The 56,354-nt window shown below is 61.1% G+C and carries 55 protein-coding genes, 1 tRNA gene and 1 pseudogene (1 of these 57 running past the window's edge); 33 read left to right on the forward strand and 24 right to left on the reverse strand.

What is annotated here, in order from left to right; translation table 11 throughout:
- On the forward strand, window positions 1–201 hold a 201-nt coding region (locus tag C484_RS14875), incomplete at its 5' end, for an IS5 family transposase (RefSeq protein ID WP_006826726.1).
- A gap of 170 nt (window positions 202–371) precedes the next feature.
- Here C484_RS14875 and C484_RS14880 read toward each other — a convergent pair.
- On the reverse strand, window positions 372–626 hold the full coding sequence (locus C484_RS14880; protein ID WP_006826727.1) for a pro-sigmaK processing inhibitor BofA family protein: 255 nt from the start codon (window positions 624–626) through the stop codon (window positions 372–374).
- Window positions 627–708: 82 nt separating this feature from the next.
- On the opposite strand from C484_RS14880, the gene C484_RS14885 reads away from it, so the two are divergent.
- From C484_RS14885 to C484_RS14905, 6 genes and pseudogenes are all read left to right on the forward strand, one after another.
- Window positions 709–781, forward strand: a tRNA-Pro gene (locus tag C484_RS14885).
- Window positions 782–869: 88 nt separating this feature from the next.
- Window positions 870–1,100 (forward strand): DUF7563 family protein, encoded by a 231-nt coding sequence (locus C484_RS24420; protein WP_083867355.1) that lies wholly within the window; start codon window positions 870–872, stop codon window positions 1,098–1,100.
- Between the two features lie 599 nt (window positions 1,101–1,699).
- Window positions 1,700–1,874, forward strand: a pseudogene (locus tag C484_RS25190) (DNA-binding protein); the annotation flags it as partial.
- A 430-nt stretch (window positions 1,875–2,304) separates the two neighbouring features.
- Window positions 2,305–3,153, forward strand: coding sequence for a hypothetical protein (locus C484_RS14895; RefSeq protein WP_006826729.1), 849 nt, complete (start codon window positions 2,305–2,307; stop codon window positions 3,151–3,153).
- A complete protein-coding gene (locus C484_RS14900; protein WP_006826730.1) occupies window positions 3,153–3,665 on the forward strand; it encodes an ABC transporter permease in 513 nt (170 codons plus the stop codon). The genes C484_RS14895 and C484_RS14900 overlap by 1 nt, the downstream gene beginning before the upstream one ends.
- Before the next feature lie 235 nt (window positions 3,666–3,900).
- Window positions 3,901–4,155 carry a DUF7692 domain-containing protein gene (locus tag C484_RS14905; RefSeq protein ID WP_006826731.1) on the forward strand — a complete coding sequence of 85 codons (255 nt, stop codon included), beginning with the start codon at window positions 3,901–3,903 and terminating at the stop codon, window positions 4,153–4,155.
- A 200-nt stretch (window positions 4,156–4,355) separates the two neighbouring features.
- Here C484_RS14905 and C484_RS14910 read toward each other — a convergent pair whose 3' ends face one another.
- Entirely contained in the window at window positions 4,356–5,297 is a 942-nt protein-coding gene (locus C484_RS14910; protein WP_006826732.1) for a M48 family metallopeptidase, read from the reverse strand.
- A gap of 323 nt (window positions 5,298–5,620) precedes the next feature.
- On the opposite strand from C484_RS14910, the gene C484_RS23720 reads away from it, so the two are divergent.
- The gene (locus tag C484_RS23720; RefSeq protein ID WP_006665045.1) at window positions 5,621–5,773 is read left to right on the forward strand and encodes a hypothetical protein; all 153 of its coding nucleotides are present in this window, start codon (window positions 5,621–5,623) and stop codon (window positions 5,771–5,773) included.
- A complete protein-coding gene (locus C484_RS14915) occupies window positions 5,770–6,159 on the forward strand; it encodes a type II toxin-antitoxin system VapC family toxin (RefSeq protein WP_006826733.1) in 390 nt (129 codons plus the stop codon). The genes C484_RS23720 and C484_RS14915 overlap by 4 nt, the downstream gene beginning before the upstream one ends.
- A 17-nt stretch (window positions 6,160–6,176) precedes the next feature.
- Here C484_RS14915 and C484_RS14920 read toward each other — a convergent pair whose 3' ends face one another.
- Window positions 6,177–6,368, reverse strand: coding sequence for a hypothetical protein (locus C484_RS14920; RefSeq protein WP_006826734.1), 192 nt, complete (start codon window positions 6,366–6,368; stop codon window positions 6,177–6,179).
- Window positions 6,369–6,489: 121 nt separating this feature from the next.
- Here C484_RS14920 and C484_RS23725 point away from each other — a divergent pair, with 121 nt between their 5' ends.
- Window positions 6,490–6,666: a hypothetical protein gene (locus tag C484_RS23725; protein WP_006826735.1), complete on the forward strand. Its 177-nt coding sequence runs from the start codon at window positions 6,490–6,492 to the stop codon at window positions 6,664–6,666.
- Between the two features lie 94 nt (window positions 6,667–6,760).
- Here C484_RS23725 and C484_RS22430 read toward each other — a convergent pair whose 3' ends face one another.
- Window positions 6,761–7,276, reverse strand: a complete 516-nt coding sequence (locus tag C484_RS22430; protein WP_083867357.1) for a type IV pilin — start codon at window positions 7,274–7,276, stop codon at window positions 6,761–6,763.
- A gap of 435 nt (window positions 7,277–7,711) precedes the next feature.
- Here C484_RS22430 and C484_RS14925 point away from each other — a divergent pair, with 435 nt between their 5' ends.
- Window positions 7,712–8,545: a hypothetical protein gene (locus C484_RS14925; RefSeq protein ID WP_006826736.1), complete on the forward strand. Its 834-nt coding sequence runs from the start codon at window positions 7,712–7,714 to the stop codon at window positions 8,543–8,545.
- A 4-nt stretch (window positions 8,546–8,549) separates the two neighbouring features.
- On the opposite strand, the gene C484_RS14930 is transcribed toward C484_RS14925, so the two are convergent.
- Entirely contained in the window at window positions 8,550–8,897 is a 348-nt protein-coding gene (locus C484_RS14930) for a hypothetical protein (RefSeq protein ID WP_006826737.1), read from the reverse strand.
- Between the two features lie 300 nt (window positions 8,898–9,197).
- Between C484_RS14930 and C484_RS14935 the strand changes: the two genes are divergently transcribed.
- Window positions 9,198–9,536, forward strand: a complete 339-nt coding sequence (locus C484_RS14935; RefSeq protein WP_006826738.1) for a DUF6176 family protein — start codon at window positions 9,198–9,200, stop codon at window positions 9,534–9,536.
- Window positions 9,537–10,141: 605 nt separating this feature from the next.
- Complete coding sequence (locus C484_RS14940; protein WP_006826739.1) at window positions 10,142–11,146, forward strand: tyrosine-type recombinase/integrase; 1,005 nt, start codon at window positions 10,142–10,144, stop codon at window positions 11,144–11,146.
- 426 nt (window positions 11,147–11,572) lie between these two features.
- Here C484_RS14940 and C484_RS14945 read toward each other — a convergent pair whose 3' ends face one another.
- A complete protein-coding gene (locus tag C484_RS14945; protein ID WP_006826740.1) occupies window positions 11,573–12,727 on the reverse strand; it encodes a sensor histidine kinase in 1,155 nt (384 codons plus the stop codon).
- Between the two features lie 114 nt (window positions 12,728–12,841).
- Between C484_RS14945 and C484_RS14950 the strand changes: the two genes are divergently transcribed.
- On the forward strand, window positions 12,842–13,528 hold the full coding sequence (locus C484_RS14950; RefSeq protein ID WP_006826741.1) for a DUF502 domain-containing protein: 687 nt from the start codon (window positions 12,842–12,844) through the stop codon (window positions 13,526–13,528).
- Window positions 13,529–13,766: 238 nt separating this feature from the next.
- Complete coding sequence (locus tag C484_RS14955; RefSeq protein ID WP_006826742.1) at window positions 13,767–17,285, forward strand: LAGLIDADG family homing endonuclease; 3,519 nt, start codon at window positions 13,767–13,769, stop codon at window positions 17,283–17,285.
- Window positions 17,286–17,378: 93 nt separating this feature from the next.
- Here C484_RS14955 and C484_RS14960 read toward each other — a convergent pair whose 3' ends face one another.
- Window positions 17,379–18,290, reverse strand: coding sequence for a transcription initiation factor IIB (locus C484_RS14960; protein ID WP_006826743.1), 912 nt, complete (start codon window positions 18,288–18,290; stop codon window positions 17,379–17,381).
- 289 nt (window positions 18,291–18,579) lie between these two features.
- Between C484_RS14960 and C484_RS14965 the strand changes: the two genes are divergently transcribed.
- The 3 genes from C484_RS14965 (at window position 18,580) to C484_RS14975 (ending at window position 21,712) form a co-directional block, all read left to right on the forward strand.
- A complete protein-coding gene (locus tag C484_RS14965; protein ID WP_006826744.1) occupies window positions 18,580–19,347 on the forward strand; it encodes a YqjF family protein in 768 nt (255 codons plus the stop codon).
- 168 nt (window positions 19,348–19,515) lie between these two features.
- Window positions 19,516–20,961, forward strand: coding sequence for a sugar porter family MFS transporter (locus C484_RS14970; protein ID WP_006826745.1), 1,446 nt, complete (start codon window positions 19,516–19,518; stop codon window positions 20,959–20,961).
- A gap of 139 nt (window positions 20,962–21,100) precedes the next feature.
- On the forward strand, window positions 21,101–21,712 hold the full coding sequence (locus tag C484_RS14975) for a hypothetical protein (protein ID WP_006826746.1): 612 nt from the start codon (window positions 21,101–21,103) through the stop codon (window positions 21,710–21,712).
- 94 nt (window positions 21,713–21,806) lie between these two features.
- Here C484_RS14975 and C484_RS14980 read toward each other — a convergent pair whose 3' ends face one another.
- From C484_RS14980 to C484_RS14990, 3 genes are all read right to left on the reverse strand, one after another.
- Window positions 21,807–22,859: an alanine dehydrogenase gene (locus C484_RS14980; RefSeq protein WP_006826747.1), complete on the reverse strand. Its 1,053-nt coding sequence runs from the start codon at window positions 22,857–22,859 to the stop codon at window positions 21,807–21,809.
- 192 nt (window positions 22,860–23,051) lie between these two features.
- Window positions 23,052–24,713, reverse strand: coding sequence for a thermosome subunit alpha (thsA, locus tag C484_RS14985; RefSeq protein ID WP_049915505.1), 1,662 nt, complete (start codon window positions 24,711–24,713; stop codon window positions 23,052–23,054).
- A 167-nt stretch (window positions 24,714–24,880) separates the two neighbouring features.
- Window positions 24,881–25,441: a KH domain-containing protein gene (locus C484_RS14990; RefSeq protein WP_006826749.1), complete on the reverse strand. Its 561-nt coding sequence runs from the start codon at window positions 25,439–25,441 to the stop codon at window positions 24,881–24,883.
- A 124-nt stretch (window positions 25,442–25,565) separates the two neighbouring features.
- On the opposite strand from C484_RS14990, the gene C484_RS14995 reads away from it, so the two are divergent.
- Window positions 25,566–26,327, forward strand: coding sequence for a proteasome assembly chaperone family protein (locus C484_RS14995; protein ID WP_006826750.1), 762 nt, complete (start codon window positions 25,566–25,568; stop codon window positions 26,325–26,327).
- A 44-nt stretch (window positions 26,328–26,371) separates the two neighbouring features.
- Here C484_RS14995 and C484_RS15000 read toward each other — a convergent pair whose 3' ends face one another.
- Together C484_RS15000 and C484_RS15005 are read right to left on the reverse strand one after the other, a co-directional pair.
- Window positions 26,372–26,875 carry a metallophosphoesterase family protein gene (locus tag C484_RS15000; protein ID WP_006826751.1) on the reverse strand — a complete coding sequence of 168 codons (504 nt, stop codon included), beginning with the start codon at window positions 26,873–26,875 and terminating at the stop codon, window positions 26,372–26,374.
- 44 nt (window positions 26,876–26,919) lie between these two features.
- Entirely contained in the window at window positions 26,920–28,170 is a 1,251-nt protein-coding gene (locus C484_RS15005) for a tryptophan--tRNA ligase (protein WP_006826752.1), read from the reverse strand.
- Between the two features lie 479 nt (window positions 28,171–28,649).
- On the opposite strand from C484_RS15005, the gene C484_RS15010 reads away from it, so the two are divergent.
- The gene (locus tag C484_RS15010; RefSeq protein WP_006826753.1) at window positions 28,650–29,039 is read left to right on the forward strand and encodes a hypothetical protein; all 390 of its coding nucleotides are present in this window, start codon (window positions 28,650–28,652) and stop codon (window positions 29,037–29,039) included.
- Between the two features lie 42 nt (window positions 29,040–29,081).
- Here the strand turns inward: C484_RS15010 and rio1 are convergent, their stop codons facing one another.
- Complete coding sequence (rio1, locus tag C484_RS15015) at window positions 29,082–29,957, reverse strand: serine/threonine-protein kinase Rio1 (RefSeq protein WP_006826754.1); 876 nt, start codon at window positions 29,955–29,957, stop codon at window positions 29,082–29,084.
- Between the two features lie 221 nt (window positions 29,958–30,178).
- Here rio1 and C484_RS15020 point away from each other — a divergent pair, with 221 nt between their 5' ends.
- From C484_RS15020 to C484_RS15030, 3 genes are all read left to right on the forward strand, one after another.
- Window positions 30,179–30,607, forward strand: a complete 429-nt coding sequence (locus C484_RS15020) for a 2Fe-2S iron-sulfur cluster-binding protein (protein ID WP_006826755.1) — start codon at window positions 30,179–30,181, stop codon at window positions 30,605–30,607.
- A gap of 109 nt (window positions 30,608–30,716) precedes the next feature.
- Window positions 30,717–32,807, forward strand: coding sequence for an NAD-dependent DNA ligase LigA (gene ligA, locus C484_RS15025; protein WP_006826756.1), 2,091 nt, complete (start codon window positions 30,717–30,719; stop codon window positions 32,805–32,807).
- A gap of 181 nt (window positions 32,808–32,988) precedes the next feature.
- On the forward strand, window positions 32,989–33,390 hold the full coding sequence (locus tag C484_RS15030) for a pyridoxamine 5'-phosphate oxidase family protein (RefSeq protein ID WP_006826757.1): 402 nt from the start codon (window positions 32,989–32,991) through the stop codon (window positions 33,388–33,390).
- A gap of 102 nt (window positions 33,391–33,492) precedes the next feature.
- On the opposite strand, the gene C484_RS15035 is transcribed toward C484_RS15030, so the two are convergent.
- The 3 genes from C484_RS15035 to C484_RS15045 all read right to left on the reverse strand — a co-directional run bounded on the left by C484_RS15035 (window position 33,493) and on the right by C484_RS15045 (window position 35,737).
- Complete coding sequence (locus C484_RS15035) at window positions 33,493–34,431, reverse strand: ABC transporter permease (protein WP_006826758.1); 939 nt, start codon at window positions 34,429–34,431, stop codon at window positions 33,493–33,495.
- Window positions 34,428–35,354, reverse strand: a complete 927-nt coding sequence (locus tag C484_RS15040) for an ABC transporter ATP-binding protein (protein ID WP_006826759.1) — start codon at window positions 35,352–35,354, stop codon at window positions 34,428–34,430. The genes C484_RS15035 and C484_RS15040 overlap by 4 nt, the downstream gene beginning before the upstream one ends.
- A 113-nt stretch (window positions 35,355–35,467) precedes the next feature.
- A complete protein-coding gene (locus C484_RS15045) occupies window positions 35,468–35,737 on the reverse strand; it encodes a hypothetical protein (protein WP_006826760.1) in 270 nt (89 codons plus the stop codon).
- 139 nt (window positions 35,738–35,876) lie between these two features.
- Here C484_RS15045 and C484_RS15050 point away from each other — a divergent pair, with 139 nt between their 5' ends.
- The 7 genes from C484_RS15050 (at window position 35,877) to C484_RS15080 (ending at window position 44,400) form a co-directional block, all read left to right on the forward strand.
- Window positions 35,877–36,695, forward strand: a complete 819-nt coding sequence (locus C484_RS15050) for a hypothetical protein (RefSeq protein WP_049915506.1) — start codon at window positions 35,877–35,879, stop codon at window positions 36,693–36,695.
- A 26-nt stretch (window positions 36,696–36,721) separates the two neighbouring features.
- Window positions 36,722–38,512 carry an excinuclease ABC subunit C gene (locus C484_RS15055; protein WP_006826762.1) on the forward strand — a complete coding sequence of 597 codons (1,791 nt, stop codon included), beginning with the start codon at window positions 36,722–36,724 and terminating at the stop codon, window positions 38,510–38,512.
- A 427-nt stretch (window positions 38,513–38,939) separates the two neighbouring features.
- On the forward strand, window positions 38,940–40,025 hold the full coding sequence (locus C484_RS15060) for an aminopeptidase (RefSeq protein WP_006826763.1): 1,086 nt from the start codon (window positions 38,940–38,942) through the stop codon (window positions 40,023–40,025).
- 324 nt (window positions 40,026–40,349) lie between these two features.
- On the forward strand, window positions 40,350–42,023 hold the full coding sequence (locus C484_RS15065) for a Na+/H+ antiporter NhaC family protein (RefSeq protein ID WP_006826764.1): 1,674 nt from the start codon (window positions 40,350–40,352) through the stop codon (window positions 42,021–42,023).
- 170 nt (window positions 42,024–42,193) lie between these two features.
- Window positions 42,194–42,490: a stress response translation initiation inhibitor YciH gene (yciH, locus tag C484_RS15070; protein ID WP_049915529.1), complete on the forward strand. Its 297-nt coding sequence runs from the start codon at window positions 42,194–42,196 to the stop codon at window positions 42,488–42,490.
- A gap of 66 nt (window positions 42,491–42,556) precedes the next feature.
- On the forward strand, window positions 42,557–43,039 hold the full coding sequence (locus C484_RS15075) for a GNAT family N-acetyltransferase (RefSeq protein ID WP_006826766.1): 483 nt from the start codon (window positions 42,557–42,559) through the stop codon (window positions 43,037–43,039).
- A gap of 134 nt (window positions 43,040–43,173) precedes the next feature.
- Complete coding sequence (locus C484_RS15080) at window positions 43,174–44,400, forward strand: putative manganese transporter (RefSeq protein WP_006826767.1); 1,227 nt, start codon at window positions 43,174–43,176, stop codon at window positions 44,398–44,400.
- Between the two features lie 170 nt (window positions 44,401–44,570).
- Here C484_RS15080 and uvrB read toward each other — a convergent pair whose 3' ends face one another.
- Window positions 44,571–46,628 carry an excinuclease ABC subunit UvrB gene (uvrB, locus tag C484_RS15085; RefSeq protein ID WP_006826768.1) on the reverse strand — a complete coding sequence of 686 codons (2,058 nt, stop codon included), beginning with the start codon at window positions 46,626–46,628 and terminating at the stop codon, window positions 44,571–44,573.
- A 217-nt stretch (window positions 46,629–46,845) separates the two neighbouring features.
- On the opposite strand from uvrB, the gene C484_RS15090 reads away from it, so the two are divergent.
- The gene (locus C484_RS15090; RefSeq protein ID WP_049915530.1) at window positions 46,846–47,112 is read left to right on the forward strand and encodes a DUF7553 family protein; all 267 of its coding nucleotides are present in this window, start codon (window positions 46,846–46,848) and stop codon (window positions 47,110–47,112) included.
- Between the two features lie 63 nt (window positions 47,113–47,175).
- Here the strand turns inward: C484_RS15090 and C484_RS15095 are convergent, their stop codons facing one another.
- The 5 genes from C484_RS15095 to C484_RS15115 form a co-directional block, all read right to left on the reverse strand.
- The gene (locus C484_RS15095) at window positions 47,176–47,589 is read right to left on the reverse strand and encodes a GNAT family N-acetyltransferase (protein ID WP_049915508.1); all 414 of its coding nucleotides are present in this window, start codon (window positions 47,587–47,589) and stop codon (window positions 47,176–47,178) included.
- A gap of 191 nt (window positions 47,590–47,780) precedes the next feature.
- The gene (locus C484_RS15100) at window positions 47,781–48,197 is read right to left on the reverse strand and encodes a DUF2267 domain-containing protein (RefSeq protein WP_006826771.1); all 417 of its coding nucleotides are present in this window, start codon (window positions 48,195–48,197) and stop codon (window positions 47,781–47,783) included.
- Between the two features lie 81 nt (window positions 48,198–48,278).
- Window positions 48,279–48,674 carry a DUF2267 domain-containing protein gene (locus C484_RS15105; RefSeq protein ID WP_006826772.1) on the reverse strand — a complete coding sequence of 132 codons (396 nt, stop codon included), beginning with the start codon at window positions 48,672–48,674 and terminating at the stop codon, window positions 48,279–48,281.
- A gap of 114 nt (window positions 48,675–48,788) precedes the next feature.
- On the reverse strand, window positions 48,789–49,919 hold the full coding sequence (locus tag C484_RS15110; protein ID WP_006826773.1) for an ORC1-type DNA replication protein: 1,131 nt from the start codon (window positions 49,917–49,919) through the stop codon (window positions 48,789–48,791).
- Window positions 49,920–50,064: 145 nt separating this feature from the next.
- On the reverse strand, window positions 50,065–52,140 hold the full coding sequence (locus tag C484_RS15115) for a MutS-related protein (protein WP_006826774.1): 2,076 nt from the start codon (window positions 52,138–52,140) through the stop codon (window positions 50,065–50,067).
- Window positions 52,141–52,362: 222 nt separating this feature from the next.
- On the opposite strand from C484_RS15115, the gene C484_RS15120 reads away from it, so the two are divergent.
- Together C484_RS15120 and C484_RS15125 are read left to right on the forward strand one after the other, a co-directional pair.
- Window positions 52,363–54,666 carry a PAS domain-containing sensor histidine kinase gene (locus C484_RS15120; RefSeq protein ID WP_006826775.1) on the forward strand — a complete coding sequence of 768 codons (2,304 nt, stop codon included), beginning with the start codon at window positions 52,363–52,365 and terminating at the stop codon, window positions 54,664–54,666.
- A gap of 83 nt (window positions 54,667–54,749) precedes the next feature.
- The gene (locus tag C484_RS15125) at window positions 54,750–54,986 is read left to right on the forward strand and encodes a hypothetical protein (RefSeq protein ID WP_006826776.1); all 237 of its coding nucleotides are present in this window, start codon (window positions 54,750–54,752) and stop codon (window positions 54,984–54,986) included.
- A gap of 76 nt (window positions 54,987–55,062) precedes the next feature.
- Here C484_RS15125 and C484_RS15130 read toward each other — a convergent pair whose 3' ends face one another.
- On the reverse strand, window positions 55,063–55,407 hold the full coding sequence (locus tag C484_RS15130) for a hypothetical protein (protein WP_006826777.1): 345 nt from the start codon (window positions 55,405–55,407) through the stop codon (window positions 55,063–55,065).
- A 76-nt stretch (window positions 55,408–55,483) separates the two neighbouring features.
- On the reverse strand, window positions 55,484–56,354 hold the 3' portion of the coding sequence (locus C484_RS15135) for a metallophosphoesterase family protein (RefSeq protein WP_006826778.1). 74 nt of this gene lie beyond the right edge of the window; only the last 871 of its 945 coding nucleotides appear in the window; the start codon falls outside the window, past its right edge; the stop codon is at window positions 55,484–55,486.

Consider the following 56,354-nt stretch of genomic DNA (forward strand, 5'->3'; position numbering starts at 1 on the left):
GTCTTCGCACCCTACGATCACGCGCACAACGCGCGGATCGACGACGATCTCTACAACCAGCGGTCGATCTGTGAGACCGTGAACTCGGTGATCAAGCGCTCGTACGGCTCCGCCGTCCGAGCGCGAGCATGGTTCCGTCAGTTTCGTGAAATCGCTCTCACTGCTGCCGTTTACAACGTCGAACAAGCCATCAAACAGTGAAACCCGCTGCCCTCTGCGGATTCAATGAAGCCGATGAAGAGAGTACAGCGGTTACGGGTTGAGCGTCGAGTGAGGAGTGGAGGTGGAGAGCTGAGAGCTGAGAGTTGAGAACTGAGGGCTGAGAACGGAAAGTGAAGCGGTGCGAAGAGACTGGTGGTGACGGTCAGCCGTCAGGGGACGAACGCGACTCCAAACACCGACAGGAGCATGACGAGCAGGGCACCCGGGAAGCCGCCGATCGCGACGATGACGAGGACGATCGGCGTAACGGCAACTGGAAGACCAAACAGTTGTGCGAGGAATAACGCGATGAGTCCAACGACGGCGTTGACGATGAAGGGGCGGACGGTCTGGACAATCGTCGATGCGCCGACAATAACGGCAAGGACGAGGACCAGGAGGAGGATTTCGAGTCCTGTAACCATAGGCGACACTAGCGTGGCAAGGAACAAAACCATTCGGAACGGAACGAAACCCTTTATGGGCTCCACTCAAAAGAGTTGATACGGGATCGTGGGTTAGCCTGGTATACTTCGGGCCTTGGGTGCCCGTGACCCCGGTTCAAATCCGGGCGATCCCATACGGTATATAAGTGAAGCGGCTGGTTTTGCCGCTTTGCGCTCACCCTTCTCACATCGACCAGCCACCGCGTTCCGGGGGTGGTCGGGATGTCGGTAGAGTTCCGCTCACACTCTACCAGCGGCTGCTGTCGCCACTGCGGAGCCCACGTTACTGACCGGTTCCGGCGCGTCTTCGGCGACGACCAGGACCGGGCCCATCGTTGCGGTGATTGCGATTCGTACGCGCGACTGACCCGCGGGTCTGCAGCTGGCGTCGACGTTCCGATCCCCGATCCAGAAACGTCACCCGGCCGTCACGGGGGTGAGGCCGATGCGTAAGCTGGCGTTCGTTCCTGCGAGTCGGCTGTACGATATCGAGAGTCGAACGTCCATAGTCCATCCAGCCCACCAAGCGACCGACGAGGAGGTTCGACAGGCGATTGAGAACCAGGAGGACCGAACGGACGGCGGGGTCGATGTAGACGGTACTATGGTGCCCTCAATGAAGGGGGATCGGGAAAACAGGGACGAAGTCCCTGCCGAAATGACGAAATCTGCGTTTGCAGATGCTGATGGAATTCGGTCTCGTAGTGGGTTGCAGGGTGCCTACGAGGCCGGTTTGGAATTGGGAATAAACGCCCATAAACAGACTAGCTGTTTACAACTCTTGCCAAAGAGTGAAAACGGAACTACACAACCCAACTCACAATCTGAGAATTCTACGCGAAATGGAGGGGGTTCGCGATGAGCCGCCTCGTCGAATCGGACGAGTGCGAACGGTGCGGTGACCGGATCACCGGGCTTCGACGACTCTGTACGGACTGTACGCGAGCCGTACGTGACGCGCGGGAGGGACCGCTATGAGTTCTCGAGCGTCGGCGCTGGAGAGTTCGAAGGCCAGTGGTGACGCGCTCGAGCGCGGCGATCGTGACCTCGCCGCTGAACTCGAGTACGACGAGAACGGGAATCCGAAGAAGCTCCGTATCGACGCGGTTCTGTCACTGCTGAAAGGCGATAGCTTCGAGAACGCGCCAGGTCGCACAGGAGGCGATAGACGCCTGGCGGCACTCAGGGAACGACGTAGTCCTGTTCAGCAAGGTGTCGATGGTCTAGCGGGCACCTGCCGGCGGGAAAGATAGCCACCGCGTGGGTTCGATCGCCGACTGGTAGCGCAACCCTCGTGAGTGGCAACGCTCTCTCGACACTTCTTTTCAGCAACTCAGTTTGTATTCTATCGGTGACTGTCCAGTTCTGGTTGTAGTCCTCGACTCGAGGACGGGGCCGCCAGCCTGATCGCGCCGCACCGCATGCGGGCCGATTTCGCGCTACGCGCGAAACGCCCCTTGCCGGGTGTCCCCAAGGGGACAGCGCCAAAAAATTACAGCGCCTCTACCCCACCTTCGCACAATCTCCAGTTGAAGCACACGAAATGAGGGTCAGAACTAGAACAAGACCACCACTGGCTCGGCTATTGAATAAGAATGAGTTCTAATAACCTAACATATGCAGAAGGTTTAATGTCCTTTAACGTCACGAACTCATAATGAAATTTCTTGTCTATACTGCGGAACCGTTGAACGTCAACGCTCCTCTTGACAGTTTTGAGATTGGCGCAGACAAGGAGATAGCGCGATTCGTTGACACGCTTAACAAAATGGGTGTCGACCGTGTATTAGATAACGAAACTGTTTCCTTATTTGTTGAAGGCGTGAATTATAATTCAGATTCCAATATAGTGACTGCGGAGATCTACAAAATTGCTAACCAAGGTACTCCGTTGCATCAGATAAAGAAAGAAGGAGGTGAAAAAACGGTTGAAGAAATCCTTTCGAAGCATGAGGATGCTTTTACAAAAGGATTTATGGGAATTGGAAAGGTGAATGGAGATGTTCATATTATCGTTCAAAATAAATTTGGCTCATACTTTCGGAAGTCGTGCGTTGGGATGGAACTATCCCCCCAGTATTCCTCTGATACAATCAAAGCTATACAAGAATCAGAAACGATTGGGAAAACCATGATTGATTTCGGAGACAATTACGATGTCATTGCTTCTCTACTTCAACCTCCTAAGGACGAGGATCTTCGAGAAGATGATGGCTTCGGAAAAACGAATTTGTGGAATGATCTCCTCGCTATGACGAAGATGTCACGAACTCATAGGATTACTCTGGATATCAGCCGAGACGAATGGCTTGAGAATGTCGAAGTCTTTGAGGGGCTAATCAAGTCGGGGATTGTTTCTACCATCAAAGTTGTTGAGACGAAGGAAAAAAGAGTAAGACTGGGTGAAGGCGGCGATCGAGCAATTAGAAAGTATATCGAAACTACCAATTCTAGAGAAAAAGCTGTCTATCAATCCTTTTCAAATCTGGAAAATAAAATGGAATAATGATAACGAATATAGTCCGAACCACGCTAGAAGTGGTCAATTATTTAGAGGAAATTCGCTACCCCCGGACGAGGATATTAACCTATATTTTCGTGAGTATTTTTGTTGGCATATTGTTGTCCAATAGTCCAAGAGCTGTTGATTTGCCGATCCTGACCGTAGTGGCCATTCTATTCGGGTTTACGATTAATGCAGTGGTCATGTTGGGTAACTCTTCAGAACACTATATTTCGGAGAATGGGATGTACAATGACCAGCTCAAAGCCTATTACAAGAAATCGCTCTATATCTCCATTCACACCCTTGGTATCGGAATATTCACGATAATCATTACTGGACTGTATCAGCTATTCCCTGGATTCAGTATTGATCTCGTGGAGATCCAACTCTGGGGTAATATTGTCAAAGTTGAACTAATATCTGCTTTTGTCTATTCACTGATTGTTTATTATTTGATGGTGTTTTCGCTTGTGATTTCTTCAGCAGCAGAATTGGTCAAAATCCGGGTTTAGTCTACCACGTTGCTTGATCCATTGTTTTGATGTAACTCCTCGGGGTTGCACGTCGGCAAAATCGGTTTCCCGAATATGCACACGAGTTCAAGCAGGCCGTGTGCATATCTCGTGTCGATCGACCTCGCGAAACCAGATTCGTCTCTGGTGGGCCGACAGGTTCGGCCGGGTTTGGGCCGATATGGGCCGTTCAGTGAGTCGAAAAACTAGGATTTCGGGGGTCGTGTGTACGAGCATGCGAATCCGAACGGACGGTGACTATGCGTATCGACGAGACGCTATCGAACGTGCAGCCGACTTCTACGACTGTAACAAGACGAAGGCGGTCGTGAGTGCCTGCGATGACGTGCCCCATTTCGTCCAGGCGGCTCGACAGGTGCTCGCCCGTGATGATCTGACGCTCGAGCAGCGCCGGGAGATCGCCGAGACGTTATCGACGAGAGCAGTGAATTTCGAGGTCAACACCGAGATTGTCGTCAACACCGAATAGACTGCGTCGAGGGTGTCATATGACGGTTCGCATATCCATCCTATGACTACCCAACAAACGGTAAATACAGGTGGGCGACGTATCGCAATACAATATGACTCATACGCCAACTGTCAAAAACAGCGTGCAACATTCAGAGGACAGCACGACAGTTCCGTTTGTTTCACCAGAGCTACTTCGGACCGGCGTCCCGACTCCGGTCAAGCAGCCACCGACCGAAGCTGCTCGAGGCGCACCTCAAGCGGGGGATGCATCGCACGAAAACCACCCGGATCGCCGTCTTCGTCGAGTGTCGGCAGGACGTTGACTGCACTTCGCGACCGAGTGTGACGGAGGTCCATCGCTGGTCGTCGCGAGCGACGCTCAGCGAGGCGCTCGAGAGCCGACGCGAGCGTGCCCGGATTGCCGGTTGCCTCGACTGCAGCTCGATCCGCAGCGAGTTCACGGCCGCGAGAGAACACCCCCAGACCGACGAGCGCGACGGCCGTGAGCGTCCAGCCAAATGGATCGAATTGCCACTTCTCGTCCTCGTCGTTCTCGTAGACGAACTCGGCGGCGAACAGCGGGACGAGTAGCCACGAGGTCAACTGCAGATCGTCGTTCCCCACATGTGCGAACTCGTGGGCGAGCACGGCCTCGATTTCCGTCTTCGAGAGCGTTCTGACGAGTCCTCTTGAAACCACCACGAACGGCGTCCCCTGCCGTCGAATAGCGACGACGGGATCAGTCGGTCCGTACGTCGTGTACGCAAGTGGTTCATCCGACGGATGTAGTCGGACCTCGGGCGTAACGACACCAAACTGTATGCCAAGTCGCGTCGCCGTAGCCTCGAGCTTCCGGGCCGTTTCGGCGTCGACTGCGTCGGCGCTAACAGTTTCCTCGAGCAGATGCTGTCGCTCTCGCCTGATTGTGTGGGCGATGACGAGTACAAAGCAGGGGAGGGAAAGGACGGAGCCGGCGGCGAGCGCCCACAGGAATCGCGTCTCAGTGAACTCTAGCAGCCCGAGTTGCATCGGGAGGACTATGAGGAACGCTGCAACGAAGACCGTGACCGTATATGCGCTCACGAGCAACGCCCCGACAGTGATAACGGCCGCGAGAACGGCACGGACGGCCAGACCGATTGGTCCTGTCAGTCGCATATCAGGGCATCACCCGGCGAAGCAAAAAACAGTTCGACTCCTAATCGTTCTCGTCGGTGGAAGTACTACTGCTCTCAGTCTGTGCCGCATATGCGCCCTGTCTTCATCACGACTTCTCGAAGAGATTCGCTGATTGATAGGAATCTCGGCGGTCAATAAGCAGGTGTAGGGAGCGGTCTATTCAGTCCAGAAGGGTCGAAAGGAAACGTGTGCGAATCGCTCTATGACTCCCCCAGTGATCACCTATCGATGTTTGGAACTCCAACACACGGTATGTTTGAATCACCAGCAATCTTTTGCAACCAGCGGTGTAATCATGGAGTATGAGCCTCACTACCGACGACTTTGCTGAGTTCATGGCCGGTGATCCGGAGGATGACGAAGAGGTTCCGCTGGGGGACGCCCTCAACGAGTTGGCCGTCGATGTTGAAGTGGACGCTGTCGAAGAGGTACGGGACGTTCGCGAGCGGTTATGAAGTTCTTTCTCGATACAAACGTCATTGTCGCTGCTGTCACAAAGGACACCGAACGGTCCGATACCGCCGTCCGTGCACTCAACGAGTTCGATGAGACCTATACATCTGTATTGAACCTCATGGAACTCCGAACCGTGCTCACGAAAAAGAAGAAGATCGAACGGGACCGTGTCGATCAAATCGAGCAGCGAATTAGTTCGCGAGCGACGGTTACGTTCCCCGATGCGTCGGATATGGTTGCGGCAAATCAATTGCAAGAGGAAACCCTTCTGTACCCGATGGACGCGATTGTTCTTGCCGCAGCGAACGCCATCGATGCGACACTCGTCTCGTTCGATGGCGAACTGCGAGAGCACGGGGCAAAACAACCACAAGAAATCGTCTAAAGAGCCGGAGATACCGGTTAGAAAATAGAGTCGATAGAGATTTTGGCCTGCTGGGTCCCACGGTGATCACCGCTGCCGTGCCAGCGAAGTAGGTATACCGAGAACGACGCTAGGACGAAGATCGGCGCGAGCACGCTGTCTGTCACGTCAATACCGTCTTCCCGACGAATCGTGTCAGTAACGTACTTCTGTGGTAGACTGAGTGTCATACTTCCCCGCGTGGAACCTCCATGCACGAAAACCTCAGCAAAACCGTGGTACAGCCTTGGTGACACCTTGGTATCGCCGATAGTCGCCAACCTTTATACGAAGGCGGGTTGCCCGCCGGATATGGCGCTGAACAGACTCCGAAAACTCGATCAGAACTCGCTCGGTGTAACGCTTCCAAAGGACGATCTTCGTGTCGAAGGACTGCTCGACGAGAACGGCGACCTACAAGACGAGCATCACATTCACATTCGCCATGTCGCCGAGGGCGAATGGAAACTTGAAATAATTGGAAAATAAATTGGGAATATGTCGATATAATAGCGAAAGAAGATAATATGCCTGTTGTACCTTCACTTGATAATGAGTGGTCAGCTTTGATGAATTTTAGATATTATGGAGCCGTTCCTTCCTCACTATTTAGGATAGTGTCTGTTGGGTTGTGAATGATTGTTATTTCATAATCGTCTCCAGATGAAATTTCACTGCCGTCAAGAGCCTCAATATCGAGAGAGTCACCAACAGTGAATGTATCTCCGGTGTCAAAGTTGGGCATTTCCACGTCACCACTAGAGAAGCCATTATTTGCGTCTAACGTAACTTCTCCACTGTCTGACTCGAGTTGAACTTCAACTTCATCTGCTTCAACTTCGTCACCACCTTCATGATTGAAGGTACCAAGTACCTCAACACCACCACTACTACCATCCCACGCAGCATTTGATTCATATCCAATCTGACCATTTGGTGTAGAATCACCAATGCTGTCACCCATATCCAGCACAAACGCTGCAATCACAGCCGCGAGAATGACGGTGATTGCGACCATTAGGATGACTCCAATAACGGGCGATACTGCACGCTCTTCTTCGTTGCCAATCAGCTTGGCGCGGTATTTTGTAAGATCCATTGTTTGCTTCGTTTTCGTTTACGCACCCACCAACGGTGAGAANCGCTCTTCTTCGTTGCCAATCAGCTTGGCGCGGTATTTTGTAAGATCCATTGTTTGCTTCGTTTTCGTTTACGCACCCACCAACGGTGAGAAGACGTATTCCGGATACCCTGGTAGGCATCCGGTGCCGTTCGAGGGGGTTGGAGATCGCAGTCTCGATCGTCGTCTTCTCGTCGTCTTCCGGTGCTGATAGCAACCAGTGGAGTACCGGTATATATAACTAATCGATAGTGTACTCTTTTGGGTCACATCAGGTACTCCATGGGTTTCAGATCTGATAATCAAGGCCGTGCAGAGAGCTTACAGCACCCCCTTGAACCCACGCCGTCTTGCATTCTCACATCTGATAGTGTCGACGGCAAGAATTTTGTCGGTTTACTCAAACTACCATCCATGGAGTGGGACCAGCCGGTGATCGACGAGCGCGAACTCGCGCGCACCTACGATGGGGGTGCATATGCCGATCCGTGGACCGCCGTTCTCGACTACCAGGCGGTTATGCGCTACGCGAGTCACCACCCAGACAACGGTTCCTACGCGATCTCGACGGCACTCGATATCCCGCGGTCGCGAGTTCGCCCGTGGACCGAGAACAAGAGCAAGCCAGACCCGGTTCGAGGAATCGAAACCGCTCGGGACTGCGGGTGGCTCGACGCGACGTACCGCGATACCGAGTTCACCGTACTGAACACGCTCGTCGCGAATATCTTCTCGGGTGGGTCGATCGATGCTGAACGGTACCAGCCGTGGTTTGCGCTCAATCACCGACACCGGCGCTCGCACGTGATCGACGTGCTCGAGGAAACCGGTCTTGGATTCGAGTTCTACCACGAAGATGATGCGGGCCGCGCAACAGAGGTTCGGCCAACGGAGGGTGCGACCGTACTCGGCCGAACGCTCGCCGTGTTGGGCGCGCCGCTCGGTTCGAAGACCGAAATTGAGGATCTAACGCTTCCCTGGTATCTCGAGGAGGCCCCATACGAGACGCGCGAAATGTTCGTCCTCGCCTATCTTGCAAACCGAGCGATCCACCATCGAGACAAGGATACGGTCCATATTCAGGAAGAACGCCCACAGTCCTATCTCGACGAGCTGGCTGCGCTTATCGAAGACGTTTCGAAAGAAGCGGTGACCGTAGGTGAACAACAGGTGACGATCTCGGCCGCCGCTGCACGCTCACTTGGGCTACAGCCGCGGTATCGAACGCCGGCAACGACATCGGAATAGCGGGTCAGTGGAGCGATGACGAGAACAGCCCGAGTACGATTAGACTCCAGCCGACGAGCCCGATCCCGTAGAAGAGAAGTCGCACCCGAACTGAGAGGTTCGGGGATGACCCCGGCCAGATATCCATATCGTCCCCCATCAGGTGTAATCCTGAATCGTCATTGTACCCCGACCCTCCGGCAGGGGCCTGTGCAGCAGCGCCACCGCCGAGTGCGACGAGCAGAACCCCGAGAGCAGCCAGTCCGAGGATGAATGGCCCGGAATAGGTAAGAGCGTACACGAGCCCAACGGTCAGAAGCCCCAATACGCCGGTATCCATCACCAGCGGTTTCAATAACCGAGTTAGATCCATAGTCACAAGTGTCAACAATTGTTGAAAAGGTTATCAACTTTTCTGTGTCCTGCGATGAATTTGCAGTCCCATTTAACGGTCAGTTCGCCGCAAAAGAGAGTGGAACTAACACTCTGCGTAGTGTGAAAAGTTCTACTATAATTGATCAGATATTTGCTTGGAATAGCGAGGGAGTCATAGAACGTTTCACATACCTTCTCGGCGACCCCCCGACGGGCGATAAGTACAGGGTATGTACGTACCAAGTGTGGATGATATTTTCGACAGTGTTAATTATGTGTTTTAAGAGTATATACACCAATGACGGAAGTCAACCTCGCTCGTGCTCGGATCGAGGACGGGAAAACAGACCGTCTGCGTTCATGGTTCAAAGAATTACACGAACGAGAGTCCGAAGTCATAGAAACCCTCCGACACGAACGAGTCTATACAGAGACGGCGTTCATCCACTCATCTGGCGATACAGCATTCCTCTACGTGTATATGGAAGCCGAAGACCTAGGGGAGGCAGACGAAGCCGGTGATAAAGAGGAGTACGAGATTGACGAAGAACACCACGAGGTGTTGCGAGATTCTCTCATCGGCGATTGGGAGACACTGGAGACGATCGGACATTTCACAAACCCCTCTCTGCGTTGACCGGACTGGAATGAGTTGTACGCAGGCCCATTTAGCGGTCAGTTCACCGTAAAAGAGAGTAGAACCAACACTCTGGGTAGTGTGGAAAGTTCGACTACGAATTGATCAGATTTCTCCTGTAGCCTGTCTGCAGAAGAGATTTCATATGAATCCATTGTTCTTAACTATCAGACGGAGAGACTAGATTTCATGAGTATTCTACTTCAAATTGCTGCGGTCATATCAGTAGTACTCGGGTTGGCCTATATTGCTGTCCCACAAACGATGCATCGTTTTGACTTACGATACCTCCGTGGCAACTCGTCTAAACTATCTAAAAAAGAAGTCTGGCTCTATCGTTTGGTTGGAATGGCACTTATTGTGTTAATGTTGTCACGGCTGTCCTTCTAGATCCTCGGCGTCGAGTTCACCTGCGAGATACGCGCGCCCCCGAGAACCAATCAACGGCGCGCACGGCGAGTCCGCGGTCCCACAAGTGTGAGACCATGACGAACCAGACACGCAACCACGGTAAGCGTATCGAATTTTTCAATCACAGCCGCCCGCGAATCCGAGCGGGCCGCGCGAATCGGCACGGGTGACGGCGAGTGATCACTCCGGAAGAGATGACGCCACGCAAGGCGTGGCAACGGTATCTCGATGGGCGGCGTACGGAGATCACCGACGAGTCCGCGGCGACGTACCACTACCGGCTGAAACTGTTCGTTGAGTGGTGTGAGAACAGCGAAATCGAGACTGTTTCGGAACTCTCCGGATGGATTCTCGATCAGTATGAGAGTTTCCGTTCCGGACAGGGTGTTGCTGCGACGACGCTCCACAACGAGATGGAGACGCTACAGTCGTTCATCGAGTACCTGGAACGGATCGAAGCTGTCGACGATGGCCTCGCTGATCGGGTAAACATTCCCGAGGTCCCCGACGACGAGAAGTCACGGGAAACCAAGCTGGCGGCCGATCGTGCATTGCCGCTCATCCGGTACTATCACTCGAGCGAGCAGGCAGGTTCCCGAAACCACGTGCTACTCGAGGTTGCCTGGCATACGGGTGCGCGGTTGGGCGGGATCCGCTCGCTGGACCTTCGGGACATCAATGCGAGCGAACAGAGTATCGAGTTCGTTCACCGGCCGGAGACGGACACACCGCTGAAGAACAAACGATACGGCGAGCGGATCGTGGCACTTCGAGACGGCGTCGCGAAGACGCTCCGGCAGTACATCCAGTCCGACCGGTGGGACAAACACGACGAACACGGCCGCCAGCCGTTGTTCACGTCGCTCCAGGGCCGCCCGTCGACGAACACGCTGCGCGCCTGGATGTACGCAGCGACGTTTCCCTGCGTCCGCGGTTCCTGCCCGCATGGCCACGAGCCCGAGACCTGTAAGTTCCGGAGTCACACCCACGCGAGCAAGTGCCCTTCGGCGAGATCGCCACACCACGTTCGAACCGGTTCGATCACTTGGCATCAGGATCGCGGTGTTCCGCGAGAGGTGACGGCGGAACGGGTGAACGCTTCGCAGGACGTTATCGATCGGTACTACGACAAGGCGACCAAGCGCGAGCGGATGGAGCTTCGGCGCCGTCCGCACCTCGAAAAACTCGAAATCGAATGAGAGACATGACGACAAAAATGACGACGAAATTCAGCAGTTCGATCGCGGTACAGTCCGGCGAAAATCGTCCTAGTTCCTATCCGGGCGATCCCATATTGCTGTCGCGAACAAATTGGTGAACGGCAGGAGTGGCCAGCGATCCGCTGCGACCTGACGAGAGGCGGTGTCGACCGATCGGAACCGAGCGGGCCGGTGAACGGGAACGCTGTGAGCGAATCAGTTACTCCTCGTCGATCCGTTTCAAGGTGGCCCAGACACCGAAACACGAGGACGACGAAAACGGCGAACGTAACCACTTCGGGTCACTTCACACCCGATCGCACGATGGCTGTGCGACCGGTGTGAGAATCGTTGCGGTTGGTACTCTAGTCGACGGTTCATGGAACTGTCTTCGGGGCTGGTTACGTGTTTGCGGTCACCGCGGGATCACTGTGGACGATCGGTTACTGCTGGTAACGAAAACGAGAACGTCGATCCGTCGCCGGGTGTAGAATCAACCCAAATTTCGCCGCCGTGGCGTTCGACAATTCGCTTACAGAGAGCGAGCCCGATTCCCGTCCCTGACGTTTCTTCATGGGTGTGGAGCCGCTGGAACACTTCGAAGATGCGATCTTGATCCGCGGGATCGATTCCGATGCCGGTATCTCGAACCGAGATGATCCACTTGTCAGTATCGCGTTTCGCGGAAATACTGATCCGGGGCGGCTCGTCGCCGCTATACTCGATCGCGTTCGAAAGCAGGTTCTGGAAGAGTTGTCGTAACTGTCTCTTATCGCCCACAGTGCGCGGTAGTTCCTCGGTTTCGATAGTGGTGCCAGTCTCGGCGAGTTGGAGTTCGAGATCCTTTCGAACGGTCGCAAGCACCTCGTCGAGAGCAACGGGTTCGAGCGATTCGCCCCGCATATCGACGCGCGAGTATTCGAGTAGCCCCTCGATCATCGCTCGCATTCGCTCCGAACCGTCGATCGCGTAGCCGAGGAACTCGTCGGCGTCCTCGTCGAGTTCACTCCCGTAGCGACGCTCGATAAGTTGCAGATAGCTCGATACCATTCGGAGCGGCTCTTGAAGGTCGTGGGAGGCCGCGTACGCGAACTGTTCGAGTCGCTCGTTCGATGCTTCGAGTTGCGCCTGGGTTCGTTCGAGAAGACGGTTTTGTCGTTCGAGTCGGTAGGCGTGTGTTTTCGCCTGTGCAGCGTAGGTCCCGACGCCGTATCCGGCGACAGAACTGAATCCAGTGAGGATGAGAACGGATCGGACCGGGTTAGAGATCACCGGACCGGGCTGGAGGTTGTAGAGCACGAGAATGGCGAGCATCACCCCGATGCCGACGAGACACCAGCCCGCGATAGTGGCGTAGAATCGCGGGTGAATGTCAGTCCGGGGCAATCGATACCCGCCGCCGAGAAGGACGATGCCGGGCCCGGCAATGAAACTGGAGACGACGAGGATGCTCGAGAGGGACAGTTCCTGGGCAACCGGCAAAGAGACCCAGATTACAGCAAGTGCGAGGTACAGGACGCCGAGCGTGAGGATAACGGTTCTCCCACCAGTACTAGTTCCCAGGCGATCCCACGAGAGCATGACAATACGTGTGGATCAAGGCTGATTATAGACCTTGTGTGTTAATAGTGAGTTACCCCCGTACCGGTCCTGCAAGCCGAACGACTACCCTCACCCGCAGTACACGCTACAGGCATGACGGCTCGTCGAACCGGCGTTCAGACTGCGCTGAAACGATGGTTCGTCAACGGTGTCGCCGTGACGATTCCACTCGTGATTACGCTCGTTATCTTGCTCGTCGTCGTCGATTTCGTCCTCAGCGTTCTCTCGCCCGTCGTCGACGGAATCATTTACACGCTCCCGAACGACCCACCGACCGCAGTCGTTCAACTGGTGACGCTTACGTCGCTGGTCGCCTTCTTCCTCCTCGTCGGTATTATCGCGGACTACACTCCCGGCCGATACATCTCGAAACGAGTTCACGCCACGATGGAAACCATTCCCGGCATCAGCACTGTCTACGAGAGCGTCCGCCGGGCCAGTCGGCTGTTGCTCGACGACGAGACGGACCAGTTCAAGGACGTGAAACTCGTCAAGTTCCCTCACAGAGATGCCTACACGCTCGCCTTTCTCACCGCAACGACGCCACCCGTGATCGAAGGCCAACTCGACAGCGGTGCGATGGTGACGGTCATGGTTCCGCTCGGACCGAATCCGACGACTAACGGCTTCGTCATGCACATGCCTGCAAAACACGTCTACGACGTGGACGTCACCGTCGAGGAAGCCATTCGATCCATCGCGACGCTGGGTGTTGCCTCCGGCGAAATCGGAACCGAGACGGAGACCGAACCGTCCACTCCCTCCGAATCACCGGTTTAGTGCATGAAATACAGCATCACGGACGGTCACTATCGACCGTCCGGCTGGACGGATAGCTATCTCACTATCACGATCGTCCGGTAGACAGACAGACAGACGGATATAGGTGGCAGAGAAACATCGACACCCGCTATCATCCGATCTTCGCACCGCACGTCAGCCACAGTGAGACTCACCGCTACCAGTTTCGATCTGCTTTGCAACCATTTATACCCGAAGGCAGCCCTACCACAGTGTAATGGCGCAAGCGGGAAATTCTGAACTCGTCGACGCATTCGAGCAGTTCTTCCGCAACTACTACGACAACGAGATCAAACAGCTTGCGCAGCAGTATCCCAACGAACAGCGGTCGCTTCACGTCGACTGGCAGGATCTCTACCGATTCGATCCCGATCTGGCCGACGACATCTTAGCCCAGCCGGAGCAACTCCAGCGCTACGCCGAAGAAGCGCTTCGCCTCTACGACCTCCCGATCGACGTCAGCCTCGGCCAGGCCCACGTCCGCATCAAAAACCTGCCCGAGACGGAGACTCCCGAAATCCGCGAGATCCGCGCCCGCGACATGAACTCGCTCGTGGAGGTCCACGGCATCGTCCGCAAGGCGACGGACGTCCGCCCGAAGATTGAAGAGGCAGCCTTCGAGTGCCAGCTCTGTGGCACCCTCAGCCGCGTCCCACAATCGAGCGGCGACTTCCAGGAACCCCACGAGTGCCAGGGCTGCGAGCGACAGGGGCCGTTCAAGGTCAACTTCGACCAGTCCGAGTTCGTCGACTCCCAGAAGCTTCGGATTCAGGAGAGTCCCGAAGGGCTCCGCGGTGGTGAGACGCCACAGTCACTCGACATACACGTCGAAGACGATATCACTGGCGAGGTAACGCCCGGCGACCACGTCTCCGCAACCGGGGTATTGCGACTCGAACAGCAGAGCAATCAGGGCGAGAAGACGCCGGTGTTCGACTTCTACATGGAGGGGATGTCCGTCGACATCGACGAAGAACAGTTCGAGGACATGGACATCACCGACGAGGACAAAAAAGAGATCTACGAGATTTCGAACCAGGAGGAGGTCTACGAGAAGATGGTCGCCTCCATCGCGCCCTCCATCTACGGCTACGAGCAGGAGAAACTCGCGATGACGCTCCAGTTGTTCTCCGGCGTCACGAAGCACTTACCCGACGGATCGCGAATCCGCGGGGACCTGCACATGCTGCTGATCGGCGATCCGGGGACCGGTAAGTGTGTTCGCGGGGACACGAAGGTAACGCTCGCAGACGGACGAGACGTGCCGATCCGCGAACTCGTCGAATCGAATCTCGACAATCCGAAGCCAATCGACGACGGCTGGGGGGACGAGGTTGACTTCGACGTCCCGTCTTTGCAGGACGATGGCACAGTCGCATCACAACGTGCGACGAAGGTCTGGAAGCGCGAAGCACCCGAGCAGATGTATCGAATTCGGACCTCGAGTGGGCGTAAACTCGAAGTAACGCCGTCACATCCGCTGTTCGTACAGCAAGATGGGAGATTCGAGCCAACCGTTGCAGACGATCTCACAGAAGGGCAGTTTGTGGCTGCACCCCGATGTATCGAGACAGAAGGAAACGATGTGCTTGACGTTACTTTCCGAAGTTCACAGTCTCGAAATGCGGTTCAACTCGAGTTACCAGAAAAATGGACGCCGTCACTGGCTCGACTGATCGGATACATCATTGCAGAAGGGTATGTCGAACAACGAGACAACAAGACGGGATTCGTTTCAGTTACAAATAACGACCGAGAAGTACTGGACGATGCAACGAACGCGTTAGAAAGCCTCGGTCTCAACGTGACGGAGCGGGACCCGCACGAGGCTAAAGAGGCGCGTGAAGTGCTCTGTTCAGCGGGAGAGTTCGTAAGCTTCCTCAAGACCCTCGAACCGTGTATTCTTGAGTCGTCCGCTAATCAACGTGTTCCGGATGCTATTTTCGCAGCCACCGACCGGACGAAATCGGAGTTCCTGAAATCGTTTATCGAAGGCGAAGGCCATGTTTCTGAATCCCAGCGAGAGATAACTGTCGCTTCAACAAGTCGTAATCTTCTCGAAGATGTTCGAACGTTGTTGCTTGCCGTCGGTATCCGCTCACAGATTCACGAGCGACACAACGACAGCTATCGACTCAGAATAAGTGGCGATGCATTTGCAAAGTACGTGACTGAGATTGGATTCGTGACGCAGCGAAAACAACAAGCTGCTGAGCAGTACGCCGATACAAAAGGGAATAGCAATCTTGCCATCGTTCCCGATATCGGTTCTGAACTTCGACAGATTCGAGAATCTCTCTCGCTCACACAGGCAGAATGCGGTCTTCCGCGATCAACGTATCAAAACTACGAACGAGAGTCAAAAAACCCGAGTCGGACCGGTCTTCGAACGGTTCTTACTGCTTTCAAAGGTGCTTTGCCGGCGAAAGGAACTCGAAGTAAAGATGTTGCCGTCCCTGATGGAGGTTCTGTACGAGCAAGCATCAATGCTCTAGAAAAGTACGTCGATGGGGACGTTTGTTGGGACCGAATCGAGTCTATCGACAGTATCGAACCTACCTACGAGTGGGTATATGATCTCGAAATCGACGGGACCCACAACTACGTCTCGAACGGCATCATCTCGCACAACTCACAGATGATCGGCTACATCCAGAATATCGCGCCCCGCTCCGTCTACACCTCCGGGAAAGGCTCATCCTCCGCCGGTCTCACGGCTGCAGCCGTCAGAGACGACTTCGGCGATGGCCAGCAGTGGACGCTCGAAGCCGGCGCGCTCGTCCTCGCCGATCAGGGCATTGCAGCCGTTGACGAACTCGATAAGATGCGCTCGGAAGACAGGAGTGCCATGCACGAGGCCTTAGAGCAGCAGAAAATCTCCGTCTCGAAGGCCGGCATCAACGCCACCCTCAAGTCCCGCTGTTCGCTCCTCGGCGCAGCCAACCCCAAGTACGGCCGCTTCGACCAGTACGAACCCATCAGCGAGCAGATCGACCTCGAACCGGCGCTCATCTCCCGATTCGATCTGATCTTCACCGTCACGGACACCCCCGACGAGGAGAAAGACCGTAACCTCGCAGAGCACATTCTCACCACCAACTACGCCGGCGAACTAACCACCCAACGCGAGCAGATGACTAACCTCGATGTCAGCCAGGGTGAACTCGAGGAGATGACCGAGCAGGTCGATCCGGAAATCGACGCTGAACTCCTCCGGAAGTACATCGCGTACGCCAAGCAGAACTGTCACCCGCGGATGACCGAGGAAGCTCGCGAGGCGATCCGAGACTTCTACGTTAACCTCCGTTCGAAGGGGACTGACGAGGACGCGGCCGTCCCCGTCACGGCGCGAAAACTCGAGGCACTGGTCCGCCTTTCGGAGGCGAGTGCACGAGTTCGGCTGTCGGATACCGTCGAGCAGTCGGATGCGGAGCGGGTGATCGAGATCGTTCGCTCGTGTCTCCAGGACGTGGGTGTGGATCCGGAGACGGGCGAGTTCGATGCGGACATCGTCGAGGCGGGGACGTCGAAGTCCCAGCGCGATCGGATCAAGAATCTCAAGCAACTCATCAGCGATATCGAGGAGGAGTACGACGAGGGTGCGCCGGTCGATATCGTCATGGAGCGAGCCGAAGAGATCGGATTGGATCAATCGAAGGCAGAGCACGAGATCGAGAAGCTAAAGCAGAAAGGAGAGGTGTACGAGCCGAGTATGGATACGCTGCGAACGACGTAATAGTCCCACGACCTGGAATGCGGCGGCAGCGCTCAAGACGGTCGAAAGAACACGGGGTCGGGCGGACGAGCGAGGAGGACGAGGCGGGACCGATCAGGAGTCGGCAGAAAGCGAGCGGAGTTCGGTGAGTGTCGAGCGGATCGTTACTGTTGCGACATCGGCGACCTCGGCAGCGGCGGTTTGCGTGATCGATTCGGTGTGCGGACAGTCACAAGCAGCCTTGTAGAGGCAGGCAGCGGCGACGCCGCTTGGATTGCGGCCGCCGATGCGGTTGGCGGTGACGAGGGAATCCAGGTGCTCGCGGGCGCGGCGTTCGACGGCTGTGTCGAGATCGAGGTTCGAGGCGAAACGCGGGAGGTACTGACCGGGATCGATCGGGCCAGTTGGAAGGCCCAGATCACGGTTAAGCGCGTCGTATGCGGCTTTGAGTTCAGCTTCGGTGGCGGCGGCGATGGTGACGACTTCGTCGATCGTTCGGGGGAGCGATCGAACCCGACAACTTGTATAGACGCAGGCGGCGGCAAAGCCTTCGATGGACCGGCCTTGCAGGAGATTTTCGGATTGGGCAGAGTCGAACAGCGCACAGGCTTGTTCACGGAGGCAGTCGGGAAGGGAGAGACGTGCCGTAATCCGTTTGATTTCGGTGAAGCCGAGAACCTGGTTGTACTCGGCTTTCGTCGAGATCGTGGCTCGAGTATGTTCGCGGCGGAGACGCGAGAGTTGTCGGCGTTTCCGGCCGGTAATACGGGTACTACGGTCGGGAACCGAGTCAGAACCGTAGCCGATCTGCGTCGAGAGACCGCGATCGTGTCGAGAACGGGTGAGCGGAGCGCCGGTTCGACGACGGTCAGTGTCGTCGTCCACAAACGAGCGCCACTCGGGACCGCGATCGATCGGGTCTTCGCCGAGAACGAGTCCACAGTCCTCACAGACGGTTTCGGTAGCTGTCAGTCGGAGGAACCCACCACACTCCGGACAGGTCGGAGACGAATCGGATTGTGCCATCGGTAAGTAATCTTCGTATTGTGTTGAGTAATCCAGAGTATTTAAAATAATCGAAATGTAGAAAACTAAGAGTAATCGTAACGGAACGGAACATGTTTTCGAGGAAGAGGCAAAGTGAAAAAAGAGCGTCGAACGGCCACCGGTTTTGACAGACGACGGGTCGTTTTATGCATCTGTTCAGTGGAGTGGACAGACAGGATCAGGGATCGAGATGATAGGGACACAGGCGAGACGGCATCAGTCTCCGCTCACGTCGAGTTCAGAACGGCGGCTGCCACACGTTGGATCGATGACGTTGCGACACGGACTGTTCGTGAACTGGCCGGTCGATCCCGAGCGGATTCGGCCCCACGTTCCGTCCGAGTTGACGGTCGACACCCGGGACGGCACGGCGTGGCTTAGCGTGCTCCCGCTCGTGCTCACGAACGTCGGTTTCCGCGGGACACCGTCGAGTACGCGAGTCGCGTTTGCGGAACTCAACGTTAGAACGTACGTGACGTACCGCGGTGATCCGGGGCTGTACTTTTTCAGTGTCGATGTCGGCCAGCAACTCCTCGCAAGCGTCGCCGGATTGCTCACTCGACTCCCGGTTTTCCCCGCGGAGATGCACGTCAGTGGCAGCGGTGAGGGCGTTCGGTTTTCGAGTCGGCGACTGCGGGCATCCAGTTGGCAGCGACGGTTCCAAGACGCGATGCGATCGGAGCGGAAAGCCGAAGCAACGAGAGCGGCGAATGCGAATGTGGATGTGGGTGTGGATGGCGATACGGAACCGCCCTGGTTCGCCGCAACGTATCGTCCAACCGGCCCGGTCGAGACGCCCGGTTCGGGAACACTCGAACACTGGTTGACCGAACGGAGGCGATTCTATGCGCCGAATCGCGACAGCGTGCTGGTCGGCGAAGTCGCACACGACCCGTGGCCGCTCCAGCCGGCCGAGGTGACCATCACCGAGAATACGATGTTCGACGCGCTCGGACTGGCACCGACACGCGCTGAGCCACTCGTCTACTACTGCGACGAACTCGAGATGACGGGCTCGATCCCACGCCGACGCTGAACGGGGTTCTGGTGGGGATAATCAGAAATCAGAATTTCCGCCGGTAGAGACATCGTCGTGGGCAAATAGGATATTCAGTAGACATATTTGTAGCGGGGTTGAACGGTTCCTGCCGAGATCGATAGATATGTTACTATCATCCGAGATAATTATTATGGCACACAATCGATGGCACTCTCAGAGACAGACACAGCCTCCGGGAATCAGAACTCGTTCGTGTACGTAGTTGCGGGGTTAGCCGCGCTCAACGGTCTTCTATTCGGGTTCGATACCGGCGTGATTTCCGGTGCAATGCTGTACATCAAGGACACGTTCGACATAACGGTGTTATTCGGTCAGTCGATCCACCCGTCTCTCGTCGAAGGGGTGATCGTCAGCGGCGCGATGGTCGGGGCGATCGTCGGTGCCGCGCTCGGCGGTCGGCTGGCGGATCGGATCGGACGCCGGCGGCTCATCTTGACCGGGGCCGTCGTGTTTTTCATCGGCTCGCTCATCATGGCGATTGCGCCGACCACTGAGGTACTGATCGTCGGTCGTATCCTCGACGGCGTTGGCGTCGGCTTTGCCTCCGTTGTCGGACCGCTGTATATCTCGGAGATCGCACCGCCGAAGATCCGCGGATCGCTGGTGGCGTTAAACCAACTGACGATTACGAGCGGGATCCTCATCGCCTACATCGTGAACTACGCGTTCTCGAGCGGCGGCGAGTGGCGCTGGATGCTCGGCCTCGGGATGGTCCCCGCAGCGATCCTGTTCGTCGGGATGCTGTTCATGCCCGAGAGCCCGCGCTGGCTCTACGAACACGGCGACGAGGAGACCGCCCGCGACGTGCTCTCGCGGATTCGAACCGAGGGACAGATCGACGCCGAGTTGCGCGAAATCACCGAGACCATCCAGAGCGAAACCGGGGGCCTGCGCGATCTGTTCCAGCCGTGGATCGTTCCGATGCTCGTCGTCGGCAGCGGACTGGCAATATTCCAGCAAGTGACCGGGATCAACGCGGTCATGTACTACGCGCCGCGGATCCTCGAGTCGACCGGATTCGGAGATACGAACTCGATTCTCGCAACCGTCGCAATCGGTGTCGTCAACGTCATCATGACCGCCGTCGCGGTGGCGTTGATCGACCGAACCGGTCGCCGACCGCTGCTTCTAACCGGGCTCGCCGGAATGACGGCGACGCTCGGCATTGCCGGCCTCGTCTACTATCTGCCCGGCCTCTCGGGCGGACTCGGTGTGCTCGCGACCGGCAGCCTGATGCTTTACGTGGCGTTCTTTGCCATCGGTCTCGGACCGGCGTTCTGGCTGCTCATCTCGGAAATCTATCCGATGGAGGTCCGCGGCATCGCGATGGGGGTTGTGACAGTACTCAACTGGGCCGCAAACCTGCTCATTTCGCTCACGTTCCTCCGCCTCGTCGATGTCATCGGGCAGTCCGGAACGTTCTGGCTGTACGGCATCCTCTCGCTCGTCGCCCTCGTCTTCTGTTACCGGCTCGTCCCGGAAACGAAGGGGCGCTCGCTCGAGGAGATCGAGGCCGACCTCCGGAACACCTCTATCGGAGCCGATCCGTCCGAGACGGACCCGACCGACGCCGTTCAAACGGACGACTGACACCGACTGACGATAGACGACAGCGACAAACGATGTTCGAAGCCGAACTGAAGTGATGTGAACTGCACTCGGTTCGCCGGTCACTCACTTTTTCCTCCCGAACCCGCATCATTATCTCCGGTAGTCGCCTGCATCGACTATGGACGGACCAACACTGTTTCACCTCCACTTCAATACACCCGACATAGAGAGCGCGGCCGAACGACTCGAGCGAGAGGGACTCCCCTGCAAGCGCCGTTTCGGGACCGTTCGTGGAGAGAGTCGATCGTTCGGGCCCGAAGACGCCGTTCCGGACGAGTTCAGATTCAAGCTCCAGGTCCATCGTCGAGGGAACGTCGATATCACGCTCGCCCCCGGGAAGCGCCCCCGAATTGATCATCTCGGCCTTCGCAGTTCGGATTTCGATGGGACACTAGAGCGGGCGCGCGCTCGCGGCTCGTCCGTTCGGCAGAACAGCCGGCGGACGTTCGTGATGACGCCGTGGACGTTCCGGGTGGAATTGCATCCGAGGGCTGACGAGGAGCGGGAAACGGCGGAACGGAGTGAGAGTGACGATGCCGTATACCGGATCGAAGACGCGCTGCTCTCGGTGCCGGACGCCGGTGCGGTGCGGACGTATTTCGATGCCGTATTCGGGGATGTGCCGCAGTTGGCGATCGAATCCGGCGAGGAGATCTGGCTGGAAGAGTTCACGATCGCGACCGACGACGAAACGACGACACTGGACGTAGCGGAGCTACTCGGTGCGTAGATAGCGTTCGGTTCAGTCGCCGGGTGCCATACTGGGTCGAAATGAGAGTCAGAAGTCACCGGACAGGAGACGGAGCCGGTACCGTACCGTACTTTTACTGGACGTCCGTATCGATCAGCCCGAACCGCGAGCCGCTGTCGCTCTCGCTCGCGTTTTCGTACACCACGTGTGCTGCGGCAACGTCCTGAATTGCCAGTCCCGTCGAGTCGAACACCGTCACATCCGTCTCAGCCGTGCGGCCGTCCGTCGTGCCGACGACGAGTTCACCGAGTTCGGCGTGGATGTCGGCGTCGGTGAGCGTGCCGTCGGTGTAGGGCACGTTGATCTCGCCGGAGTGAGTGCACTGCTCGTGGTCGTCGATGACGACCGTCGCCGCCTGCAAAAGCTCGTCTGCGAGTTCGTGTTTGCCCTCGGCGTCGGCACCGATGGCGTTGATATGCGTGTGCTCACCGACATCCTCGGGCGTGACGACCGGGTCGCGGACGGGCGTCACCGTCGAGAGCACGTCACAGTGGCCGGCCTCGGAAATCGAACCGGCGCGCACGGTGAACTCGTCGTCGTAGGCGTCGATGAAGCGCTGGACGCGTTCCTCGTCGAGATCCGAGACGACGACCTCCTCGATCGGGCGAATCTCGCTGATCGCGTCGAGTTGGGTGTACGATTGGACGCCCGCGCCGACGAGACCGAGGCTCGTCGCGTCGGAGACGGCGAGGTGGTCCGTCGCGACGGCGGCGGCGGCTCCGGTCCGTTTCATCGTCAGCGTCGTTCCGTCCATGATCGCGAGCGGGAACGCGGTTTCGGGGTCCGAGTAGATCATCGTCCCCAGCACGGTCGGCAGGTCGTGGTCGGTCGGGTTGTCAGGGTGGACGTTGACCCATTTCAGGCCGGCGGCGTCCCACCCACCGGCAGCGTCAGCATCCCGCTGCGATCCTGACTGGCTCGAGGAGGCGTCGCTCCCTCGGACGTTCAGGTAGGCCGGCATCGAGCGGAAGTCCCCGTTGTATTGGGGTAAATCGATATAGGACTTGGCCGGCATCTGGGTGTCTCCCCGTTCGAACGCGCCAAACGCCTGTTCGACTGCGTCGATGAGAGCCCCCATCCGAATGTTCTCGTCGACATCGTCGCTATCTAGCAGAATCGTGTTCATATCCGCGAATATTGCGGGCGGCACCTTAAGTGATTCTTCCTGGCCACGGCGTGAGTGTGAACTCGGCTCGAGCGACGAGTTAAGCCGTCGCTATCCAGTTTAGGAGCGGATGCCGAACGGCAAACGGCAGAAAATGGGCCGCCGAAAGCGGTTGCGATGGTGGTCGGGAAGCCGCAGGGGGTTATCCCTCGCTTACATCATGCCGCCCATACCGCCACCCATGCCGCCCATACCGCCCATGCCACCGGCACCGCCGGCAGGCATGTCTTCCTCGTCATCATCGTCGGCAACCGCGAGGTCGCCGGCGGCGATGACATCGTCGATGCGAAGCAGCATGACAGCCGCTTCGGTGGCGGATTCGATGGCCTGGGTCTTCACGCGAAGCGGCTCGTAGACGCCTTCCTCGCCCATGTCGATGGTGTCGCCGGTGAACGCGTCCAGTCCGGCAGCCTCGTTGCCGCCGTCGTGGTCGGCGCGCAGTTCGACGAGCGAGTCGATGGGGTCGAGTCCTGCGTTCTCGGCCAGCGTGCGTGGGATGACTTCGAGTGCGTCCGCGAAGGCCTCGACGGCGAGCTGTTCGCGCCCGCCGACGGAGTCGGCGTAGTCACGCAGCGCAAGCGAGAGTTCGACTTCGGGCGCGCCGCCGCCGGCGAGCACCTTGCCGTCCTCGAGGGTCGTCCGCACCACACCGAGGGAGTCCTCGATGGCGCGGTCGACCTCGTCGATGACGTGCTCGGTGCCGCCCCGGAGGATGAGCGTGACGGCCTGTGCGTCGTCGACGTCCTCAACGAAGATGCGCTGGTCGCCGGCGATCTCCTTCTGGGCGACGCTGCCGGCGAAGCCGAGGTCGTCCTCGGTCAGGTCATCGACCGTGGAGACCGGCGTTGCGCCGGTTGCGCGAGCGAGCTGAGACTGGTCGCTGGACTTGACGCGGCGGACGGCGATGATGCCCTCCTGTGCGAGGTAGTGCTGGGCCATGTCGTCGATGCCGCCGTCGACGAAGACGACGTCAGCGCCGACGTCGGCGACCTGCTCGGCCATCTCGCGAAGCTGGGCCTCCTCCTGCTCTAAGAACTGCTCGAGCTGGTCGGGATCGGTGACGTTGACTTCGGCGTCGATCTCGGTCTCTTTGATCTCGAGGTCGCCGTTGACGATCGCGACCGAGGCGTCCTCGGCGAAGTACGGCATGTTGTCGGAGACGCGCTCCTTGTCGACGATGACGCCCTCGACGAGTTCGGAGTTCTCGGTCGAGCTACCGACGACCTTCTCGACTTTGACGTTGTCGGTGTCGACGTCGTCGCCGTCGGAGACGGACTGGACGGCGTCGACGACGAGATCGGCGAGCAGATCGCGAGCGTTCTCCGCGCCCTTGCCGGTCATCGCGGTGGCGGCGATCTGGTGAAGGATTTCGTCGTCATCCTCGTCGACGTCGACTGCGATCTCTTCGAGGGCCGCCGTGGCCTCTTCGGCGGCCTGGCGGTATCCCTGCGCGAGCGTGGTTGCGTGAATGTCCTGATCGAGCAGGTCCTCGGCCTGGCTCAGGAGTTCACCGGCGACGACGACGGCGCTCGTGGTGCCGTCGCCGACCTCGTCCTCCTGGGTTTCGGCGACTTCGACGATCATGTCGGCCGCCGGGTGGTCGATTTCCATCTCCGAGAGGAGGGTGACGCCGTCGTTCGTCACGATGACGTTGCCCGAGGAATCGACGAGCATCTTGTCCATCCCCTTCGGTCCGAGTGTCGTGCGGACGGACTCGGCAACGGCCTTGCCGGCCTGTACGTTCATCGACTGCGCGTCTTTCCCGGAGGTTCGCTGGCTGTCCTCCGAGAGAACGATAAGGGGCTGGTTGCCCATCTGCTGTTGCGCCATAGTCACCTGAAGGATTGATTGTTATTCTATATAAATATTTTGGTGTCGATTCACTCAGAGCGCCTGAATCGACGGGGGCTATCGCTTCGAGAGAGAACGACCGGCGGTTATTTATGAGTGAACCGAACGAAAAACGGGAGTCAAGCGACAGATCAAGACGATCCGGAGCCGGGGAAGCGGTGGTACTGCATCCCCTGATGTTTCATCTCGTTGTGTCGCTCCTCCAGGAACGAGTAAACGGTGCCGTGTGGCGCGCCGTCGAGAAGCATCTCTGCGGCGCTGCGGACCGCATCGACTTGCGGTGGCGTGCCGATGATACCGAGCGTCGAGCCGTAGATAACGACCGATGCGCCCGACAGTTCCTCCATGAGTTCCCGCGTTCGGCCGCCTTCGCCGATGAGCCGGCCCTTCTGGCGCTTCAGGTCGTTCTTGTTCCGGGCCGCCGCGTCGATGTCGACGACGTCGAACAGCACCATGTCGTCTTCGAGCAACTGCAGCGCCTCCTCGGGAGCGAATCCGCGCCCGATCGCACGGACGATTTCGGGGGCTTTGAGGCCGCGAACGGGGTCGCCGACCGTCTCGACGGCGACGGCACCGTCCTCCGAGTCGATATCCAACCGCACTTCGGCTTCCGCCTCGATCTCGCGCATCGTCTCGCCGCCCTCGCCGATGAGAACTCCGATCCGGTCCTGCGGAATCTTCACGTGCTGCATACACTCGGGTATTCGCTGCGTGAGGTTAAGACCTTGGTCCCCGCGCCAGCACCAACACCAACACCAGCGCCGCCGATCCGCCCGCGGGGCCGACAACTATACTCGAGTTCAGCGTACCGGTCGTATGGCGACCGACCCGCAGTACGAACTCGTCACGAGCGCCACCGACCGGCTCGAGGGACCGCTGTTTCTCGCCCTCCCGAATATCGGGTTGACGGGCCTCACAGCCGCCGATTACCTCGTCCAGCAGCTCGAGTTCGACCAGATCGGCTACGCACGGACGAGAAACCTGCCGACCGTCGTCCCGTTCCGAAACGGCGAGCTGCGGCGGCCGATCCGGCTCTACGCCAGCGACAACGCCGACTGCTGCGTGCTGCTCAGCGAAACCATCGTTCCGGTCTGGACCGCTGGGACGTTCGTCGATGCGGTCGTCGGCTGGCTCGCCGAGACGGAGATCGACGAACTCGCCGTCTTGCATGGCCTCCCGTTTCAGCATGGCCCCGTCGAACACGAGGTGTTCACGGTCGCGACATCGGGCTTTCGACGGCGACGGCTAGCCGACACCGACGACACGCCGCTCGGCGGCGGCATCTTGGACGGCGTGCCCGGCGAGCTCGCGACGCGTCAGTTCGAGGGCGACGTTCCCCCGATCGGCGTCCTGGTGACGCCGAATCACCCGCCGGGACCGGATCTCGACGCGGCACTTCGCTATCTGACGGTTCTTGCCGAGTGGTACGACCTCGAAATCGACACCGAGCCGTTGCGCGAGCGCTCGGAAGCGCTCACCAGATACTACGCCGAACTCGCCGAGCGTATGGCGGCGATGGAGTCCCCGGGACACCCCGCTCGAGGGACGGACGCTTCCGACGATCGAATGTACATGTAGTGCCGGCACTGTCCGGTCCTCCCGTCGAACGCTACCGACTGGCACTACTCCGAGACGGATCGGAACCGTACGGACTCCGAACGCGTCTCGAGGACCGCGACCGTACGGTCCGCCGCGGCCGTCGTCGGAAACTGCGCCCCCGGGTTCAACAACGTTGTTCCCCCGTACTCGGCGCGTTCGCTGACGTGGTGATGACCGTAACAGACGAACTCGTACTCGTCGGCGGCGGCGATCGCCCGCACCTCGTCCATCGACTCGCCGTGGAGGACGGCGATCGAAAGCCCGTCGAACTCGAGGTCCGCGAACCGGCCGTGGAGTTCGCTCTCGCCGCCGAGCGAGTCGAAAGCCGCCTGCAGATTGCGAGCGTCGCCGTCGTTGTTCCCGAGGACGCCGTGGAGTTCGAATTTCGAGAAGTACGGCACGATCAGCGGGGCGACGAAGTCGCTGCAGTGAACGACGATCTCGATGCCTTCGTCCTCGAAAATCTCGGCGATGCGTTCGACCGCGTCGACGTTGTCGTGCGTGTCGGCGACGATGCCGATGTTCATACGCAGTTCCCCGCGGGCGACCGACAAATAGTGTTGGGTCGAACTTAGGTCCCGACGACCGGCGACACCCCGGCGCTGTCGATCGCCTGTCGCCGTTCCTCGTCGGTGAGCCGGTAGGGCTCGAGTTCAGTCGCGAGTTCATCGAGCGCGTTCCGCCGGCGCTGGTGGGCGGCGAGGAAGTCGATGATGCGCTCGATCGCGAGGTCTTTGAGATCGCCGCTCAGCAGGTCACCCGCGCGGTAGGCCGCGGCGATGCGCTCGAGTTCGTCGTCGTCCGGTTCGAAGAAGTATCGGAGATACTGGAAGGGCACGTCGACCGACGGGTCGCCGCCCTTCTCGCGGTGGTCTTCGAGCGTCGTGCGTCCGCCGGTGTAGGCGTGCGTGTGAATCGTCTCGGCGACGGTTTCCGGATCGTCGGTGAGTTCGATCGAGGGCGCGTCGCCGGACGAACTCATCTTCCCGGGACCGTCGAGGCTCGGGAGGAAGCGCCCGAGCAGCGCGCCCGGTTTTCGGACCGGGAGGGCCTCCTTCGCGGCCACGTCTCGGCAGACGCGGACGTGCGGGTCCTGGTCGACGGCGATGGGGACGAGCGTCGGCTGGCGGCCCGCGACGAGTTGCGGGAGCAGGAGGTGCGCCGCCTGCACGGCGGGGTAGAACTGCAGGCCGACGGTGTCCTGCTCGCCGTAGACGGCCTCGACGGTCGCCGGGGTGAGGTGCTTCGCGAGGCGGACCGCGAGCGGGTAGAGCACGTCCGCATCGGCGGTGTCGATCACGATCCGCGTCTTTGCGGGGTCGAAGCCGACCGCGAGGATATCCCGCAGGTTTTTGCGGGTGTGCTCGCCGATCGACGCAAAGGACTGCTCTTTCGCGAGGAACTTTTCGTCGTCCGACAGCGGGATGTAGACCGTCGCGCCCGTCTCCTGCTGGAAGCGCTTTGCGAGATAGAGCGGCAGGACGTGGCCGAGGTGCATCGGCCCCGACGGCCCCCTGCCGGTGACGACCGCGTGCGGGTCGCCCGCCCCGGCAGCCGCGAGGTAGTCGTCCACGTCCCGCCCGGCGTAGAACGTCCGCCGGCGGAGCAGCGGGTGGTCGGGAAAGCGTTCGATCTGTTCGCCCGTCAGCGGCTCGGCACCGAAGCGTTCGAGCAGTTTGTCGTAGTCGATCTCCCCGGAGACGGCGTAGGGCGTGACGGTGAACTCGTCATCGGCGCGGCTGTCGGCGTCATCCGGTTCGGTACTGTCGCGATCGGGCTGGGAATCGGTCGTCGTTGTCTCGGTGTCGTTGGAGTCGGACATCGTTTCGTGTTCGTAGGTAATGAAACTACAGCGGTGGCTGGAAGTCGAAACGGCGGAGAACGAACGGAGGGAGCACCCCTCGCCGCAACCGACCGGTTAGGCCGCGTCGGCGACCGCGAGGACACTGTCCGCTCTCGAACGGGGCTGCCAGCGCCATTGCCACTCGAGAGCGGCCGTCATTACGTGATACTTCGGGGCAGGACAGATTAGTGTTTCGGGCAGTGAAGACGGACGAGCGAGCACCGGGTGGCACCAGTCGCCACGTGGCCTGTTGGAGGTTCGATGGCCTTGTCTTCCCGATCTCCTCGTGGAGTGACAATAGTTAACATGGTCATGAAACAATAGCGCCAGCTATGCGACACGTCCTGACGGGGACCCGTTGTGTCTGGTGCACCGCACGGAGGAGTCGATGGCGACAGCAATAGCGACCGAGAAAGAAGCGGTACAACGCGGCTGCAAAGCTACCCAGAGGAGGCAGGATGACTGACTCCATCGTCTACATTGACCGGTCATCGGTACGCGAGGGGAAGTTGGACGAACTCAAGGCAGCGATGGCGGAGTTGGTGGACTTCGTCGAGACCAACGAACCCGAGATACTATCCTACAACGTCTACTTCAGCGCCGACGGCGAGCGGATGACCGTGATGCATACGCACGCTGATTCGACGACGCTAGAACAGCACATGGCAGTTTCGGGTTCGGAGTTCCCGCCGATTGGAGCGTTCATCACGCTCGAGGCCATCGATGTGTACGGTCAGTTGAGCGAAAATCTCGTTCAACAGTTGCAAGCAAAGGCTTCGACACTGGGAACCGGGAGGGTCGTCGTACACGACCGCTTCCAGGGCTTCAACCGCGTTATAGACGACTGAACAAGAGGGATCTAACGGAAGAGATCTTTCACCGAGTCACTGTCAGTTGCGAGACGGATCCGGCTCGGGATCGGTCACGAACTCGAGGAGGTCGTCGGCGTCCGCGTCCAAGCCCTGCCGGGAAAAGAAACTCGACACGTTCTCGCAGTCGCGCTCCAAGAAATCGCGGCTGTTGGGATGGTGGACGGTGACGGCCTGGCCGAGGTCGATCACCACGAGTTCACCCTCGTGGAAGACGACGTTGTACTCGCTCAGGTCGCCGTGAACGATGCCGGCCGCGTAGAGGCGGCGCATGTACTCGCGCATGACCTCGTAGGCGGTCCGGGGATTCTCGATGTGAACCTCGCCGAGGCGCTTGGCGCGGCCCTCGTCGTTGCCGATGTACTCCATGACGAGCACGTTTCGTTCGGTGGCGATCGGTTCGGGAACGCGGACGCCGGCTTTCTTGGCCCGCCGGAGGTTCGCGAACTCCTTTTTGGTCCAGGCGAGGACGACGTCTTTCTTCTTGCCGCCCAGGCCCTCGAAGCGCGGGTCGCCCTCGAGATAGTCGCGCATCTGGCGAAAATTCGAGGCGTTGATCCGGTAGACCTTGACCGCGACTTCGCGGTCGTCGCCGAGCGCATGATAGACGTTCGCCTCCTTGCCCGTCGAGAGCGGCCCGCCGAACGCCTCGACGTAGCCGTCCTGGACGAGTTTGTACAGCGCGGCGAACGTCGCGTCGTCGAATACCGACTGCTCGACCTTGAACTGGTCAGCGTCCTTGATGCGTTCCTCGAACTGCTCGAACTTGCGGTCGCGCTTGCGGGCGATCCGGTCGGCTTCGGTGTCCGACACGTCGATCTCCTCCCACTCGTCGCCCGGCGTCTCGGCCTCGTCGAGGTCGACTAACCCGAATTCCGCGTCCGTTCCCTGTCCCATCTACTCCGTCGTAAGGGGCGCAGGCGGGTAAAGGACCGGGTCTCCCTCGCCGGTGACCCGGCGGCTTCCACCCGCCTCGAATCAGTATGTCGGGCCTGGCTTTTTTCGCTTCGCGTTGTAGAGTTACAGATGAACGGAACGCAGAACGAGACCATGAACACGAACAGGCCCCCGACCACGATCGAGCGCGCCAACGCCCAGCCGAGGGTGACAGCCAACCGATGACCAGCTACGACGTGACGCTCGAGCGGACCGACGGCCCGAACCAAACGATCGCGGTCGACAAGCGCGAGACGATACTCGAGGCGGCCCGACAGGCCGGCGTCCGGCTCCCGTCCGACTGTCGGAAAGGAACTTGCACGACGTGCGTGGGACGAGTGCTCGCCGTCGACGGCGAACCTGAACCTGAACCTGAACCCGAGGCCGAGGCCGAAACCGAACCTGAACTCGAGACCCCGTCCGGCGATCGGAGCGACCACCACCCCGACGCCGCGACCGCCGTCGACTACCGACGGCCGCCGCGGGCGCTCGACGAGCGCGAACGCACCGACGGCTATGCGCTGCTGTGTATCGCGCTGCCCAGAGCCGACTGTCGAATCGAGGTGGGGCCGAGGGTGCGCGCGGAAGTCGGCGACAGTCCGTGGAAGTAGTCGCTCCCGTCGTCGCGCTCTCAGACTGTGAGCCGTTATCGTCGCGCCACCGACGGACAAGCGACTGCGGTAACGTTAACGGGTGCGCATAGCAACGCTCTACCAACGAATGTCTCTCGCCGACGAGAACGCGGACGAAGATAATCCGTATCTCCGTGACCCGCCGACCGAGTTCAGTCCAGTCGATGCGCTTTCAGCAGCGGCGGCCCGTGAACAGGTCGCACAGTTACGCGAGGCCATCCGCGAGCACGACCGCCGGTACTACGTCGAGAACGACCCGATCATCGCCGATCGGACCTACGACACGCTCTTCTCCCGCCTTCAGGAACTCGAGGAGACCTTCGATCTCACCCATCCGGATAGCCCCACCAGGAGCGTCGGTGGCGAGCCAATCGATGCGTTCGAAACGGTCGAGCACGTCGCGCCGATGCTGTCGATCGACAACAGCGGAGACGCGGCGGACGTCCGCGAGTTCGACGAGCGCGTCCGGCGGGAGGTCGGTGCCGTGGACTACGTCTGCGAGCCCAAGTTCGACGGCGTCTCGATGGAGTTCGTCTACGAGGACGGCAGCCTGACGCGGGCGGTCACCCGCGGCGACGGCCGCGAGGGCGACGACGTGACGCGAAACGCCCGCACGATCGGCTCCGTCCCGCAGAAACTCCACGGCGACTATCCCGACTTTCTCGCGGTTCGGGGCGAGGTCTACATGCCCAAAGACGCCTTCCAGAAACACAACCGCGAGCGGATCGAACGCGGCGAGGAGCCCTTCGCCAACCCGCGCAACGCGACCGCCGGGACGATCCGCCAGCTCGATCCCTCGGTCGTCGCCGACCGCCCGCTCCAGGTCTTCTACTTCGACGTGCTCGAAGCGAGCGACCTGGCCGACAGCCACCGGGACGAACTCGAACGCTTTCCCGCCTACGGCCTGCGGACGAACGAGCGCGTCAAGGTCGTCGACGACATCGAGGGGGCGATCGACTACCGCGACCGCATGCACGAGGTCCGCGACGACCTGAACTACGAGATCGACGGCGTCGTCATCAAAGTCGACGGCCGCGAGGCCCGCGAGGAACTCGGCCGCACCGCGCGCCACGACCGCTACGCCTTCGCCTACAAGTTCCCCGCCCGCGCCGAGGTGACGCCGATCACCGACGTAGCCATCCAGATCGGCCGCACGGGCCGCGTGACGCCTGTCGCCCTGCTCGAACCGGTCGACGTCGGCGGCGTCACGGTCTCGCGGGCGAGCCTGCACAACCCCGAGGAGATCGAGGCCAAAAACGTCAACGTCGGCGACACCGTCCGCGTCCAGCGCGCCGGCGACGTGATCCCCTACGTCGAGGAAGTGGTCGAGAAAGGCAGCGACGGCCATTACGACCTCCCCGACCACTGTCCCGTCTGCGGCAGCGCAATCGAACGCGACGGCCCGATCGCCTTCTGTACCGGCGGCCTGGCCTGCGACGCACAACTTCGGCGATCGATCGAGTACTACGCGAGCGACGGCGGCCTCGACCTCGAAGGGCTCGGCGAGAAGAGCGTTCGGCAACTCGTCGACGCCGAGTTGGTGGAATCCGTCGCCGACCTCTACGAACTCGAGCGCGAGGACCTGACCGAACTCGAGGGCTGGGGTGAGACGAGCGCCGAGAACCTGCTGTCCGAAATCGAGGACAGCCGCGAGCCGCCGCTTCCCGACTTCCTCTCGGCTCTCGGCATCCCCCACGTCGGCCCGGCGACCGCGCGCGAACTCGCCCGCGAGTTCAGGACGTTCGACGCCGTCCGCGAGGCCGCCGAGGACGACCCCGAAGAACTCGAAACCGTCGACGACGTGGGTGAGACGGTCGCCGAGACGATCCACGAGTTCTTCGCGAGCGACGCCAACGCCGAGGCCGTGGACGCGATTCTGGCGCACGTCTCGCCGCAGGAGGCGACGACGGAGACCGGCGGCGACGAACTCGACGGGCTGACGTTCGTCTTCACGGGCTCGCTCGCGGAGATGACCCGCAGCGAGGCGCAGGAACTCGTCGAAGCCCACGGCGCGAACGCCACGGGCAGCGTCTCGGGGAACACGGATTTCCTCGTCGCCGGCGAGAGCCCGGGCGCGACGAAACTGGACGCCGCCGACGCGAACGACGTGACGGTCCTCGACGACAGCGAGGGCGAGTTCAGGACTGCACTCGCGGCCCGAGGCATCGAGTTGGACTGATACGGTCTGCTGTAACGATTTACCGGCGCGACCGCGCCCGTCCTGCGGTTGCGCCGGAAATGACTTACAGCAGTCCGTATGAGAGGAGCGATCGGGTCGGGAAACTCCCTTCAACGGCTAGTAGTCACCGACAGTGGCAGGAAGGGTGCGTAACTTAGTACCAGAACGGTGTACCGCGGCTATGGCGTCGATTCCAGACGACCTCCACGATCTGTTCGAGAAGAAAACGTTCGCCCACGTGGCGACGGTGTTACCGGACGACGAACTGCACGTCACGCCCGTGTGGGTCGACTACGACGCGGACGCGGATCGCCTGCTTATCAACACCGAACGAAATCGACGAAAGGCGAAAAACGCCAGCAATGACTCGCGGATCGGCGTGAGCATGACCGATCCTGACAACCCCTATCGGATGCTCTCCGTGACGGGGACTGTCGACGAGATCACGACCGACGGCGCGCGCGAGCACATCGATGAACTCGCACAGCGGTATACGGGCAACGAAGAGTACCAGAATCCGATCCAGAGCGAGCGAGTCATCATCTCGATCGAGCCCGAGGTGGTGCGCCACGCCGCACAGTAGTGTGAACTCGAACGTGGCGGCGAGCGAGAACAGGGACAGAAACAGGAACGGGACCGGAAACAGAAACGCAACCGCGAACGCAAACTACGATACGAACCGCGCTCAGAGGTCGACGCGGTCGAACCGGAAGAGCGCGATCGCGATCGGGATGACGATCCAGGCGAGCAGGATGATAAGCGAGAACCAGTCCTGGAGATAGAACGGGACGCTACCGAACATCCCCTCGAGTACCATCTCGGTCTGATCAGTGAACCCGCCCATCGAGGTGACGAGTGAGAGAACGTTCTGGTAGGCGCTGTTGAGCGAGAGGCTGTTGAATAGCAAGGCGATCTGGGCGGTCGTTTCGTTCTGGGGAATATAATCGAGATTCATCAGCATCCAGAAGGCGGTAAGAAGGCCGTTCCAGACGGCATAAAACAGCATGAAGATGCCGAACATCGCAGCGCCGGCGATCGTCGTCGACCGCGTCACAGACGAGAGCGAAACCGCGAGGCTCGTGTAGGCGACCCCGTAGAGGATCGACACCGCGAGTAGTCCCGCATAGTCAGCGATGTCGAAACTCCCGAGTAACGCGGCGACGACGACGGCGGCGAGGACGAAGCCGGTGATCAGCGAGATCGACAGCACGGCCGATCGACCGATGAGTTTGCCGAGCAACACGTCCTTTCGCGAGTGCGGGAGCGAGAGCAGGATCTTGAGACTCCCTGACTGGCGCTCCCCTGCGATCGACTTCCAACCCAATACCAGCGCGATCAATGGGATAATGAGACTCGTCATACTCTGAACCATCCCAACGAGGGCCTCCGTCGTCTGCCCCTGCGCAGCGATGTCGCTCCCGAAGTACGAGAGGAGCCCCGTCGTCCCGACCAGCAGCATGAAAAAGAGGAAACTCAGGGTCCAGAACACCCACGAGCGAATCGAATCCCGAAAGTCCTTGCGCGCGACTGCGCGAACGCTGTCCGGGTTGACCGAACTCGCACTGGACGTCGTTCCCGTTCTCGACGTGCCGGTATCGGTATCGATGTCGGCCTCGGTGCTCATCGCGCCGTCACCTCCGCACCCGTCGTGTACGACTGGAACACGTCTTCGAGCGACGCCTCCGTCGTCGAGAAGTCCCGCACCTCGACGCCGTGATCCTCGAGTTCAGCGAGGACGGCCGTCTTCGAGCCGTCGACCTGGGCGGTGATCGTCGGCGGGTCGCGGTCCTCGGTGGCGACGTTCGAGACGGTCGGCAGCGACCGAACCGCCTGGAGGGCGTCGTCGTCGATCCGGTCGACGGTGACCCGAAGCGAGGTGCCGCCGCCGATGGAGTCGCGCAGCCCCTCGACGGAGTCGACGGCGACCATCTGGCCGTCCTGCAGGATGCCGACGCGGTCACAGACCGCCTCGACCTGTTCCATGCTGTGACTCGAGAAGAAGACGGTCGCACCGCGAGCGTTCTCCTCGCGGACGATCTCGCGCATCTCGCGGGCACCGTTGGGGTCGAGCCCGGTGGAGGGTTCGTCGAGGATGAGCAGGTCCGGTTCGCCCACGAGCGCCATCGCGAGCATGAGCCGCTGGGCCATCCCTTTCGAGTAGCCGCCGGCCTTCCGGTCGATCGCGTCGGTCAGGCCGACCCGTTCGAGCAGCGTCTCCGGCTCGTCGTCGCTTCCTTTCGACTCGATGGCGAACTCGAGGTGCTGGCGGGCGGTGAGGCGGTCGTAAACCTGATAGCCTTCGGGGAGGACGCCGGTCCGCGAGCGGATCTCGCGGCTGTGGGCCTGAGCGTCGAGTCCGAGGACCTCGACCCGTCCCGCAGTCGGCCGGATGAAATCGAGCACGACGTTGATCGTCGTCGACTTCCCTGCGCCGTTCGGGCCGAGAAAGCCGAACACCTCGCCCTCGTGAACCTCGAAGGAGAGGGTATCGAGCGCGAGCGTCTGCCCGTAGGACTTCGTCAGTTCGTCGACGCGAAGTGCAGGCATGGCTGAGTCATCTCGGCGTTCACCGATAAGAGTTGCCACTTGGGGAGGATAATACACTCGACCACGGGCAGTGAATAAACCGATTCCGGCTAGCGAGGCCGACTCGGCGGCGTTCAGATCGAGTCGTCCGGCTCGTATTGCTCTCGGACGCGGTCGACTTCGGTCGCGTATCGGTCGCGCGTTTCCGCATCGTCGACCGATTCGAGGTCCGATTCGGGAACGTCGGTCGCCGCAGTAACCGCAGACCCCGTTCGAAGCGCCGTCGAGGATCGTTCGCGCTGGTGGTACTGCGATCCGTCCGGCGTCGCATAGACGAGCGTGACGATGTTTCGCGCGCCGAAGTCGCGCTCGACCAGCCAGCACCGGACCGTCGGATCAGACATACCCGGGGATTGCGGCCGGACCACCGAGAAAGTATCGCGTCGCTCCCGGGTGCCGGGCCAGCGCAGCCGGCCGTCGCGCGGCTGCCCGGTCAGCGTTCGCACACACAGCAGAACGCCCCAGCGTACTTGACCCCCGGCGGTGCACTCTGGGACAACGACTCACGACAACCGCGAGCCAGCGCCCGATGCGGCTCACCTTCCGATTCAGATGGCTGTCAACTGGACACACCACGTCGACACCTTGCACTACGACGGCGAAACCGAACAGCGTCGACTCGAACTCGAAACCGCGACGATCGTCGTCACAAGCCACCGCGTTCTCGCGTTCGATCGCTCCAGCCGCTCACACTCACCAGGGACACACCCCTATCGTCATGTCGATCGTCCGAACGTCCAACACGTCACCGTCAGCCAAAGCGGCTCGACAAAACACCTGCTCCGGAGCCTCCTGGCCGGCGCGCTCGGACTCACGCTGCTTACCATCGCGGCAGTCGTCTCCTTCGGCGAGTTGATTCCCGAACTCGAACTCGACGGAACAGTCGCCGGAGACAGGGCAGGAACGGGAACGGCAACCGACGCCGGAGATGCCGCCGGGACGACTGCGGCTGTCGACAGCACGTTCGAGACGCTCGGGGTGCTGTTCCAGGTACTCGATACCGGGATCCTCATCGGCGGCATCCTCTCGCTCGCGCTCGCCGCCGTCTTCGCCGGGCTCTACGTCCGCTCACGATCGAGGCAACTCGTCCTCGAAGTCGCCGGCGGTGACGACATCGCCGTTCCGCTCGGCGAGACCGACGATGCCGCCCCGATCACCCTCAGCCTCAGCGAGGCCATTCAGCCGGGTCCGACGGCCGATCGGCGCTCGCCGGCCGAGAGAGCCGAGTTCAGCCAGTCCTCGGAGTCGGGCGAATCACACCCGCGGGGCGACCGCCGGCGCGGTCGCGATGAGTCAGGCTGAAAGCCGTCGACGCCCTAGGACCGGCGATGAACGCTGACGGGGTTCGCGACCGCGCGCGATCGCTGCCACGTGAGCCTGGCGTCTACCAGTTCCGGGCCGACGGAACGACGCTCTACGTCGGCAAAGCCGTCGACCTCCGGAGTCGCGTCGGCTCCTACGCCGACCCGCGGAGCGCGCGCATCCGACGGATGGTCGACCGCGCCGACGGGATCGAAATCGCCGTCACCGACACCGAGACACAGGCGCTCTTGCTCGAGGCCAACCTGATCAAGCGCCACCAGCCCCGCTACAACGTCCGGCTCAAGGACGACAAGTCCTACCCGATGGTACAGTTGACCGACCACCCGGCCCCGCGGATCGAGATCACCCGCGATCCCGACGGCGAGGCACAAGGCACTGCGAGCGGGCCGACCGTCTTCGGCCCCTACACGAACAAACGGCAGGTCGAAACCGTCGTGAAAGCCCTCCGGGAAACCTACGGCGTCCGCGGCTGTTCGGACCACAAGTACGCAAACAGGGACCGCCCCTGTCTCGACCACGAGATGGGACTCTGCACCGCCCCCTGCACCCGCGAAATCGAACTCGAGGACTACGTCGCGGACGTGACCGCGGTCGAGCGCTTTTTCGAAGGCGAGGCGGGCATTCTCACCGATCCGCTGCGCCGGGAGATGGAGGCCGCCGCCCAGGAGCGGAACTTCGAGCGGGCGGCGAACCTCCGCGACCGACTCGAGACTGTCGAGGCCTTCCACGGCGAGGGCGGCGAGGCGGTCCAGTCGGTCGGCGACGAGCGCGCGGTCGACGTGCTCGGCGTCGCGATCGAGGGCGAGGACGCAACCGTCGCCCGCCTGCGCGCCGAAGACGGCAAACTCGTGGACCGCGAGCGCCACACGCTCGACGCACCCGGCGCGGCCGCGACGGGAGCGGAAGTAACCGGACGCGACGGGCGGAGCGGCATCCCCGCCGTCCTCGCCGCCTTCATCGTCCAGTACTACGCCGAACGCGACCTGCCCGACGCGCTCCTCCTCCCCGAGCGCCACGGCGACGAGGAGGTCGCCGCCTGGCTCGACGCCGAGACCGTCTCCGTTCGGATTCCGGGTGCCGGCCGCGAGGCCAAACTCGTCGATCTCGCGCTCAAGAACGCCCGCCGGAACGTCGGCCGCCGCGACGAGTGTGGCATGCTCGCCGACGCGCTTGAACTCGATGTCGCCCGGCGGATCGAAGGGTTCGACGTGAGCCACGCTCAGGGAACGTCAGCAGTGGGGAGCAACGTCACGTTCGTCGACGGAAGCGCCGAGAAGGCAGATTATCGCCGGAAGAAACTGCGCGATCAGAACGACGACTACGACAATATGCACGCGTTACTCGCGTGGCGCGCCCGCCGCGCCGTCGAGGGACGGGATGACCGGCCCGACCCCGATCTCCTGCTGATCGACGGCGGCGAGGGCCAGCTCGAGGCTGCCCGCGACGCGCTCGCCGAGGTCGGCTGGGACGTGCCCGCCGTTGCGCTCGCGAAGGCCGAGGAGACGGTCATCACGCCGAACCGGCAGTTCTCCTGGCCCGCAGACGCGCCGCACCTGCACCTCCTCCAGCGAGTTCGCGACGAGTCCCACCGCTTTGCCGTGCAGTACCACCAGACGCTGCGTGACGACGTGTCGACGGTGCTCGATGACGTGCCCGGAATCGGCCCCGAAACGCGAAAGCGGCTCCTCGGTCGGTTCGGCAGCGTCGAGAACGTCCGCGAGGCGAGCGTAACGGACTTGCAAAGCGTTTCGGGCGTCGGCGAGAAGACGGCACGGACGGTCAAGGAGCGGCTGTGATGTAGCGTCGACCGATGTCTTCTGCCGGGAGCGCTCCGCCGGAAGCGCACGTGTAGATCGGATCGGTGACACCGACACTCGAGCGCAAACGAAACGATCTCGCACTCCGTGCGAGATGATCGTTTCACTTTAACGGCTCTGTTGAAGTCCTAAATACATGATGGGGTTTCGTACCCGTACTGAATAGAATCGCGTATGCAGCACTGGGGATTAGTTCAAATCAGCTCCAATCGAATCGGTAGAGGTAGACCGTGTAACTATCAATCCCGTCGGTGTTTCCGTAGCCGTCTCGATTCCGTGATCGTCAGTCCGTACCGGAAGGGATGCATGGGCAGCTAGCCGACTACCCTTACTAGAAAATTTCGGGTGAAATTACGGTTGCGGGAGATATGGGGACGGTTAAATTGAGGGCGGCGGCTTCGTAGGTATGGACGAACGAATTCGGGAGCACGCCGCGGTGCTCGTCGAATGGAGCGGGAGCATTAAGGCGGGTAACGATGTCGTCATCGCGGTCGGTGAGGGCGCACACGAACTCGGCGTAGCAGTCGCCGAGAAACTCGGGGCTGTCGGTGCCCATCCAGTCACAACGTACGTCTCAGACGAGATAGAACGAGCGTACCTCCGCGCTCATGACTGTGATTTCGACGAGACCCCGGCCCACGAACTCGCACTCTACGAGGAAACCGACTCAGTACTCCTTCTCGTCGGGTCGCGGAATACGGCTACCTTCGCGGACGTCCCCCAAGAGGTCCGCCACGCCTGGCCGACCGAGGCGGTTCGCGAAGCCTGGCTGGCGACTGACTGGGTGAAGACCGTCCATCCAACCCGGGCCCACGCACAGCAGGCCGGGATGACTTACGAGGCGTATCAGGACTTCGTTTACGACGCCGTGCTCCGCGACTGGGGGGCCTTCGCCGATGAGATGGCAGAGTTAAAGACCCTGCTCGACGCTGGCAGTGAGGTGCGAATTGTGAAGGGCATGGACGACACGGACATCACGATGTCTATTGAGGGTCGCAAGGCCGTCATCGCCGATGGTTCCGGCAACCTCCCGAGCGGCGAGGTGTATACCGTCCCCTCTGACACGACCGGCGAGGTATACTTCGACGTTCCGATGACCGTTCAGGGTCGACGCGTTCAGGGCGTCCGACTCCGCTTCGAAGACGGCGAGGTCGTCGACCACGCGGCTGAGACGGGAGAGACTGCGCTTGGCGAACTACTTGAGACCGACGCTGGTGCCCGACGACTAGGTGAACTCGGTGTTGGGATGAACCGTGGTATCGACCGCTTCACTGACAACATTCTCTTCGACGAAAAGATGGACGGCACTGTCCACCTTGCGGTCGGGAGCGCTTACAACGAATGCCTTCCCGATGGCGAAAAGGGCAATCAGAGCGCTATCCACACCGATCTTATCACCGACATGACCCGTGAGGAGACCCGGCTGGAGGTCGACGGAGAGGTCATCCAGTGCAACGGGACGTTTCGCTGGGAGGAAGGCTTCGATGGTTAGTGGCCAGCGAGGAACCGCACTAGTTCAGGTCAGAGTCGGGGTATAGATTCGGGAGACATGACGGCATCGGGAGAATCACTAGGTTTCAGAATAGAGTGAGTAGTTCGACTACCTTCGAACCGGCTGATTGAGCCAACTTGATCTGAACCGGACACACGTATCACGCTGAATCTATCCTCTATCTTCAGCAGACCGTCCATATCAATCGTTAAGGATCTCAACAGAGTCACTCGATCGAAGGATTCGCGGCTCTTGGTGCTCAAATCAATGAAGGGAGGGAAATCACAGCACCTTTTAAATCATGCTATCATGAACCACGATAGCATGACATCAGAGTTCGGAGCGCTGTCGTTGGTGCCGCCACTGCTCGCGATCGCGCTCGCTATCGTCACCCGACGGGCGCTGCTGTCGTTGTTCATCGGCATCTGGGCGGGCGGCGTGATCATCGCGGCCGACGGCGCGGAGACCGCGATCGAGTTCGCGGCCGTCCCGTTCGTGGCCGTCGTGGAAGCGTTCGGGTGGATCGTCGCCTCCTACGGAGACGATACGTTCCACGCCGAGATCATCGCGTTCACGTTCCTGCTGGGTGCCGGCATCGCGCTCGTCTGGCGGATGGGCGGCTCGGTCGCCGTCGCTCGGGCCGCCACCACAAGAGTCGACTCGCACCGCCGGGTCGGGCTGGCCGCGTGGCTGCTCGGGCTGGTGTGGTTCTTCGACGACTACGCAAACACCGCCATTGTTGGCTCGGCCGTCAAGGATATCGCCGACGAAGTCCAGATGTCGCGCGAAAAACTGGCGTACATCTTAGACTCGACCGCCGCACCGGTTGCAACGTTCGGCATCTCGAGCTGGGTCGCGTTCCAGATCGGCCTCATTCAGGATGTCTACGACTCCGAGACGATCAGCGGGGAGACCCCCTCGGCCGTCGGGACGTTCCTCCGGTCGATCCCGTTCAACGTCTACTGCCTGCTGGCGCTGTTGATGGTGCTTATCATCGTGCTAACCCGGCGGGACTTCGGCGAGATGCTCGACGCCGAAACGCGCGCGCAGCGAACGGGGAAGGTAACCCGGGATGACGCCACCCCGCTCCAGAGCATGAAGAAGGATCTCGGCGAACCCGCCGTCGACGACCCGCTGCTCCGGACGTTCGTCGTCCCGGTGGCCGTCCTCGTCACCGTCGTCGTCGGCGGAGCGACGATCACCGGTTTCCAGGCTGCAGGCGTGACGCCCGGGGAGGTCATCTCGGAGACCGGCGCGCTCATCGACCTGATCGACAACACGGACTTTACCGGCGCGCTCGTCTGGGGCTCGTTCTCGATGGTCGCGACGGCCGTCGCGATGGCGCTGTACGACGACGTGCTCACCCTTGAGGAGTCGATGGAGACCATCTTCGACGGCTTCGGGATCATGCTCACCGCCGTCAGTATCCTCGTGATGGCGTGGTCGATCGGCACCGTCGCCGAGGTTCTCGAAACCGGCCAGTACGTGACGGCCCTCGCCGAGGGAATCGTCACTCCCACGTTGCTTCCGGTCGTCGTGTTGCTGTCGACAGGGATCATCGCCTTCTCGATCGGAACGTCCTGGGGGACGATGGGCATCGTGACGCCCATCGCGGTGCCGATGGCCTACGAAATCGGCGGCGGGTCGCCGGAACTGCTCTCGGTCGCCGTCGGCGCGATTTTCTCCGGAGCGATCTTCGGCGACCACTGCTCGCCGATCTCAGACACCACCATCCTCTCGTCGACGTTCGCCGGTGCCGACCACATCGACCACGTCCGCACGCAGCTGTACTACGCTATGACCGTCCTCTCCGTCTCCGTCGTCGTCTACCTCCTGTACGGCTTCTTCGGCCTCTCCCCGTTCGTCCTGGTTCCGATCGGCGCGGTCGTGCTCGTCGGGCTCGTCTACGCCCTCTCGGAGCTCGACGCCGCCCGCAAGGACCTCGTCGCAAAACCGTTTGCCGGCGCGGGAGAGCGCGACGTTCCGAGCGACGACTGATACGGTCTGCTGTAACGATTTACCGGCGCGACCGCGCCCGTCCTGCGGTTGCGCCGGAAATGACTTACAGCAGTCCGTATGAATCGAGTTCAGGTCCGCTCGACGCTCGAAACGAGTCGGAAAACCGGACGATGGACATTTCTATGCCTTTCGCGAGCGTAGTCCATCCCGTGTCTAACGACGACCCGCTCGATGACCTGCTCGACGAACTCGACAACCAAAGCGACCTCGAAACGGCGGAACAAGTCCTCTCGATCCGCATGGAAGAACGACGCTACGGCAAACCGGTGACGATCGTCGAGGGCTTCGACCTCTCCGAGTCCGAGATCGAATCGATCGCCTCCGATCTCAAATCGTCGCTCGGAACCGGCGGGACCGTCGACGAGGGTCGCATCGAACTCCAGGGCGACCACCGCGACAGAGTGCCGGACCTACTCCGCGACCGCGGCTTCGACGTACAGACCTAACCCAGTTGTCCCAGTACAAATCGAGTTGCGAGTACAACTTTGTGCACTGCTGTCGTGGCCCATACTATGGAGATTCGCCCAGCAACCACCGACGACCGCAGCGCCATCCGCGACATCGCCCGCGACACCTGGCACGACACCTACGACGAACTCGCAAGTGACGTCATCGATGACACCGTCGACGACTGGTACGCCGACGACGAACTCGAGCGCGCGCTCTCGAAACCCGGAACCGCCGTCCTCGTCGCCGAAACCGATGCCGGCGTCGTCGGCTTCACCCACGGCGTCGTCCAGGACGACGAAGGCGACGTCCTCCGAATGTACGTCCACCCGGATCACCAGCGCGAGGGCGTCGGAACTGCACTGCACGAGCGACTGCGCGACGACCTCGCCGACTTCAACATGAACCGCATGCGAGCGATCGACCTCGCCTCGAACTCGACCGGACGCGCCTTCTACGAAGAACTCGGGTTCGAAGAAACGGACACCGGGACGGTCGAGTTAGGCGGCGAAGCGTACGAAGAAGTCGTCTATACGCTGTCGTTGTAGGCGACACTCGCCGTCTCACCCACTCCCTGCGCGAATCGGCGACCAGCGGCAGCTATTTATACCATGGTGCTAAAGATATTTTTAGAGATGTCTAATAATCGTGCCGTCGGATCGCAGGTTCCGAGTGAGAACTCGTGAACGAGGCGCTGACGGTCCTTCTGGAATCGCTTCGAGATGGTTATGTGCAGGTGAGTGCGTTCGTCGCGGTGACGATCCTCGCGTTCGGTCTGCTCCAGTACTACACCGACGGTGCCGTGCTCGCCGTGATCGAAGAGAACGAGCGATTACAGGTACTGTTCGGCGGTCTGCTTGGATTGACGCCAGGCTGTGGCGGAGCGATTATCGTGATGCCGCTATACGTCCGGGGAACGGTCAGTTTCGGTACTGTCGTCGCCACGCTCGGGGCGACCGCCGGCGACTCGGCGTTCGTCATCCTCGCGCTCGCCCCCGAAGCCGCACTGTACGCCTACGCCATCGCGTTCGCGGCGTCCGTGGCGACCGGCTACCTCGTCGACTCGGTCGGTCTGGGCGTCTCCCGAATCGATGCTGCCGTGGCTCAACTCTCGCCCGCCGCAACGCCCGACGGCGGAACCGTCGTCAACAGCAGTGTTGGACCGAACCCGGCCCACGACTACGGCGGTCCGGCACCAACACACTCCCACGAGACGGGACCGGATCGCCACTCGCGAGTTCTCACGCCGCTCTCGCATCTCGTCCACGTCGGCTGGTGGCTGAGCGCCGTCGCCGGGCTCATCCTCGGGACGCAGTACCTGCTCCAAGGTGGGCCCGAGGTCCCGATCAGACTCGGCACCGACTTCGCGGGCGCATTTACGGCCGTCGGCATCGTCGGTGCGGTGCTCTCGTTGTACCTCTACATCGTCGGCCGCCACTACGTGGGTGAAGGAGAGGTCGCCCGCGCTCGCGATTCGTTCGGCTCGGTCTACGAGACGCTTACCCACGCGGCGATGGAGACCAGTTTCGTCACCGTCTGGGTACTCGTGGCCTTCCTCGTCTACGAGTTCGGTGTCCTCCTGACGGGGATAAACGTCGCGACGGTCGCGTCGGCCGCGGGCGTGCTCGCGCCGATCGGCGGCGCGGTCGTCGGGTTGATCCCCGGCTGCGGCCCGCAGATTCTGCTGGCGAGCGTCTACGCCGAGGGCGGACTGCCCTTCTCCGCCCTGGCCGCCAACGCGATCTGCCAGGACGGCGACGCGCTGTTTCCGTTGCTGGCGGTCGACGCCAAAGCGGCCATCGTCGCGACGGTGTACAACTTCATCCCGGCGGTCGTCGTCGGCGTCGCGCTCCACCTGCTGTGGGGGCCCGTGTTCGGGATGGCCGAGTTCGGATTCGGCGTGCTCTGATCGGGTTGTCTTCTCCACCCGTGGGTCATTCGAACGCGACGAGACGGCCCTCGTCGGTCCCGACGAAGACCGCTCCGTCGGCGACCGCTCTGTGGATGACTGCCGGTCGGCCGAAACCGTCGCGCTTTGCGGCCGCGACCTGATCCTGACCCAGACCGCCGACGGCCGATTCAGAACTCCTCGGTCGGCGGCGCGATCCCCTCGTCCTCGTCGCCCTCGAGTTCAAATTCCTCGCGGACCTCGCGAATGCGATCTCGAATGTCGGCTGCCAACTCGAACTCGAGGTTGGTCGCGGCTTCCTGCATCTGCGTCTCGAGTTCGTCGATGTAGCGGGCGGCCTCGTCGTCGTCGTCGAGTTCGCGGCCGGAGATTTCGGTGGTATCGGTTTTGCTTCCGGGGAGGTTCGTTTCGCTGACGGCCTTGTCGATGGTGGTCGGTTCGAAGCCGTGGTCCTCGTTGTACGCCCGCTGGATGCGGCGGCGGCGTTTGGTTTCCTCGATCGCGGATTCCATCGCGTTCGAGGGGTCGTCGGCGTAGAGGACGACCTCGCCGTTGACGTTGCGGGCGGCCCGGCCCATCGTCTGGACGAGCGTGGTCTCGCTGCGCAGGAACCCCTCCTGGTCGGCGTCGAGAATTGCGACGAGGCTCACTTCGGGGATGTCTAACCCTTCCCGCAGGAGGTTGATGCCGACGAGGACGTCGATCTCGCCCAGTCGGAGCGAGCGGATGATCTCGTGTCGCTCCAGGGTGTCCGTCTCGTCGTGCATGTACGCGACGTCGACGCCGGCTTCCTCCAGATACTCGGTCAGGTCCTCGGCCATCCGCTTCGTGAGCGTCGTCACGAGCGTGCGTTCGTCGCGCTCGATCCGTTCGTCGATGCGGTCCATGAGGTCGTCGACCTGACCGCTCGCGGGCGAGACAGAGACCTCGGGGTCGACGAGGTGGGTCGGCCGAACGATCTGCTCGGCGATCCGCTCGGAGTGGTCGCGCTCGTAGTCGCTCGGCGTCGCCGAAACGTACAGCGTCTGGTCCGTTTTCTCCTCGAACTCCTCGAAGGTGAGCGGGCGGTTGTCGTACGCGGTGGGGAGGCGAAAACCGTTCTCGACGAGCGAGTCCTTGCGGGACTTGTCGCCGGCGTACTGCCCGCGGATTTGCGGGATCGTCTGGTGGGACTCGTCGATGACGGTCAGGAAGTCGTCGGGGAAGTAGTCGAGCAGCGTGTAGGGCGCGTCGCCGGATTCGCGATCCGAAAGGTAGACCGAGTAGTTCTCGATGCCCGAACAGTAGCCCGTCTCCTGCATCATCTCGAGGTCGAACGTCGTCCGCTCCTCGATGCGCTGGGCGGCGAGCATGTCGCCCTGGCGCTCGAAGTACGAAATACGGGAGTCGAGATCGTCGCGGATCTCGTCCATCGCGCGCTCGAGTTTCGGCTCGGGAATCGAGTAGTGCTCCGCCGGGTGGACGAGGACGGCCTGCTGCTCGCCCTGCATCTCCCCCTCGAGCGGGTCGACCTTTACCATGCGGTCGATCTCGTCGCCCCAGAGTTCGACGCGGACAGCGTAGCGGCCGTACATCGGATAGATCTCGATCGTGTCGCCGCGAACGCGGAACGTCCCCTGCGTGAAGTCGACGTCGTTTCGCTCGTAATTCAGGTCGACGAGCTGGGCGAGCAACTCGTCGCGGCCGATCTCCTCGCCGACCTCGAGGCGCAGCGACATATCGACGTAGTTGCGCGGGTCACCGAGGCCGTAGATGGCGGAAACCGAGGCGACGACGATTACGTCCTCCCGGGTCAACAGCGAGCGCGTCGCAGAGTGGCGCAAGCGGTCGATCTCGTCGTTGATCGAGGCGTCCTTGTCGATGTAGGTATCCGTTTGTTCGACGTAGGCTTCCGGCTGGTAATAGTCGTAGTAGGAGACGAAGTACTCGACGGCGTTTTCGGGGAAGAGGCTGCGGAACTCTTCGTACAACTGCGCCGCGAGCGTCTTGTTGTGGGCGATCACCAGCGTCGGTTTCTGGATCTCCTCGACGGTCCACGAGACGGTGTTGGTCTTCCCCGATCCCGTGACTCCGAGGAGCGTCTGTTTCTCCATGTCCGACCGGAACCCGTCGGCGAGCTGCTCGATCGCCTCGGGCTGGTCGCCCGCGGGTTCGAATGGGGCGTCAACCGCGAACGGCCGGTCGACATCGGGACGGTCCGGCTGGAGTGGCCCTCGAGAATCACTCATATCCGTTACACGGACTCGAACCACTTTACGCGCTCGCATGCGGATCGAGGCGCATGTCACGGTCGGTCGAACGATCGTGATCGGCGACCGCACGCTACCGACACCACCATTGAATTCGCACCTCTCAGCCACTGGCTCACCACACTACTAACGAACCAAGTCGTACGTGGCGACTGCTCGCCAAACCGTTATGAGCCGACTCGTCGTGGATCGAACCATGACAGAGCAACTCCAGGCGGCCCGCGACGACCTCGAAGAGGCGGCGAAGTCCGCCGACGACGACATCCGGGACGACATCCGCGAAACCACCGACGCGTTCGCCGACTACGTGATGGGCGACACCGAGCCCGATCACGCCCTCCTCGACGAGCGACTCAATACGCTCCGTCAGGTCCGCGAGCGAGCCGACGGCAACACCGAAGCGAAGGTCGATTCGGCTATCGAGACGGTCGAAGCGTATCGAGAGACCATCGACCAGGCCTGAGTCGACGACGGCTTGAGACCGCGGCGCTATCCGACGGGGGTGAAACGGCGGGCGTAGCGCGTGTCAGTAGAGTTCTTTCTCGACGATGTAACCCCATTTCTTGTAGTTGCGGTTTTCGTAGTACTCGTGAACGGCCTCTTTCGCCGATGGTGACGCTAGTGCGACGTACTCACACCCGTTCTCCGTCGCCCACTCTTCGATGAACGCGATCAGTTCGGTTCCGTATCCGTTCTCCCGCCGGGATTCGTCGACAACGAGATCGTAGAGCCACGCGTGGCGAGCGTGATGGAGGACGTGCGTAACGAGAACGCCCGCAACGCCGACTACGTCGCCAGCTACGAACCCGCCAAACAAGCGGTAGTCATCATCCGCCGTCCACTCCAGCACGTCCGCCGGGTCGGTATCACGCCACAATTGACGGAGGATCGGAACCGCTTCGCGACGCTCCGCCTCGACGGTTAGCTCCCGTATTTCCATGCTGTCCGTGACGAGTGACTGATGAAAAATATAATTGAGGTGAGTTACCAATCGACAGGAGAAACTACGATCGAGGAACCGCTGTGTCAGTTTCGACCGGCTATCGATCATCCGCTCGCGCCTGAAGACGCGCGAATCACGAGCGATGGGAGACGACGAATTCCGGAGTCAACAGCTGAACGATAACACGCTCAATACTCGTCCGGCGTCCGCTCGCCCACGTCAACCGCCGCATCCGTCTCCGCGAGCAACTCTTCGAACCCGTAGTGACGGAACCGATCGACGACCGCCGCCCGATCCCGCTCGTCGACCGCCTCGAGAACCGTCCCCAGAACGCTCGTCGTCGCATCCTGCCCCGGAACGTCGACGGTATCCATGCGCTGATCGACCCGCGAGACGAACGCTTCCTCCGAGAACCGTTGGCCCGATTCGCCCTCGGTGAGGTGCCGTCCGAGGTCGCCCGGAAGCTGTGCGGCCAGCTCCTCGCTCTCGCCCGCGCCCAATCGCTCGCCGAGCGTCTTTACCACCGCCCGCGTGGCGTTACTCGCTGTCTCCTCGTCCATGTCGAGCCGATCGCTCACCATCTCGAGTAGCGCTGCTCGCTCCATATCCCTGCCAACGGCGACTCGACTCCTCACGGTTCGGGCGGCAACTGCCGGGTCCAGCGATTATCTGCCGCCAGACGCCACTCACACGGCCCCAGGACCGGATTCCGGCACAACCGCCTCGTACCCGAGTTCAGCGAGGCGCTCCCGAAGCTCCGCTTGTTGCTCGTCGTCGACGTGCTCAAGCAACGTCGCGACGACGACTCTCGCGAGCCGCTCGGGATCGTCGGCGTCAGCGTGATTGCTCTGTTCGTCGACGCTGTCGATGAACTCGTCGTAGGAGCGGTTTCGTCCCGAGGGACCGTCGGTGAGGTGGTCACCGATCTCGTGGGGGAGCTGTCCGTCGAGATGCTGCGAGCGGGTCTCGTCCAGTCGTTCCCCGAGCGCGGAGAGGACGGCCTGTGTTGCAACGCGTGCATCATCCTCTTGCGGGAGGTCCGCCTGTCGTTGGACGGCCTGGTAGAAGTCGTGGCGTTCCATATCGGTCGTTGGACGGAACTGGCCGTGGCGGTTGGGCCGGCGATTGCCGGCCGGCGTCCGCGAGGGGGTCCCTGCGATCGACTACCGTGTCTCGTCGGCACTACTGCGCGAGGGTCACTCGAGTCGATCTAATACAGCCTCTTTTTCGTAGGACAGCGACAGCGACCGTGACCGACCGCGTCCGTCGACCTCCGTGTATTCGGCGTCGATCAGGCCGAGCTGGTCGAGTTTGTTGACGATTTCGGAGTAGCGGGTGTAGCCGAGTTCAGTTTGCTCGCGGAAGGCGTCGTAGACCTCGCCGGCCTGCTCGCCGTCGTGGTTGGCGATGACTTCGAGGAGCGTCCGTTCGGTGTCGGTGAGTCCGGACAGCGAGCGCGAGAGGTTGACGTACTTCGACTGTTCGTAGGCTTCGTCGACGTCCTGGCGTTCGACGGTGCGGCTGGCGCGCATTTCGGCGTTGAGTCCGGCCCGACGCAGGAGGTCGATACCGACGCGGAGGTCGCCGCTGTCGGCGGTGAGATCGGCGACGTGTTCGAGCGTGTCGCGGGCGATGACGCCGTCGTGGAAGCCCCGCGTGACGCGTTCATCGAGGATGTCGACGATCTCGGGGCTGTCGTAGACGGGGAAGTAGACGTCTTCGGGGCGGAAGACGCTCTGGACGCGCGAGTCGAGTTCGTCGATGACATCGAGCGCGGGGTCGGAGGAGACGACGATGACGCCGATCTTCGCGCCGGGGTACTCCTCGTGGGCGCGAAGGAGCGAGTAGAGGGTGTCCGACGCCTCGTTTTCGTAGAAGAGGTAGTTGACGTCGTCGAGGGCGACAACGAGGACGCGGTCGTCCTCGACGAGTTTCTCGGCGATTTGGCCGAAGAGTTTCTTGAACGAGATTCCCGAGGAGGGAGGTTCGTAGTCGAAGGTGCCCTCGAACAGGCGCGAGAACACCGAGTAGCGGGTGGCGTTGACCTGGCAGTTGACGCGGATCGTTCGCACGTCGCTGGTCTGGGCACCGACCTCGTCGAAGAGCTTCTGGATGGCCGTCGTCTTGCCGGTTCCGGGCGGCCCGCGGACCATGACGTTGAGGGGACGCGAACCACGTACGGCGGGGCGGAGCGCGTACGTCAGGTTTCGCATCTGGCCTGCTCGGTGTTTGAACGTCTCGGGGACGTAGTCGATTTCGAAGACGTGCTCGTCTCTGAACACGGACTCGTCCCACGACAGCATCCCCTCTTCGGGGTCGTCTGGCATCACTTTCACCACGCTGTCCAAGTTACTTAGTTGTTTGCTGTCTATCGTATTCTGACCCGCTCGACGTGGCAGTTTCTTCCGACCGACCGCCGATCGGTGATCCCGGAACGGGCGACCGGCGACCATCGGTGCGCCCGCCCACGGTTCACTCGAACTTCTCGAGTAACCTGGTGTAAAACTGCGGCTCGGAGACCGTTTCGGTGCCGCCGTTTGTGCGGGCGGACTCGGCTGCCGTTCCGCTTGCCGCGTCCGCGCCGGCCGCACCCGCCTCCGTCGCCAACTTCTCGACGATCAACTCCGGCGTCGACCGTGCGAGATGGTCCTTCACCGGCGAGCGGTTCACCTCGAGTTCACCGTCGACCAGGCCGACGGCCTCGATGCCGTCGACGGTCACGTCGAAGCCGGCCATCTCGCGGATTTCGTCCGCCAGGTGGGAGACGAAGACGGCCGTCGCGCCGTTTGCCGCCAGCGCTTCGAGGATGCCGGCGATGATCTTCGCCGACGCGCCGGGTTCGGTGATGCTCTCGAGTTCATCCACGAGCACGAGCGAGCCCTCGCCGCCCTGGGCGAGGTCGGCGAACTCGCGGACGGTGGACTCGAACGCGCCCGCGTCCAGCGTGCCCTGCGTTTTGGCGTGGTAGTGGAGGTCGTCGAATCGCCGCAGGCGAGCGTGCTCGGCGGGGACGGGAAGTCCCATGTGTGCGAGGACGACGACGCTTGCAACCAGATCGAGCAGCGAGGTCTTCCCGCCGCTGTTGACGCCGGAGAGGAGCGTAACGCCCGACACGTCGTAGTCGACTGGATCGATGTCCGCGAGCGGCTCGTCGAGCAGCGGGGAGCGGCCGGCCTCGACGCCGAATCCCCCCGCTCTCTCGTCGGCCGCCGGGACGAACTCGGGCATCGTACAGCCGAACTCGTCGGCGAACCGGGCGACCGCGAGTTCGACATCGAGTTCGAGCGCGTTCCGGACGAGGTCGCGCGCACCGGCGCGCTGGTCGGCGAGATCGGCCGCGAGGTCGCGCTTGAGTTTGCCCGCGCGGCGCTCCTTGGCCGCGGTGAGATCCTCGCGTAACCGGGCGGTCGCGTCCTCGTCGCGCTCGACCGGAAACGTCGGTTCGTCGCCGAAGATCCGTCTCGCGACCTCGGCCTCGCCCGAATCGAGGTCGAGCGCGTCGATCAGGTGCTCGCGGGCGGTCGCGACGGCCGCGGCGAACTCGTCGGCCAGTTCCCGGGAGAGCAGCGAGTCGACGCCGGCACCGCGTTCGACGAGCGAGAGGAGATCCGAACCCTCGATCGTCACGTCCTCCTCGCGGATCGCCTCGCGGAGGTGGTCGTTCGCGACGGTTTCAGCCGTGCCGACGGCCGCATCCAGGTCGTCGACGGCGACCGTCAGTCGGTCGAGTTCGTCGTCGCCGGCGACGGTGCCGTCCGCCTCGAGCCGGGAGAGGCCGTCTTCGAGGGCGTCGATATCGCAGTCGGACGGCGGGTCGAGATCGGCGGCCCGGTGGACGGCGATTGCAGCAGTGATTCGGTCGCGGTTGCGGGCGAAGAACGAGAGCGGCCGCTCAGGGACGATTTCGGCCGGGTGTTCCAGGGCGTCGGGTCGAACCTGGACATCGCCTTCGACGGTGACGCCGGCGAAGGATTCGTCGAGTGCGATAACGGTCGAGTAGCCGCGCGCGAGTTCGGCCAGGCCCTGGGCGTCCTCGACGATCTCGACGGAGAGTTCGGGGATCGCGTCGCGGGCCGCGGCATAGCGCTCGGCGTCGGTCGTCGCCAGACAGCGCTCGCGAACGCGAACGTCGCCCGGGGTTGCAAGCGGTTCGACGCCCGTCAGGGCATCGAGTACCGCAGGGGAGGGCTCGCGAGCGATCGCCTCGCGGGCGAACGTCTGGACCTGCTCGATGCGCGAGCGTTGTGAACTCGGGTAGAACGTCTCGACGCGCTGGGCGGCGTAGTCGGTGACGGTCCGTTCCGTGAGCAGTGAGAGGACCTCACGGTAGATCTCTCGCGCACGGTCGGTTGCGAGGAAGCCGCCGGGATCGTCGTGGTCGTGGCGAATCGCACCGCGAGCGATGCGGGCGGCCCGTCCCTGACTGATCCCGGGTGCGGTAGCGAGCGCCGCGACGTCGCCCGCGCGGAGCGCCTGCTCGGGGTCGTCGAGTTCCGACAGCGCCCGAGCGGTCTTCTCGCCGACACCCGGGATCGACTCGAGATCCATTGCTTCTCGACGGTCGTATCAAACCGGAGCGAGAAAAAGCTCCCGCCCCGGCCGTTGGGCTGCCGTGCTACCAGTGGCCACGGATCGCGGCGAGACGCCAAGCGAGAAAGATGACGGGATTGAAAACATACCACGAATCGGATGCTGTTTCTATCGCCCCAGTGAGGATTAGTAGCACGGGCCGGCAGGAGATTTATCCCGTTCAAACTCCATCAGAAAGATATGGGTAGCCGACAGGACAGGTCGGAGCAATCGCTTTGGGGGAATCTCGATGCTGACGGTGCACTCACGCGATATCGGGCGCTCGTAACTGCGATCGACGACGGTATTTGTCAACTCGATACAGCAGGACAGTTCGTTGCGGTCAACGACAGTATTGTCGAACTCACTGGATATACCGATGCCGAACTCCGCGGCGAACACGTCTCTGTAATTCTCGACGAGACCGACACCGAAACGATCGAACGGAAAATCGCCGGCCAGGCGGCGGCCGATACTGCTGCGGTTACCCCGTTGGAACTGGACGTTCAGACGGCTACTGGAACCGGAATCCCCTGTGAATTCCGGCTGACGGGGATCGACGAGGACGGTTCGTTTCGCGGAATCATCGGCGTCGTTCGAAAGCGTTCGGAGACGACACAACGGGTGAACTCGTCCGAATCGGCAGCGGTGAGTGATGACACCGCCGACCAAGAGCGATCCGAACGGGGGATCGGAGAGAGTCAGGAAGCGTTCCAGTCGCTCGTCAATGCGGTCGAAGACTACGCGATCTTCCGACTGGACGAGGACGGATACGTCACCACTTGGAACCGAGGTGCAGAACAGATCAAAGGGTACGACCGCGCCGAAATCATCGGACAACACTTCTCGACGTTCTACACTGCGGAGGATCGGGCGGCAAACGTCCCCGAGCGAAACCTTGAGGCCGCGATCGAGAACGGTTCCGTCGAGGACGAAGGTTGGCGAATTAGAAAGGACGGCACGCAATTCTGGGCGAACGTCACGATTACGCCCGTCTGGGACGAGGACGGTACCCACCAGGGCTATCTGAAAGTCACCCGCGACATGACCGATCGGCGGAAACGGGAGATGGAACTCAAAGGCGAGCTCCAGCGGATCTTCGATCGTATTTCCGACGCGCTGTACGCGGTCGACAAGGAGTTCAGATTCACGCTCGTCAACGAGCGCGCCGAGGAGTTGCTGGGCTATCCGGAAGAAGACATCCTCGGCGAGAAGCTCTGGGATATATTCCCCTCGGCCGCCGAAATCGACGAGGTCTGGGAAGCATTTCACACGGCTCGGGAAGAACAGGTCGCGACCAGCTACGAACTCTACTACGATCATCTCGGTTTCTGGGTCGAGGCGAACCTCTATCCGTCCGAGACGGGGATCTCGGTGTACTTCCGCGACGTAACCGAACGCAAACGCCGCGAACAGGCGTTAGAAGAATCAGAACAGCGCTACCGGACGATCGCGGAGTACTTCCCGAACGGGATCGTCACCCTGTTCGATCACACCCTCGACTACACGCTCGCGGCAGGACAGGGCTTCGAGAAGGTCGACGAAGAGCCGAGTGACGTCGAGGGCACTAACTTTTACGACGCCTGGTCGGCGGAAACGCGCGACGACCTCGAACCGATCCTCCGCGCCGCGTTAAACGGCGAGAGGCGCTCGGTCGAACTCTGGCACGACGGGCGAGAGTGGATCATATATGCGGTCCCGGTCACCGACAGCGACGGAACCGTCTTCGCCGGCGTGACGATGGCTCACGATATCACTGAACGGAAGGAGAACCAGCGGAAACTCGAAGAGACGATCGCACAACTCGAAGAATCGAACAAACGGCTGGAACAGTTCGCCTATGCTGCCTCACACGACCTACAGGAGCCACTCCGGATGGTCTCGAGCTACCTGCAACTCATCGAACACCGCTACAGCGACGCGTTCGACGAGGACGGCGAAGAGTTCCTCGAGTTCGCCATCGACGGCGCGGACCGAATGCGAAAGATGATCGAGGCGCTGCTCACGTACTCTCGGGTCGAGACACGCGGCGAACCGCTCGAGCCGGTCGCACTCGACGACATTCTCGCGGACGCCCGCCAGGATCTACGGGTCCAGATCGAGGAAACGAACGCCGAGATTACGGCCGTCGATCTGCCGCGGGTCGAGGGAGATGCCGACCAGTTGCGGCAGGTCTTCCAGAACCTGTTGGGCAACGCCATCGAGTACAGCGGAGACGACCGACCACGAGTGCACATCGACGCCGACCGGCGCACGTCTGACCAACGCCAGGAGTGGGTGATTTCGGTTCGCGACGAGGGGATCGGTATTGAAGCGGACGAGCAGGACCGGGTGTTCGAAGTGTTCGAGCGGTTGCACACCCGCGAAGACCACCCCGGGACGGGGATCGGACTCGCGCTGTGCCAGCGGATCATCGAGCGCCACGGCGGCGAGATATGGGTCGACTCGAAGCCGGGAGCGGGATCGACGTTTTCGTTCACGCTTCCGGCGGTAGAAGGCTCGTGATCGCGTCGATACGTGGCATTCCCGCCGAGAGGGCTTGCGCGATCCGGGCGACTCGTTATCCGATCAGCATTCCAACCACGAGTATGGTATTCAAGCGTCTTCTCGGTTCGAAAGTGACTCGGTCGCTCACCGTTGCCTCGGTGTTGCTCGAGATGAAGCGAGCGCTCAATCGCGGTAACAACGTCCGTGCACTCCTGTTGCTCGGCGTCGCCGTCCTCGCCTGGCAGTGGGCAGTTATCGGCCTGGTCGCACAGGGGCTCGCAAGCGTGATCCGTCGCGGGAGCTCGTCTGATTCGGGATCGAAATCACGTGCATCCTGAATGTTTACCGAGCGCTCGAAACACACTGACGCGAATTGACAGCACTGTTCCTCGCCAAAACCGGCATTTGACAGCACTACTCCTCGCCAAAATCGGCATCGTCGAAGTGGTCGTTCGCCAGGTCGTCGAGTAGCGATTCGGTTTCTGCCCGCACGTCGTCGTCGAGGTCCGAAACCGCACCGACGCCGTGACCCCCACTTTTCGCCGTCTGGAGAGCGTTCCGGTTCAACTGCCCGCTCGGATCGACGACGGGGAGCTTCAAATCGGTGAAATTCTCCGGCGGAAACCCAGTTGCCGAGAGCAAAAAGTGATCGGCGACATCGCCCAGATCGTCGGTCTCGAAGTCCTCAAGTTGAGGCTCGGACCACTCATCGGTCGTCGTGGCGCTGAACTCGGGGTCGTGCAGTTCGTACTCGGTCATATTCGAATCGACGCGCGCGGCGTCCGTCGATGTTGCCCCAGCAGTGGCAACGACGCCGAGTGCGGCCGGCGACGGCTCAAGCGAAATCGTCGACGAGCGGAAGCGTCGCCAACTGCGCCGCCGACAGGAGGACGCGGTCCTTCTCGAGGCCGTGGGCGATCGATTCGACCATGCCGTCGCTATCGGTGAGCGGAATCAGTCTCACAACCGTCCCGCGCTCGTCGGCAGCGAGTTCAACGAGCGCGTGTGGAAACGAGGAGACGGCGGGGACGGTGAGTTCCGTGATACCGTCGGCGCGTTCGAGCGCGGGAAAGTGGAGGTGCCCGGTGATGACCAGCGAGACGTCGTGGCTCACGAGCAGGTCGACCAGCGGCTCCGGATTGGAGAAGCCGGGGACGCTTCCCTCGACGGGAAGTTCGGCGCTGTAGCGCTCGTAGAGCATCCCCGTCGCGGGCAGGTTGTGGTGGACGACGACGATCGACGTATCGGCAGCGGACGCGGATTCAGACAGTGCCTCGTCGAGCCACATCAACTGCGCCGCGTCGATACGGCCATCCCACGTCTCCGCGGGCGCGTCCGGCGTCGCCGCGTGGCTGTTCAACCCGAACACGTCGAGGCCGCCGAACCGAACGTGAAACGGCAGCCCGCCGGGGGTGTATCGATCCTCGAACGCCCCGATCGGCAACGAGTCATGTTCGTCGAACGCCGTCGGAAAATCGTGATTACCGGGAACGGCGACCGCCGGCGGATCGAACCCGGCGAGTTCATCGAACAAGCTGAACTCGTCAGGGTTGCCGTTTCGCGTCAGGTCGCCGGCGATGACGACGCCGTCATAGTCGCGGTCGTTGACGGCGTCAACGGCGGCCCGAAGGTGGCGCTCCGTGCGGTGAAAGACCTTCCAGGTGCCCGTTGCGTCCGTCGCGAGATGAACGTCCGAGAGGACGCCG

Source organism: Natrialba taiwanensis DSM 12281 (assembly GCF_000337595.1).
In the GTDB taxonomy this organism is placed as follows: Archaea; Halobacteriota; Halobacteria; order Halobacteriales; family Natrialbaceae; genus Natrialba; species Natrialba taiwanensis.

Excerpts from the sequence above, each read along its gene's own strand:
- C484_RS14880 (WP_006826727.1), bottom strand. The coding sequence starts at position 626 with ATGGTTACAGGACTCGAAATCCTCCTCCTGGTCCTCGTCCTTGCCGTT.
- C484_RS24420 (WP_083867355.1), top strand. The coding sequence starts at position 870 with ATGTCGGTAGAGTTCCGCTCACACTCTACCAGCGGCTGCTGTCGCCAC.
- C484_RS14895 (WP_006826729.1), top strand. The coding sequence starts at position 2,305 with ATGAAATTTCTTGTCTATACTGCGGAACCGTTGAACGTCAACGCTCCT.
- C484_RS14900 (WP_006826730.1), top strand. The coding sequence starts at position 3,153 with ATGATAACGAATATAGTCCGAACCACGCTAGAAGTGGTCAATTATTTA.
- C484_RS14905 (WP_006826731.1), top strand. The coding sequence starts at position 3,901 with ATGCGAATCCGAACGGACGGTGACTATGCGTATCGACGAGACGCTATC.
- C484_RS14910 (WP_006826732.1), bottom strand. The coding sequence starts at position 5,297 with ATGCGACTGACAGGACCAATCGGTCTGGCCGTCCGTGCCGTTCTCGCG.
- C484_RS23720 (WP_006665045.1), top strand. The coding sequence starts at position 5,621 with ATGAGCCTCACTACCGACGACTTTGCTGAGTTCATGGCCGGTGATCCG.
- C484_RS14915 (WP_006826733.1), top strand. The coding sequence starts at position 5,770 with ATGAAGTTCTTTCTCGATACAAACGTCATTGTCGCTGCTGTCACAAAG.
- C484_RS14920 (WP_006826734.1), bottom strand. The coding sequence starts at position 6,368 with ATGACACTCAGTCTACCACAGAAGTACGTTACTGACACGATTCGTCGG.
- C484_RS23725 (WP_006826735.1), top strand. The coding sequence starts at position 6,490 with ATGGCGCTGAACAGACTCCGAAAACTCGATCAGAACTCGCTCGGTGTA.
- C484_RS22430 (WP_083867357.1), bottom strand. The coding sequence starts at position 7,276 with ATGGATCTTACAAAATACCGCGCCAAGCTGATTGGCAACGAAGAAGAG.
- C484_RS14925 (WP_006826736.1), top strand. The coding sequence starts at position 7,712 with ATGGAGTGGGACCAGCCGGTGATCGACGAGCGCGAACTCGCGCGCACC.
- C484_RS14930 (WP_006826737.1), bottom strand. The coding sequence starts at position 8,897 with ATGGATCTAACTCGGTTATTGAAACCGCTGGTGATGGATACCGGCGTA.
- C484_RS14935 (WP_006826738.1), top strand. The coding sequence starts at position 9,198 with ATGACGGAAGTCAACCTCGCTCGTGCTCGGATCGAGGACGGGAAAACA.
- C484_RS14940 (WP_006826739.1), top strand. The coding sequence starts at position 10,142 with ATGACGCCACGCAAGGCGTGGCAACGGTATCTCGATGGGCGGCGTACG.
- C484_RS14945 (WP_006826740.1), bottom strand. The coding sequence starts at position 12,727 with ATGCTCTCGTGGGATCGCCTGGGAACTAGTACTGGTGGGAGAACCGTT.
- C484_RS14950 (WP_006826741.1), top strand. The coding sequence starts at position 12,842 with ATGACGGCTCGTCGAACCGGCGTTCAGACTGCGCTGAAACGATGGTTC.
- C484_RS14955 (WP_006826742.1), top strand. The coding sequence starts at position 13,767 with ATGGCGCAAGCGGGAAATTCTGAACTCGTCGACGCATTCGAGCAGTTC.
- C484_RS14960 (WP_006826743.1), bottom strand. The coding sequence starts at position 18,290 with ATGGCACAATCCGATTCGTCTCCGACCTGTCCGGAGTGTGGTGGGTTC.
- C484_RS14965 (WP_006826744.1), top strand. The coding sequence starts at position 18,580 with ATGACGTTGCGACACGGACTGTTCGTGAACTGGCCGGTCGATCCCGAG.
- C484_RS14970 (WP_006826745.1), top strand. The coding sequence starts at position 19,516 with ATGGCACTCTCAGAGACAGACACAGCCTCCGGGAATCAGAACTCGTTC.
- C484_RS14975 (WP_006826746.1), top strand. The coding sequence starts at position 21,101 with ATGGACGGACCAACACTGTTTCACCTCCACTTCAATACACCCGACATA.
- C484_RS14980 (WP_006826747.1), bottom strand. The coding sequence starts at position 22,859 with ATGAACACGATTCTGCTAGATAGCGACGATGTCGACGAGAACATTCGG.
- thsA (WP_049915505.1), bottom strand. The coding sequence starts at position 24,713 with ATGGGCAACCAGCCCCTTATCGTTCTCTCGGAGGACAGCCAGCGAACC.
- C484_RS14990 (WP_006826749.1), bottom strand. The coding sequence starts at position 25,441 with ATGCAGCACGTGAAGATTCCGCAGGACCGGATCGGAGTTCTCATCGGC.
- C484_RS14995 (WP_006826750.1), top strand. The coding sequence starts at position 25,566 with ATGGCGACCGACCCGCAGTACGAACTCGTCACGAGCGCCACCGACCGG.
- C484_RS15000 (WP_006826751.1), bottom strand. The coding sequence starts at position 26,875 with ATGAACATCGGCATCGTCGCCGACACGCACGACAACGTCGACGCGGTC.
- C484_RS15005 (WP_006826752.1), bottom strand. The coding sequence starts at position 28,170 with ATGTCCGACTCCAACGACACCGAGACAACGACGACCGATTCCCAGCCC.
- C484_RS15010 (WP_006826753.1), top strand. The coding sequence starts at position 28,650 with ATGACTGACTCCATCGTCTACATTGACCGGTCATCGGTACGCGAGGGG.
- rio1 (WP_006826754.1), bottom strand. The coding sequence starts at position 29,957 with ATGGGACAGGGAACGGACGCGGAATTCGGGTTAGTCGACCTCGACGAG.
- C484_RS15020 (WP_006826755.1), top strand. The coding sequence starts at position 30,179 with ATGACCAGCTACGACGTGACGCTCGAGCGGACCGACGGCCCGAACCAA.
- ligA (WP_006826756.1), top strand. The coding sequence starts at position 30,717 with ATGTCTCTCGCCGACGAGAACGCGGACGAAGATAATCCGTATCTCCGT.
- C484_RS15030 (WP_006826757.1), top strand. The coding sequence starts at position 32,989 with ATGGCGTCGATTCCAGACGACCTCCACGATCTGTTCGAGAAGAAAACG.
- C484_RS15035 (WP_006826758.1), bottom strand. The coding sequence starts at position 34,431 with ATGAGCACCGAGGCCGACATCGATACCGATACCGGCACGTCGAGAACG.
- C484_RS15040 (WP_006826759.1), bottom strand. The coding sequence starts at position 35,354 with ATGCCTGCACTTCGCGTCGACGAACTGACGAAGTCCTACGGGCAGACG.
- C484_RS15045 (WP_006826760.1), bottom strand. The coding sequence starts at position 35,737 with ATGTCTGATCCGACGGTCCGGTGCTGGCTGGTCGAGCGCGACTTCGGC.
- C484_RS15055 (WP_006826762.1), top strand. The coding sequence starts at position 36,722 with ATGAACGCTGACGGGGTTCGCGACCGCGCGCGATCGCTGCCACGTGAG.
- C484_RS15060 (WP_006826763.1), top strand. The coding sequence starts at position 38,940 with ATGGACGAACGAATTCGGGAGCACGCCGCGGTGCTCGTCGAATGGAGC.
- C484_RS15065 (WP_006826764.1), top strand. The coding sequence starts at position 40,350 with ATGACATCAGAGTTCGGAGCGCTGTCGTTGGTGCCGCCACTGCTCGCG.
- C484_RS15075 (WP_006826766.1), top strand. The coding sequence starts at position 42,557 with ATGGAGATTCGCCCAGCAACCACCGACGACCGCAGCGCCATCCGCGAC.
- uvrB (WP_006826768.1), bottom strand. The coding sequence starts at position 46,628 with ATGAGTGATTCTCGAGGGCCACTCCAGCCGGACCGTCCCGATGTCGAC.
- C484_RS15090 (WP_049915530.1), top strand. The coding sequence starts at position 46,846 with ATGACAGAGCAACTCCAGGCGGCCCGCGACGACCTCGAAGAGGCGGCG.
- C484_RS15095 (WP_049915508.1), bottom strand. The coding sequence starts at position 47,589 with ATGGAAATACGGGAGCTAACCGTCGAGGCGGAGCGTCGCGAAGCGGTT.
- C484_RS15100 (WP_006826771.1), bottom strand. The coding sequence starts at position 48,197 with ATGGAGCGAGCAGCGCTACTCGAGATGGTGAGCGATCGGCTCGACATG.
- C484_RS15105 (WP_006826772.1), bottom strand. The coding sequence starts at position 48,674 with ATGGAACGCCACGACTTCTACCAGGCCGTCCAACGACAGGCGGACCTC.
- C484_RS15110 (WP_006826773.1), bottom strand. The coding sequence starts at position 49,919 with ATGCCAGACGACCCCGAAGAGGGGATGCTGTCGTGGGACGAGTCCGTG.
- C484_RS15115 (WP_006826774.1), bottom strand. The coding sequence starts at position 52,140 with ATGGATCTCGAGTCGATCCCGGGTGTCGGCGAGAAGACCGCTCGGGCG.
- C484_RS15120 (WP_006826775.1), top strand. The coding sequence starts at position 52,363 with ATGGGTAGCCGACAGGACAGGTCGGAGCAATCGCTTTGGGGGAATCTC.
- C484_RS15125 (WP_006826776.1), top strand. The coding sequence starts at position 54,750 with ATGGTATTCAAGCGTCTTCTCGGTTCGAAAGTGACTCGGTCGCTCACC.
- C484_RS15130 (WP_006826777.1), bottom strand. The coding sequence starts at position 55,407 with ATGACCGAGTACGAACTGCACGACCCCGAGTTCAGCGCCACGACGACC.